Origin of the sequence: Pseudonocardia sp. DSM 110487, assembly GCF_019468565.1 — a bacterium.
Classification (GTDB): Bacteria; Actinomycetota; Actinomycetes; order Mycobacteriales; family Pseudonocardiaceae; genus Pseudonocardia.
On the sequence record NZ_CP080521.1, the window covers coordinates 6,915,367 to 6,969,094 of the forward strand.

Sequence of the window (53,728 nt, forward strand, 5' to 3'; positions counted from 1 at the left end):
GCGATCGACGACGACGCCGCCAACAGCTACCTCCCGTTCGAAGGGCACCGGCCCCTGCGCGCCGCGGCCGCGGCTCGCGTGGGGCGGTTGGCCGGTCGCTCGTACGACCCCGACACCGAGTGCGTCGGCGTGGCGGGCGGCCTCAACGGGGTGCTCAACGCGCTGCTCGCGACGGTCGAGCCGGGCGACGAGGTCGTGCTGGTCGACCCGATCTACGCCGGGCTGGTCAACCGCGTCCGGCTCGCGGGCGGCGTCCCGCGCTTCGTACCGGCACGGGCCGGCGCCGCGGGCTGGAGCGTCGACCCCGAACGCCTCGCCGCCGCCGTCGGACCCGCCACCGCGGCGGTGCTGCTGATGAGCCCTGCCATGCCGACCGGCCTCGTCCTCGACGAGAGCCACTGGAGCGCCCTCGCCGCGGCGTGCGATCGTCACGACGCCTGGCTGATCTACGACGCGGCGATGGAGAGCATCCGGTTCGACGGGCGCCCGCCGAGCCACCCCGCGTCACACGACGGCCTGGCCGAGCGCACCATCACCGTGGGCTCCGCCTCGAAGGAGCTGCGGATGATCGGCTGGCGGGTCGGCTGGGTTGTGGGCCCGGCCGCCGTCCTCGCCGACATCCGCCTCGTCGGCCTGACCAACGTCGTGTGCCAGGTCGGGCTGGCACAGGCCGCGGTCGCCGCGGCGCTGAGCGACCCCGGCGTCGACGACGACATCGCCGCCGCCACCGCGGAGTGGCACCGACGCTGCACGACCGTGCTGCGCGAGCTCGCCGGCTACCCCGTGATCGCACCGCACGGCGGCTGGTCGCTGCTCCTCGACACCGCCCCGCTCGGGCTGTCCGCCGCAGACCTGTCCCACCGCCTGTTCCACCGCGCCAAGGTCGCGGCCACTCCCATGGACGGGTGGGGCCCCAGCGGGAGCCGGTACCTGCGGATCGTGTTCGCCAACGAACCCGTCGACCGCCTGGACGGCCTCGCCGAACGCTTCCGCGAAGCGATCGACTGATTCCACCCGCCAGTGGTGGGCGGCCTATTGCTCACGGGGCGGTGCGGGCGTCGAACACCGTGCACCGGTGCGTGAGGGTGCGGCGGACGTCGGGGAAGCGAGCGCGCATGGCGTCCTCGATGCGCTGCAGGCGCTCCTCGGGCAGCACGAGCGCGCGGGTCGGGCGGGACGGCCGCTCCCCGCCGTGCCAGCTCAGCACGAGCCGCCCGCCGGGCCGCAGGACGCGGTACAGCTCGGCCACGCCTGCGTCCAGATCGGGCCAGATCGCGACGTTGTTGACGCCCACGACGAGGTCGACGGAGGCGTCGGGCAGCCCGGTCGCGCCCGCGTCGCCGGCGCGCACGTCGAGCCGCCCCGCCGCGATCGCGCCGGCGTGCGCGCGGATCGCGAGCGCCCGCATCTCCTGTGACGGATCCACGCCGGTGACGTGCCGGGCCGTCCTGCTGAGCATCCCCAGCAGGACGCCGGGCCCGTGGCCGACCTCGAGGACGTCCTTACCGGAGAGCGGCCCGAGGAGCAGCGCGATCTCGCGCTGCTGGGCCCGGTTGAGCAGTCGCATGAGCTGCCCGCCGAACGTCCCGAGGCGCCCGGCGGGCAACGCGGCGAAGGAGTTCGGCGCCGTGCCGGTTGTCCATGCCGGAGGTGTCGATGCAGCCATACCTCCACCGTGGCCCGCCCACGCCGGTAACGCGACCGCTGAGGGTGACGGATGAAAGGGCGTATTCCCCGCCCGGTCTACTCTGCGGGCGAACCAGATGGACGACGTGAAGAGGACGAGCCTCCCGACATGCAGATCCACACCACCCCGCTCCCCGGCTCGGCGCTGGTCGACCTGAAGCTCCTGGAGGACGACCGCGGCTTCTTCGCCCGGGCCTTCTGCCGGCAGGAGTTCATCGACGCGGGCCTCGAACCGCTGGTCGAGCAGGCCAACATCTCGTTCAACCACAAGGCGGGCACGCTGCGCGGGTTCCACTACCAGCTGGAGCCGAACGCGGAGACCAAGTTCATCCGCTGCTACCGGGGCGCGATCTGGGACGTGATCGTCGACCTGCGCCCCGAGTCGCCGACCTACCTGAAGTGGTTCGGCGCCGAGCTCACCGAGGACAACCGCACCGCGATGTACGTGCCGCGCAACTTCGCGCACGCCTACATCACGCTCACCGACAAGGCCGAGGTCATGTACCAGGTGAGCACCGCTTACACCCCGGGCGCCGAGCGCGGCCTGCGCTGGGATGACCCGGCGATCGGCGTCGAGTGGCCGATCCCGCCCGCGGTCATCTCGGAGAAGGACGCGGCGTGGCCGCTGCTGTCCGAGGTCTCGGTGGAGGCCCGCTGATGCTGATCCTGGACACCGCGCTCGCCCGCCGCGAGGCCGAGGACCGCCCGATCCGCGTCGGCATGATCGGCGCCGGGTTCATGGGCCGCGGCCTGGCCAACCAGATCGTCAACTCGGTGCCGGGCATGCGGCTGGTCGCGGTCGCCAACCGCACCCTCGCCAACGCCGAGCGCGCCTACGCGGAGGCCGGCGTCGAGCCGGTGCGCGTGGAGAACGCCGACCAGCTCGACGCTGCCATCGAGAAGGGCACCCCCGCGGTGCTCGAGGACGCCTTCGAGCTGCTCAAGGCCGTGCACCTGGACTGCATCGTCGATGTCACCGGCGCCGTCGAGTTCGGTGCCCGCGTCACCGTCGCGGCCATCGAGCGCGGCCTGCCCGTCGTCACGATGAACGCCGAGCTGGACGGCACCGTCGGCCCGCTGCTGGCCCACCGAGCCCGCGAGGCAGGAGTGGTGCTCACCGGCTGCGACGGCGACCAGCCGGGCGTGCAGGGCAATCTGATGCGGTTCGTGAAGGGCCTCGGCGTCACCCCGCTGGTGGCCGGCAACATCAAGGGCCTGCAGGACGAGTACCGCACCCCCACGACGCAGAAGGCGTTCGCGGAGCGGTGGGGCCAGGACCCGTACATGGTCACGAGCTTCGCCGACGGCACGAAGATCTCCTTCGAGCAGGCGATCGTGGCCAACGCGTTCGGGCTCACCGTGCCCAAGCGCGGCATGAACGGCTGGGACCACGAGGGCCACGTCGACGAGCTCACCGACCGCTACGACGTGGACCAGCTGCGCGAGCAGGGCGGCATCGTCGACTACGTGGTGAAGTCGAAGCCCGGCCCAGGCGTGTTCGTGCTCGGCACGCACGACGACCCGAAGCAGCGGCACTACCTGAACCTGTACAAGCTGGGCGAGGGCCCGCTGTACAGCTTCTACACGCCCTACCACCTGTGCCACTTCGAGGTGCCGAACTCGGTGGTGCGCGCGGTGGACTTCGCCGACGCGGCCCTCGCGCCGCCCGCGGGCCCCCACGTGGACGTCGTCGCCACGGCCAAGCAGGACATCAAGGCCGGTCACACCCTCGACGGGCTGGGCGGCTACGACACCTACGGCGTGGCCGAGTCCACTCCGGTCACGCGCGCGGAGAGCCTCCTGCCGATGGGCGTGGCCGAGGGCTGCGTGCTCAAGCGGGACGTGGCGAAGGACGAGGTGCTGACCTACGCCGACGTGACGCTCCCGCCCGGGAGGCTGGTCGACCAGCTGCGCGAGGAGCAGGAGAAGCTCTTCGCCTGAGCGACGTGCGACGGGCCGGCTGCATCACCGCAGCCGGCCCGTTGTCGTCTCAGACCGCTGCCGGAGCGCGCCGCCCGGCGAGGGCGTGGTCGACGCTGTAGCGGCCGGCGCCGACAGCGGCGAGCACCAGCGCCACGGCGCCGATCACGCCGACGAGCTCCCAGCCGCCGTCGGAGGCCATGACGCCGTTCCCGACGTGGACGAGCAGCGCCGCGCCGAGCATGTCCAGCACGACGAGGACGCCGACGACGGCCGTCGCCGCACCGACCAGGAGCAGCGCCCCTCCGACGAGCTCGACGATCCCGGCGTATCCGGCGGAGATCGGAGCGGCCGGCACACCCATCCTGGCGAACGCCTCGGCGGTGCCACCGAGACCGTTGGTGACGACCTTCTGCCAGCCGTGCGCGATGAGCACGACGCCGAGCAGTAGCCGGGCCACCAGCAGGGCGGCGTCCCGGACGGACGGGGGAAGCGTGCGGATCACGGAACGACTCCTCGATTGAGCGTTTGACAGTTGCGCGTTCATGTTAGGCGAGGCTTCGTGACAACTGTGTGTGATTCCGCGCTCCGACGGTCGAGCAGGGCCGGCGACCCAGCGCCGGCCCGTAGAACGCGGTTCCTCCGTCGACTCGACGCTCACAGGTGCAGCGTGGGCCGGTAGATGAGCTCTTGGATGTGGCTGTCGAGGGTCCGGGACTCGATCAGCTCGAGGTCGAAGTCGGCGCCACCCCGGAAGATCGGGTCCAGCCCGGTCCGGCCGGTGATCACTGGGAAGATCGTCACCTGGACGCGGTCGACCAGACCGGCGGCCATCAGCGCGCGGTTCATCGACAGGCTGCCGTGCGAGCGCAACGGCACCTCGGACTCCTCCTTGAGCCGGGCGACGACGTCGACGGCGTCGCCGCTCACGAGGGTCGCGTCCGGCCAGTCGAGGGATCCTTCCAGCGTGGTCGACACCACCGTTGCCGGCAGGCTCCTCATCCGGGTGACCCATGGGTCACGCACCTCGGACTCCTCGGTGCTCGAGGCCAGCATCTGCGCGAACGCCCTGTACGTGTTGGCCCCGAAGACCATCCGCTGCTCCTCGCCGTACAGGCCGAGGCGGTGGTCGAGGAGCTCGGGGCCTTGCTTGCCCCAGTAGCCGGTCCAGTTGCCGCCTGCGGCACCGAAGCCGTCGAGGCTGGAGAAGACGTCGAAGGTGTAGGTAGCGGTCATGGTGCTCTCCTCGAGTGCGGTTGATCGGGTGTGGGAGACAAGGGGTCAGGTGTTCGGGGTCAGACGCGCCCGTCGCGCCTCCAGGAAGGTTCGTTCCGTGTCGTTGGCGGCCAGGGTGATTGCCTCGTCGTAGGTGGCGACGGCATCCGCGGTACGGCCGAGGCGGGCGAGCAGGTCCGCGCGGGTGGCGGGCAGCAGGTGGTAGCCCGGCAGGTCCAGCTCCTCGACGATGGCCAGCGCCAGCGCCGGTCCGTGCACCTCGGCGACCGCGACCGCGCAGTTGAGCACCACGATCGGGGTCGGGACGTGCTGCAGCAGCTGGTCGTAGAGCGCCAGCACCTGCGTCCAGTCGGTCGTCGGACCGTCCGTGTGCACGGCGTTGATCGCGGCCTGCAACTGGTACGGCCCCGGCCGATTGCGGCGCAGGCACCGCCGTACCAGCGCGTGCCCCTCGGCGATCAGCTCCCGGTTCCACAGCGACCGGTCCTGCTCCGCGAGCACCACCAGCTCACCCGATGGCCCCACCCGCGCGGGCCGGCGGGCTTCGGTGAGCAGGAGTAGCGCCAGTAGCCCGATCACCTCCGGCTCGTCGGGCATCAGCTCGGCGAGCGCCCTCGCCAGGCGTACGGCTTCCAGGCACAGGTCCGTGCGCAGCAGGTCCCCCGACGTGGACGCGTATCCCTCGTTGAAGACCAGGTAGAGCACGGCGAGTACCGAGGTCAGCCGATCGGGGAGGTCGGCGGTGTCGGGCACCCGGTAGGGGATGCCGGCGTCCCGGATCTTCTTCTTCGCGCGGACGATCCGCTGGGAGATGGTCGACTCCGGCACCAGGTAGGCCCGCGCGATCTCGGCCACCTCCAGCCCGCCGAGCAGGCGCAGGGTGAGCGCGATCTGTGCGAGCGGCGACAGCGCGGGGTGGCAGCAGGTGAAGATCATGCGGAGCTGGTCGTCGCGCACCGGTCCCACCTCCTCCGGCTCATCGGGTTGGTGGAGCAGCAGCGCCTGCGCGTGGCGGGCCTCCCGGGTGGATTCCCGGCGCAGGCGGTCGATCGCCCGGTTGCGGGCGGTGGTCACGATCCACCCGCCGGGATTGGGCGGCGGCGCCTCGTCCCATTTCTGGACGGCCACCGCGAATGCGTCCTGGACGGCCTCCTCGGCGAGCCCGATGTCCCCGAGGAGGCGCGTCAGCGTCGCAACGCACCGTCCGTACTCCGCCCGGTAGACGCTGTCCAGGTCCATCAGCGCCGGCGCGACCCGTCGTCGAACGGGCGCACCTCGATCGGCTGTCCACAGGCCAGCGCGCACTTCTCGGCCCAGACCAGCGCCTGGTCGAGGTCGTCGGCCCGGATCACCCAGAACCCGCCGAGCTGTTCCTTCGTCTCGGCGAACGGGCCGTCGGTCATCGTGGTCGTGCCACCAGAGGGGCGGACCACCGTGCTGGCGTGCGAGTGCTGCAGACCACCGGCGAACACCCACACACCGGCGGCCTCCATCTCGGCGGTGACCTGGCCCGTCCGGGCCATCTGCGCCTGCACCGCCTCTTCGGGCTCCGGCGGCGCGCTTTCGTCGAGCTGGACGGCGAGCAGGTACTGCTTCACGGCGTACTCCTTCGAAGGATCAGGCGGACAGGCGCCGGGCGACGGCGGGGATCACGATCGCGGCCGCCACGACGTGGGTCAGCATCAGCAGGATCTTGGTGGCGACGGTGGCGTCGGCGAGCAGGTCGGGCACGAAGGACAGCACGGTGAGTGCGACGGTGGTGCGCAGCCACGCGGTGCGCGGCCGGCGGGCGAACCGGCGCAGCGCCGCGGCGATGGCCAGACCGAGGATGGAGAAGATCACCGTCAGGACGGCGAACCCGGAGGCCGGGATCGCCGTGCCGGAAACGGCCGTGCTGATGCCGACAGCCTCGCCTGCGGCGGCCGTCAGCGCGGTGGCGACCGCGGCGGTGACGGTGGCGGCCGAGCCGGCCAGCAGCAGCGAGCCGACGGTCGGGGCGGCGGCGGAGGTGAAGGTGGCGGGAAAGGTGGTGGACACGGGGACCTCCGGTGATCACGGAGACCGGCTCGGTTGCCGTTCTCTCACCATGGCCACGAACGAGCTCACCGCGGTTCGACATCGCCGCGGGATCTCTTCCACGATTTTTTTCCGTGGGCCCACGCAGGTGCTCATGGGCGCCACCACCTTCGCTGCTCGACCAGCGCGCCGCAGCCGCTCAGCCCTCGATGGGCCGCCGGTGCTCGATCAGGACACCCAGTCCGTCCAGCACACGCTGGAGCCCGAACTCGAAGTGGTCGAACATCGAGTTGAAGGCGCCCGCCTCGCCGACCTTCGTGAGCATCGGCAGCTCACCCGCCACCACGGCTGGCCCGACGTACTCGGACTGGATCTCCCACCACTCCTCGTCGCTGATGCCGGTGCGGTCGGCCGCCTGCATCGCCTCGATCGTGGTCTTCGCGAGCCCGGCCACGAACGAGCTGAGCACCACGACGGCCCCGAGCATCTCCTCCTCGGTGAGGCCGATGTCGTCGATCGCGCGGAGGGCGATGTCGGTGGAGCGCATCGAGTTGGGCCCGAGCATGGGGCGCCCCTGGGCGATCTGGAGCATCCAGGGATGGCGCAGGTAGAGCGCCCACTCCTGGCGCCCGCACGCCTCCAGCCGCTCCCGCCAGCCACCCTCGACGGTCTCGGCGGAGGCGAGGTCCTCGCTGTAGACCTCGTCGACCATCAGGTCCACGAGCTCGGACTTGCCCGGGACGTACCGGTAGAGCGACATGGCGCCTACCCCGAGCGCGCCCGCGATGCGTCTCATGGACAGCGCGACGAGCCCTTCGGCGTCGGCCAGGTCGATCGCCGCCCGCACGATCGCCGCGACGGACAGGCCCGGCTTCGGCCCGCGAGTCGGCTCGGGCGCGCCGCCCCACATCAGTTGCAGGCTGCGCCGGACGGCCGCACTGCCGTCGGTCCGACCAGCGGTATCGTCTCGTGGCATCGCCCGAAATCCTAAAATTGAGTACGTTGTACGAATATGGCGGTACGGCGTAAACAGTAGGGCATTACCCTGCTGCGGCCGCCGCGACCCGCAGGTGCTCGGCGAGCGCCGACGCCGCGGGCATCCGGTCCGTCGCGCCCCAGGCCAGCAGGTGGTGCCTTCGTGACCACGGGTCCTGCAGCTCGCACACGTCCAGCCGCTGGTCGCCCTCGACCGCCCGGCGCGGCGCGATGGCCAGCCCGACGCCCGCGGCCGCGAGGGCGACGAGGACGTTGATGTCGGCGACGGTGGTGCGGTAGCGCGCCGCGGGGGCGTGCGGGCCGAGATTCTTCTCGATCCAGCGCCGCAACGACGAGTCCCCGTCCAGCCCCACCAGCGGGTGCTCGGCCACCTCCCGATAGGCCAGCGAGGTCCGTCCCGCGAGGATCCCGCCCGCCTGGCCGATCACGACGAGGGAGTCGTCGCCGAGGAGCTCGATGCGGACATCGCTGTCGCCCGCCTCGTTGTCGATCACCACCCCCAGGTCGGCAGCACCGTCGGCCAGCATCCGCAGGGTGTTCGGGGTCCGGCTCTCGTGGACGTCGACGTCGGCGTCCGGGTGCTCGCGCAGGAAGGTGACCAACGCCTGCGGTACGAGCCGGTACATCGCGGACCCGCCGGCCAGCAGCGTCAGCGGGGCGGCGGGGCGCCGGCTGTAGCTGGTGACGGCCCCCTCGAGGCGCGCGGCGTGGGCGAGGACGTCGCGCGCGTGGCGCGCCAGCGTCGTGCCGGCCGGCGTCGGCCGCACCCCACGCCGCCCCCGGACGAGCAGCGCCACCCCGGCGTGGTGTTCGAGGGACCGGACCCGCGCGCTCGCCGAAGGCAGGCTGAGGTGCATCCGCCGCGCACCGGCCGTGATCGACCCCTCGGCCACGATGTGGAGGAAGAGCCGCAGGTCGTCCAGGTCGTAACGCACGCGTCCAGCCTAAGGCTGCAACGAAGGCTGGATTCGGGGATCGCGCATTGTGGATCTCCCCGTCCACGGGCGATCCTCGGGTGGTGTCGGCGATGCTGCTCGTGCTGCTGGCGGGCTTCGCCGCCGGTGCCCTGAACGCGGTCGGCGGGGGCGGCACGTTCGTGGCCCTGCCCGCCCTTGTCGCCGCCGGGCTGCCTCCCGTCACGGCCAACGCCGCGTCGACCGTTGCGCTCGTGCCCGGGTCGCTGGCGAGCGCGTGGGTGTACCGCCCGGACGTCCGCCCCGTCGGCTCGACGTCCACGTGGGCGCTGACGGCGGCCAGCATGGGTGGCGGCCTGATCGGGGCCATCCTGCTGCTCGCGCTGCCCTCGGCGTCGTTCGACGCCGCGGTGCCGTGGCTCCTCGCGTTCGCCACCGCGGTGCTGGCGTTCGGGCGCAGGGCCCTCAGCGCCATGAGCACCGCACTGGGCCGCCCGATCGGCATGGGCTCCCGGGCCGTCCTCGCCTGGCAGTTCGTCCTCTCGGTGTACGGCGGGTACTTCGGCGGCGCGGTCGGCATCCTCATGCTCGCCGTGTGGACCATCGGCGTCGGCCTCGATCCGGCGGCGAGCAACCCGACGCGGGTCACCCAGGTCGCGGCCGTCTACGTCGCCGCGACGACGCTGTTCCTGTTCGCCTCCGACGTGCTGCTGGCGCCGCTGCTCCCGGCAGGCATGCTGGTCGGCGCGCTGGCCGGTGGGGTCGCGGGCGCCTTCGTGGCGCGTCGCATGCCGGCCCGGCTGCTGCGCGCGATCGTGCTGGGGACCGCCGCGACGATGACCGTCCTCTACTTCCTGCGCGGGTAGCAGTGCCGACCTACACCGACTCGTCCCGGGCCAGGCTTGCGATGTCCTTCGAGGCGTGTGAGCTGTCCGACCTCGCCCGCGCGATGGTCCCGATCGACGGGACCACCACCCTCTCCGACGCCGTGGAGGTCATCGCCGCGGCGCGCCGGTTCCTCGACGCCGCCGTGGTGGCCGAGCGGGCGGCCGGCGCGAGCTGGCAGGACATCGGCGACGTACTTGGCCTGTCCGCCGCGGAGGCACGCGAGAGGTTCGGGACTGCCGAGGCCCGCTTCCGGCGGCAGCTGCGTTCCACGGACGACGGTTGGCGCGGGTACCTCGTGCGCGAACCCCTCGAAGCGGCGGAGGACCTCGACGAGTGGGCCGGTGGCGCCGCGCCGGTGTCCGGCGGGCTGCACCCGGTGGTCGAGTAGGCGGTCAGAACAGGATGGTGGCGAAGCTGCCGATCTGGGTGAACCCGATGCGCGAGTACGCGGCCCGTGCCACGTGGTTGAACCCGTTGACGTAGAGGCTCGACACGCGACCCATGGCCGTGAGGCGCGCGGCGACGGCGGCCGTGCCCGCCGTGCCCAGCCCGTGGCCGCGCCGGTCGGGGTGCACCCACACGCCCTGGATCTGCCCGACCTGCCCGGAGATCGCCCCGATCTCGGCCTTGAACACGACCTCGCCGTTCTCGAATCGGGCGAACGCCCGCCCGGCCGACACCAGCTCCGCCACCCGGGACCGGTAGCCGACCCCACCGTCGCCGAGCCGCGGGTCGATGCCGACCTCCTCGGTGAACATCGCGACGGCGGCCGGCAGGTAGCGGTCCAGCTCCGCGGGGTGCACCGGCCGCACGTACGGGTCGGCCTCAACGGTGGGCGAGCCGGCGAGCACCATCAGCGGCTGGTCGGCCCGCACCTCTCGAGCGGGCGCCCAGTGCGGCGCGAGGTCGTCCCACAGCGGTAGCACCAGCTCGGCGCGGCCCACGAGGGACGAGCAGGTGCGCCCGTGACGGCGGGCGCGCTCGGCGAAGCTGCGCAGCGCGGAGCGGTCGCCACGCAGCGGCACGAGGTTGGCGCCGGAGAAGCAGAGGCCGTCGAACCGCGGCCCGACGGCCCACAGCTCACCCCCGAGCCGCCAGGGGTCGAGCCCTGCCACCTCGACACGAGCGGCGACCATGCAGGCGGCCACCGGATCGTCGTCCAGGACCGCGCGCACACCCGCGCGGTCCCGGTCGTCGAGGAGCCGCGCTCCGGCGAGACGAAGCACCCCCCAACGATGCCAGACACTCGTGCTCGTGCCCACGACGGGATCTGCCGTTTCAGCCGACGGTGATCTGGGGGGTACCCTCGCCCTCGACCGTCTCGGCGATCTTCATCGCCTCCTCGATCAGGGTCTCGACGATGGCGTGCTCCGGTACGGTCTTGATGACCTCGCCCTTGACGAAGATCTGGCCCTTCCCGTTGCCGGAGGCCACCCCGAGGTCGGCCTCGCGGGCCTCACCCGGGCCGTTCACCACGCAGCCCATGACGGCCACGCGCAGCGGCACCTCCATACCGGTGAGGCCGGCCGTGACCTCGTCGGCGAGCTTGTAGACGTCCACCTGGGCCCGCCCGCACGACGGGCAGGAGACGATCTCCAGCTTGCGCGGCCGCAGGTTGAGCGACTGCAGGATCTGCGCGCCGACCTTGATCTCCTCGACGGGCGGCGCGGAGAGCGAGACACGGATCGTGTCGCCGATGCCCTGGCGCAGCAGCGCCCCGAACGCAACGGCCGACTTGATCGTGCCCTGGAACGCGGGCCCGGCCTCGGTGACGCCGAGGTGCAGCGGGTAGTCGCACTGCTCGGCGAGCAGCTCGTAGGCCCGGATCATCACGACCGGGTCGTTGTGCTTGACGGAGATCTTGATGTCGTGGAAGTCGTGCTCGGCGAACAGGCTCGCCTCCCACAGCGCCGACTCGACCAGCGCCTCCGGGGTGGCCTTCCCGTACTTCTCCATCAGTCGCTTGTCGAGCGAGCCCGCGTTGACGCCGATGCGGATCGGGGTGCCGTGGTCCTTCGCGGCGGCCGCGATCTCCTTGACCTTGTCGTCGAACTTGCGGATGTTGCCCGGGTTCACGCGCACCGCCGCGCACCCGGCCTCGATCGCGGCGAACACGTACTTGGGCTGGAAGTGGATGTCGGCGATCACCGGGATCTGTGACTTCCTCGCGATCGCCGGGAGCGCGTCGGCGTCGTCCTGGCTCGGGCAGGCGACGCGGACGATGTCGCAGCCGGACGCCGTGAGCTCGGCGATCTGCTGGAGGGTTGCGTTGATGTCGGCGGTGAGGGTGGTGGTCATCGACTGCACCGAGATCGGGAACTCCGACCCGACGCCCACCGATCCGACCTGCAGCTGCCGGGTCTTGCGCCGGGGGGCAAGGGTCGGGGCGGGCGGTGCGGGCATGCCCAGGGAGACGCTCACGGAACCCAGTATCCCCGGCGCTGCCTGCGGCCGCCGCTGACGGTGTCCGGAGCCACGCGTGCCACCGGGACGCCGGCCGGCGCCGATCCGCCGACGGCGAGCGGGCCGGCCGCCGACTGACCTGGATCTTTCACCTGACACCTCCCACCTGCCACCATCGGTCATCGACCGGTCGCGGAGAGCGGGGAGGGTGGGCGTGCGCAGCGGTGCCCTGGTCCGGAGACGTCAGCTCGCCCGCACCCTGCGCGAGCTGCGCGTGCACGCGGGCCTGACCATCGAGGCGGCCGCGCCGCTCCTCGACTTCTCCGCGAGCAAGCTGTCCCGCATCGAGAACGCTCACCAGGGCGTCGACGTGCACATCGTGCGCAGCATGCTGGATCTCTTCGACGTCGGCGGCGACCGGTGGACCGAGATCCTGGAGCTCACGCGGGAGGCCAGCGAAAAGGGGTGGTGGCGGGCCTACGGGCTCGATGACCGCGGCTACATCCCGCTGGAGGCAGATGCGAGCACGGTTCGCGAGTTCGCTGCCAGCTTCGTACCCGGGTTGTTGCAGACCGCGGACTACGCCCGGGTGCTGTTCGAGACCTCGCTGCGCCCGCGATCGGCGGAGATCCTCGAGCGGGATGTGAAGGTCAGGATGATCCGGCAGGAGCGACTGGTTTCGGCCGAACGCCCCCTCGAACTGCTCGCAGTGATCGAGGAGGCGGCGCTGTACCGCGTGCTGGGAGGCCGCGCGAGGATGCGCGCGCAGCTCGCCCACCTCATCCATGCGGCAGAACTCGACACGGTGACCGTGCAGATCCTGCCGACGGATGTCGGCGGCCACCCCGGCCTGGACGGAGCGTTCACGGTGCTCAGCTTCGAGGGGCTCGGCGAACCGGACATGGGCTATGTCGAGCACCCGATGGGCTCGATGCATATCGAGAAGGAGGAGGACGTGGTGCGAGCTAGGGTGGTCTTCGACCACCTGAGCTCCGTGGCGCTGAGCCCCGCCGAGAGCACCGCGCTGATCGAGCGGGTGATCGCGCAGATGTAGCCGCGACCGCAAGAGGTGCCCCATGCCCGCCCTGGACCCCGTTGGCGTGGCATGGCGGAAGAGCAGCTTCAGCGGCGGCAACAGCGGTGGGGCAGGCTGCGTCGAGGTGGCCCTCCTCCCCGGCGGCGAGGTCGCCATCCGGGACACGAAGGACCGCAGCCTGCCCCCACACCGCCACCCCGCCCCGGCATGGCGCGAGTTCCTGGCCGCCGTCCGCGCGGGCGAGTTCAACTCATGATCGCCACAAGTGGGGCGCCGAACCCCTCGTGAGTGGATACGCGAGCTATAGCAGGCGTATCCACTCACGACCTACGCGTATTGCCCCGTCGCCGGGACGACGACCTCCCTGCTGCCCTCGAACGCGCCCGCGACCACCGCGGTGGCGGCTCCCCGCATCAGCGCCGCGTCCGAGCCGACCGTGAACATGCCGTAGCCGCGGGCGTGCCACCGGTGGACGGTCTCCACGCTGTCGCAGTGGATCCCGGCCACGATGCCGTGCTCCCGGCAGCGGTCGACGATCGTCTCGATCAGCCGCACGTGGTCGGGGTCGGTCGGAGCGAGGGTCGGGGTCATGCCGTGGCCGAGAGCGAGGTCCGAGGGGCCCACGTACACCGCGTCGACGCCGGGCACGGCGAGGATCGCGTCGAGGTTCTCCACGCCACCGGGCGTCTCGATCATGACCGCGACGATCGTGCGCCGGTTGGCCGTCTCGGGGCTGTAGTCCGGCACGTCGAACGCGGCCCGGATCGGGCCCCAGCTGCGCATGCCGACCGGCGGGTACTTCGCGGCCGCGACCGCCGCCTTCGCGTCCTCCTCGGTGCCCACCATCGGCACGATCACGCCCTGCGCGCCCGCGTCGAGGGCCTTCATGATGTGGTCGGGCTGGTTCCACGGCACCCGGACGAATGCGGGTGTCGCCGTGATCGACAGTGCCTCCAGCATCGGCATCATCTGGTCGTAGCCGATCACGCCGTGCTGGGTGTCGATGCACACCCAGTCGAAGCCGCAGCGGCCCATCAGCTCCGCGGAAAAGGGGCTGGGGATCGAGCACCAGCCACCGATCGTCGCCTCGGTGCCGTCCCACAGCTCACGCAGTGTCCTGCCCATGTCCCCTCACACCCCGTTGACGACGTTGACCGGCTTCTCGCCGGCGAGCACCCGGCGGACGTTCGCCCCCGTCTGCTCCATCAGGTTCGCCCGTGCCTGCTCCGACCCGCCCGCGATGTGCGGGTTGACGAAGACGTTCTCCATGCTCCGCAGCGGCGAGTCGGCGGCGAGCGGCTCGACCTCGAACACGTCGAGCGCGGCGCCGCCGATGTGGCCCGACTCGAGCGCCTCGACGAGCGCTGCCTCGTCGACGATCGGGCCGCGGCTGGCGTTGCACAGGATCGCGCCGGGCCGCATCCGGCGCAGCTGCTCCACGCCGATGAGTGCCGTCGACCCGGCGTACAGCGGCAGGTGAAGCGTGACGACGTCGGAACGGTCGAGCAGCTCGTCGAACGTCACGGGCTCACAGCCGGGCAGGTCGCGGGCGACGACGTCGTAGTAGAGGATCCGCGACCCGAACGCCGCCACGCGCGCCGCGACCTGCCGACCGATGTTGCCCATGCCGACGATGCCGACGGTCAGTGCGCGCAGGTCGCGGGCGTGCAGGGGCCCGGCCGGTCGCCAGCCGCCGGCGCGCATCTCGCGGTCGAGCCGGGCGCCGTGGCGGACGACGTTGAGGATCCCCATGAGGGTCCAGTCGGCCACGGTGTCGGCGTTGAAGCCTGCCGCGTTGGCCACCGGGATGCCGAACTCGGCGGCCGCCAGGTGGTCGATCACGTCGAACCCGACGGCAGGCTGCTGGATCAGGCGGCACCGGGCCATCCCGGCGAGGGACGCGCGGTCGAGGCGGTGCCGGTGGGTCATGTCCGCGATCACGATGTCGGCGCTCGCCACGATCTCGCGGACGGCCTCCGGCGCGGGCGGCTCGGGCGCCACCAGCACCTTGACGTCCTCGGTGCCCGCGAGCTCGCGGACCTGCTGTTCGGTCAGTGGGCTGAGACAGGCGATCGTCTCGGTCATGCGAAGGTCAGCTCCCGCCGCGACTCGATCTTGTTCTCGTCCAGGTCCATGCCGAGCCCCGGTTGCGTCGGCGGGGTCACCTTCCCGTCCACCGGGTGGACGGGGGTGGCGAGGAACCACTGGTGGAGGGTGTTCCACTTCAGCAGGTACTCGATCATCGGCGTGAGCGTGGGCGGCTGGGCGAAGCTGAAGTGCGTGTTCGCGGGCACCGAGTGGCCGTGCGGGATCAGCTGCACGTCGTAGGTGCTCGCGAGCGCCGCGATCTTGAGCATCTCGCTGATGCCGCCCGCCCAGTAGGTGTCGGGTTGGTAGATGTGCATGGCGCCTGCTGCCATCAGCTGGTGCAGGCCCCAGCGCGTGTACTCGTGTTCGGCACCGGACACGAGGATCCCGCCGGGCATCCGCCGGGTGATCTCGGCGTAGGAGGCGGGCTTGTCCGGCAGCACCGGCTCCTCGATCCAGCGAGGCGCGTACTCCGCGAGCCGCTCCCCCATCCGCAGCGCGTACGGGACGTCCCACGACATCCAGGCGTCGACCATGATGTCGACGTCCGGCCCCAGCGTCTCGCGCAGCGTCGCGACCAGCGCGACGGTGGCCTCGACGCCGGCATTGCCGTCGACCGGACCGTGGCGGGGAAACCACTTCGTGGCGGTGAAGCCGAGCCCCGCGATCTCGGTGGCCCGCTCCCGCACCTTGTCCAGGTCGAGCGAGTAGCCCAGGGCCGATGCGTAGGCGGGGATCTCCTCGCGCGTGGGGCCGCCGAGCAGGACGTGGACCGGGACGCCGAGGTGTCGGCCCTTGAGGTCCCACAGGGCGCAGTCGAGCGCGCTGATCGCCATCATCTCGACGCCCTTGCGCCCGTGGACGGCGTGCCGGTACAGCACGTCCCACAGGTACTCGGTGGCGAGCGGGTCCTGGCCGAGGAGCACGGACGCCAGGTCGGTGCCGATGAGGTACGCCTGCTGGCGGGTGATCGGCCCCGCGGTGCCCGTGACGCCATCGTCGGTCTCGATGTGCACGAACACCGACGTGACGCGGTTGCCGTCACCGGCGGCGCCCGGGAGGAACCCCGGCCCCTGTGCCCGGAACTGCGGATAGATGTCGACCGGGCGGATCAGCCGCTCCTCCCAGAACGCGCCCTCGTGGTCGATGGTGCCGGAGTACTCGACGCAGCGAACGGCCCTGATCCTCACGACGTGAACGCGTCCTTCATCGTGGAACGGCGCACGGCGAGCTGGGCCGGGTCGAACTCAGGTGAGCGGACCCAGCCGATGTACTCCTGCTCGGCGGCGATCACCCGGTCGGCCGCCGCAGGCAGCTCGGCCGCGATCTCGGCCGGGATCAGCAGCACGCCGTGCTTGTCGGCGTGCAGCAGGTCGCCGGGTGCGACGGTGAGCCCGCCGACCGTCACCGGCGCGCCGACGCCCTCGACCCGCGCGTATCCGTGGGAGACGGTCACGGCGGGGGCGAAGAAGTGGAAGCCGATGGCGCGCGCCTCATCGAGGTCGCGGACCGACCCGTCGGTGACGGTGCCCAGGCACCCGAGCGCCGTGAACGTGGTGGCCATGACCTCACCCCACAGGGCGCCGTGGGCCGGTGGGTCGTCGAGGTCCTGCACCACCACGATCCGCGGCCCCGGCACCGTCTGCACGTGGGTGGTGAGGGGCTCCGGATCGCGCGCGCCGCGACCCCGGGCGCGCATCGTCGCCGTGGCGGCGTAGCCGACCATGACGCCGAGGTCCGGGAAGAGGCAGCGCACCTCGTGGCCCATGTAGCCGTCGTCGCGCGGGCGCACCTCGAAGAGCTCGATCGCGTTGGCAAGGGTCGGGGAGTCGTAGCGCTTCAGCGCTTCCAGTACGGACGGTTCGAGCGCGCTCACCAATGAGCCTCCTCGTTTCTGCTTCGTCGCTCGCCGAAGCTAACATCTGGCCAGACCAGATTGGAAGACCATGAACCTCGTCGCGGAGCTCGTCCCGTTCCTGCTGTCCCGCGGCTACGCGCCGAACGAACGCGCGCCGTCCGAGCGCGAGCTCGCGGAGCGGTTCGGGGCGAGCCGCACCCAGGTCCGCGAGGCGCTGTCGGTGCTGGAGACGCTGCGCCTGATCGAGCGCAGGCCCAAGTCGGGCGTCTACATGACGGTCGAGTCGGCCAGCATCGAGGCCCTGCGGCTGTTCGCCGAGATCGGTGTTCCGCTGCCCGGCGACGAGGGCGGCCAGGCCGCCGAGGTCCGCCGCATCCAGGAGCTGGAGGCCGCGCGCCTCGCCTGCCGCCGCCACCGCGACGAGGACATCTCGCATCTCCGCCGCTGCCTCGACGACTGGGTGGGCGCCATCGGCGAGGCCGCCCGTATCGCCGAGCTGGACCGCGTCTTCCACTGCGGGATCGTGCGGGCCACGCAGAACACGGTGCTGCTGCGCCTGGTCAACGTCTTCTACCTGATGACGCAGCAGGGGCGGGCGGTCTACTTCGGCAACCCCGCGCGCCAGCAGCAGTCGCTGCGCGAGCACCGGGAGATCCTCGACGCCATCGTCGCCCGCGACGAAGAGCGCGCCGTCCGGCTGCTCGACGCGCACATGTCCGGGGCCGACAGCTACTGGCAGGACCTCGTGGCGCGGGTGTGATCAGCGGATGGGCGCGTTTCCCGACGCCTGGCGTCGGGAAATGCGCCCATCCGGCGATCACACCACTCGATTTGCCGAAACGGCCACGAATCGTGCACTCGGCGGGCGATCCTTCGCGTCATGGTCGCCAACCGGGCCCTCCTTGCTGTGCTCGCCCGCCAGGACGGCCTGATCACCGCGGTCCAGGCCGCCGATTGCGGCCTGGCGGAGCGGGCGCTGCAACGGCGGGTCCAGGACGAGGGCTGGCGGCGGGTTGCGCCGAGGGTCTTCCTCGCTGCTGGGCACCGCGTCACCGACCGCGCCCGGGTCCGCGCCGCCGGGTTGTGGGCCGGAGACCGCGGAGTGATCTCGGGGTCGGCCGCGGCCTGGTGGCACGGGATGCCTGCCGTCGTCCCCGCCTGGATCGAGGTGACCGTGCCGCGCCGCCGCGGACTGCGCGGCTACCCCGGCGTCCGAGTCCGCCGCCGTGATCTGTCCGCCGCCGATACCGTTCTCGGCAGTGGCATTTGGTGCACGGCCGCTCCGCTCACGGCGCTGGAGACCGCGGTCGCGCTGCCCGACGGCTCGGCGTTCCTCGACCGCGCCCTGCAGAAGCACGTCCGGTTCGAGGCTCTGTACCAGGCGTACTGCCGAAATTTGGGTGGCCGTGGCGGTGCAAGTGTCACCGCCCTTTTGATCGGGGCGGCGGATCGCGCCGATTTCGCCGCCGAGCGTCTCCTGATCTCGCTCATGCGCGACTCGGGGCTCAGCGGCTGGGAGTCTGGCCGGCCGTTCGAGCGCTGGACCATCGATATCGCGTTCCCCGAAGCGAAGCTCGCCATCGAGGTCGACGGCTGGGCCTGGCATGTGGATGTCGACCGGTTCCGGACCGATCGCCAGAAGGGGAACGCGCTCGTCCGCGCGGGGTGGCAGGTGCTGCGCTTCACCTGGCATGACCTCACCAACCGGCCGGCCCACGTCATCGCCGAGATCCGCGCCGCCCTGCTCGCCGCCGCAACGGCCTGATCATCGGATGGGCGCGTTTCCCGACGTGCCGCGTCGGGAAACGCGCCCGTCCGGCGATCACCAGTCGGCGAGGATCTCCTATAGCAGGCGGCGCTCAGTCGACGATCACGTGGCGCATGCCCTTCTCGACGGACGCCAGCAAGTCAGCGCGCGAGAGCGTGCGCGGACCGCACTCGCACGACGCCGGCATGCTGTCGTCGGCCATCAGGTCGCCGCTGGTGTCGAGCAGGTCGTGGTGACCACGGCCGCAACTGCTGCCGGCGTGCCCGGCGTCCACGCGGTCGCGGCTACCGTGCCCGCGCGGCCCGACCGTCGCGGAGTACACCAGCTCACCGTCGGCCTCGTAGACGGCGGCCACGTGATGGCTGCGCCGGCAGCGGACGTCCAGCCGCCGGTGGGCTCCCAGCGGACCGTCGATAGCGATGAGGGCAGCCTGCGCCGCCGCGCGGCGGTCGGCTGCCGAGGCGAAGCGACGTGCCATGACGCCTCCACGGCCATGTCGACTGTGAGACGGCGATTGTCCGCCCTTCCGGCTCGCTACGACAGATGCGATTCCTCCGTATGGCGCATGGCGCCGCGGCACGGGCGACCTACCGTTTTTCAGGGTCTCCCACCACCACCACCATGGGAGGTAGCGATGGGCATCCTCGACAAGGCCAAGGCCACGGCAGAGCGAGTGCGGGGGCAGGCCGCCCACGGGCTCGAGGCGGGCCGCACCCGGTTCGACGAGGCGCAGCTGCGGCGGCAGCACGCTCGGCTCCTGCAGAACCTGGGCGCGGCCTACCACGCCGAGCAGCACGGCAAGGGCGACCACGACGCCACCGAGCGGGCGCTCGCCGACCTCGACGCGCACATTCAGGCGACTGCCGAATCTGCGCGCCAGGCGCGCGACATCATGCACCCGGGCGCGGAGTGCATCGACGAGAACGAGAGCCTCGCGACCGCGGCGCGGAAGATGCGCGAACTCGGGGTCGGGTCACTGCCGATCTGCGGCGCCGACGACCGGCTGCACGGCATCCTCACCGACCGCGACATCGTGACGCGGTGCATCGCAGAGGGCCGCGACCCGGCAGCGACCAAGGCAGGCGAGCTCGCCCAGGGCACGCTGTTCTGGGTCGACGCCACCGCGTCCATCGACGAGGCACTGCGGCAGATGGAGGACCATCAGGTCAAGCGGCTCCCGGTCATCGAGAACCACCGGTTGGTCGGGTTGATCAGCGAGGCGGACCTCGCCCGTAACCTCTCGGAGCATCGGCTCGCCGAGTTCGTCGAGAAGGTCTACGGCACCCGCTGACCCGACTCCGCGCGTCGACGTCGGGTGAGCGCGCTTCGGCGAGCACTCACCAGTTGCCGAGGACCTCGCGCAGCAGGCGGCGCGCTGCCTCCGGCTGGTCCCAGAACACCATGTGCCCGGCACCTGCCACCTCGACCAGCTGCGCCGCCGGGTTCGTGGCCGCCGCCTCCGCCGCACCGGCCGCGGTGACGACCGGGCTCTCCCCGCCGTACAGGAGCACGGTCGGGCCCGGGACGTGCGGCCAGGTCGTGAAGAAATCCTCGCTCTCGAACCCGGCGTGTGTGGCGGCGATCGCGTCGGTGTCACAGCTGGAGAGCCAGCGCGCCCGCAGCTCCTGCTCCCGGCGCGGCCAGCGCGGCCACGACCGGGCCACCTCGTCGGCATCGGTGCCCCGCTGCGCCTCCTCCAGCTGGTCGAGGAACGCATCGAGAGTGGTCGGGTACGGGCCGCGCCCCGGGCCGCTCATCGGCGGGTCGACCAGCACTGTTCCCCGCAGCGGCACACCGCGAGCCGCGACGACCGCGGCGATCCGGGCGCCCATCGAGTGCCCCAGCAGGAGCGGCCGGTCCAGCCCGTCGAGCACGGCGACGGTGTCGTCGGCATAGTCATCGAGGGTGTAGGACTTCCCGGAATCCGAGAGCCCGCGGCCACGGACGTCCACCACGATCGGCCGGACGAGGTCGGTGAGCTCCCGCGCCACGAAGTCCATGGTGATCGCGGGGCTGGTGATCCCCGGCAGCACGACGAGCGGGACGCCGTCGCCGTCATAGTCGAGGACGTGCAGCGCCACGTCGCCGGAGCGGACCCAGCGCGATCGCGCGGGCACGTCGGCGAGGTCCGCGAGCGCCGACTGAAGCACCGCCCTCATCGCGCCACCCCCGCCGGGACGCGCACGTAGTCCAGCGCGTCGGCCAGCTCGATCACGTCCCCGTACTTGGCCTGGATGTCGAACAGGTTCGCCTCGTGCGGCGCCTGCGCCCGGTCGCCCACGCATTGTCGCGGCACGAGCACGGAGAACCCGCTCTGCACGGCGTCGACGGCGCTGGCGCGGACACACCCGCTGGTGGTCGCGCCGCAGATCAGCACGGTGTCCACCCGCAGGCCGGCGAGCAGCGCCGCAAGACCCGTGCCGAAGAACGCCGATGCGCCCTTCTTCGTGATCAGGTGATCGCCCGGCTCGACCGGCAGCCGGTCGTCGATCGCCACCGCAGCGGTGCCCTCGCGCAGTGCCCGCATGCCGGGCGCCTTCGTCAGCCAGGTGACGGCGTCGCCGTCGGCCTCGGCGGCCGTGTAGGCGATGGTCGTGAACACGACCGGCACGCCCGCCACCCGCCCGGCTTCGACCAGCTTGCCCGTCCCGGCCACCACGGCCGAGAGGTCGGCACCGGTCGGTTCGGACGGGTCGGTGAAGCCGTTGGTCAGGTCGACGACGACGATCGCGGGCCGCTCCCCGCGCCGTACCGCTGCCCCGAAGCCGGCCCGCTCGTAGACGGCGTCGATCATGCCGACCTCCTGCGGGCCGCGCACGCGTCCACGGCCTCGACGATCGTCTGGTAGCCGGTGCACCGGCACAGGTTGGACGCCACCACCTCGCGGATCTCCTCCTTCGTCGCGTCGGGTCGCTCGGCGAGGAAGCCTTGCGCGAGCATCAGGAATCCGGGCGTGCAGAACCCGCACTGCAGCCCGTGGTGGGCGGAGAACTCCTGTTGCAGGTCCGACAGCGAGCCGTCGGGCGCGGCGAGCGACTCGACCGTGCGGATGTCGGCGTCCTCCACCTGCGCGGCGAACACCAGGCACGCCCGCACCGGCGCCCCGTCGACGAGCACCGTGCACGCACCGCAGATCCCGTGCTCGCAGCCCACGTGGGTGCCGGTGAGGCCGAGGTCGTGGCGCAGGACGTCGACGAGCGTGCGGCGCGGCTCGATCGCGAGGTCGCGCCGCTCGCCGTTGACGGTCAGCTCGACCAGCTGTATCTCAGACACCCGTTCCCTCCAGAGCCGAATTCAGGGCCCGATGCACGGCCTCGCGCGCGATCGGGGTGTCGTCCAGCTCCACGCCGGTGTCGCGCAGGGCGTCGTTGACGGCGTTGAGCACGGCGGCGGGCGCGCCGATCGTGCCGCCCTCCCCCGCGCCCTTGGCGCCGTTCGCGGTGAACGCGCAGGGCGTCTCGAGGTGGTGGATCGCGATGTCGGGGATCTCCGACGCGGTCGGCACCTTGTACTCCATCAGGCTCGGCGCGAGCGGCTGCCCTGCGGCGTCGTACGTGACCTGCTCGAACAACGCGCCCGCGATGCCTTGCGCGATCCCGCCGCGGCACTGCCCCTCGACGACTTGCGGGTTGATCGCCACGCCGCAGTCCTCCACGCACACGTACCGCAGGATCTCGACACCCCCTGTGCCCGGATCCAGCTCGACGACCACGCCGTGAGTGGCGTTGGAGAACGTCCCGTCGCCCGCCACGTCGAAGCTCGCGGTGGCGCTCAGCCCGGGCCCGACGCCCTTGGGCAGCAGGTGCGCCCGCAGGTAGGCGACGTCGGCCAGCTCGGCGAACGAGAGGCGCCGTGCCGGGTCGTCCCGCAACCGGATGCCGCCGGCCCCGTCCAGCTCGGTGGAGTCGACGTCGACCTCGAGGAGGTGCGCGGCGATCTCCCGCAGCTGGTCACCGAGCTTCTCCGAGGCCGCCGCGACCGCGCTCCCACCGATCGTGATCGAGCGGCTGGCGAACGAGCCGAAGCCGTAGGTGATCCGGTCGGTGTCACCCTGCACGATCTTGACCTGCGCGATGTCGAGGCCGAGCCGGTCGGCCACGATCTGGGCCATCGTCGTCTCGTGGCTCTGGCCGTGGCTCATCGTGCCGGTGGTGACCGACACGGTGCCGGAGACGTCCATCCGGATCTCCGAGATGTCGAACCCGGGCACCACCTGCATCTTCCGCTGCGCGAAGGCACCCGAGCCGTAGCCGGTGCGTTCCGAGAAGCAGGAGTAGCCGATCCCGATCACGCGGTCGGAGTCGCGCACGTCGTACCAGCCCTCGTCGCGCAGCACCCGCTCGCACAGGTCGAGGGACTCCCGGTACGAGCCCGGGTCGTAGGTGATGCGGTTGACGCCGGTGTACGGGAAGACCGTGATCACGTTGCGCCGGCGGATCTCGACCGGGTCCATTCCCAGCTCCCGGGCGGCCCGCTCCATCAACCGCTCCATCACCATCACGTACTGCGGCCGGCTCACCCCGCGGTACGGGCCGGTGGGCGCCTTGTTGGTGGTGACGGCGCGCCCGCGCACCCGGTACGCGGGCACCTTGTAGACCGACGGCATCTCGGCCGACGCCATCAGCGGCTCGATCCCGGCCGTGAACGGGTAGCAGGAGTAGGCGCCCATGTCGCAGACGACGTCGGCGTCGAGGCCGAGGATGCGGCCATCGGCGTCGAACGCGGCGCGCACGTCGTAGCGCTGCTCGCGGGCGAGGAACGCGGCGGTGAGGGCGTCGCGGCGGTCCTCGATCCACTTCACGGGGCGGCGCAGCCGCAGCGCGGCGGCCGCGGCGGCGATCTCCTCGCGCCCGACGACGCACTTCTGCCCGAACCCGCCGCCCATGTCCGGGACGATGACGCGCACCTGCTTCTCGGCCAGGCCCGCGCAGCTCGCGAGCACGGTGCGCACCTGGTGCGGGATCTGCGTGTTGGTCTGCACGAGCAGTTGCTCGTCGCGGTCGTCCCAGTGCGCGACGACGCCGCGGGTCTCCAAGGGGAGTGCGTTCTGCCGGCCCGTCTTCGTCTGGACCCGGACGACGCAGGGCGCGTCCGCGAATACGTCGTCGATGCCCTCGGTGGCGAAGAGCGAGACGTCGACGAGCGTGTTGCGCTGCGCCTCGGCGTGCACGAGCGGGGCGTCGTCGGCGAGGGCGGCGGTGTCGGTGACGACCGGCTCGAGGTCCTCGTACTCGACGACGGCGGCCTCGACCCCGTCCTCGGCGGCGTACGGGTCGCGGGCGATCACGATCGCCATGGGCTCCCCGACGAAGCGGACCTTGTCGTGGGCGAGCACCGGCATCGACGTGGCCACGAACTCGTGCGGCGGGCGGTCGAGCAGCGCGGTGATGTCGCCGAGTCGGAGGTCCGCCGCCGAGAACGCCGCGACGACGCCCGGCACGGTGCGGACGTCGTCGAGATCGACCGCGACGATCCGGCCGTGGGCCACGGTGCTGCGCACGAACTGGGCGTGCAGCATCGCGGGCAGCGCGATGTCGTCGACGAATCGGCCGCGGCCGGCCAGCAGGCGCGGATCCTCCCGCCGGGGAACCGACGCGCCCACCCAGGCGCCGTCGCGGCGGAAGCGGGGCTCGTTCATCGGGTGGCCGCCTCCTCGCAGGCTCGGGCGACGAGCGTGCGGGTGAGAGCACGCCGGTAGTGCGCGCTCACCCCTGGCTCGTCGCGGACGTCGATCGCGCCCGCCGCGGCCTCCCCCACTCGTGAGTGGATACGCGCGTCATGGCTCGCGTATCCACTCACGAGTGCTTCTTCGGCGTCGGGGACTCGCATCGGTACGGGGGCGACCCCGCCCAGCACGACGCGGGGCGTGTCCAGGTCGACGGCCGCCGCCACGATCGCGAAGTCGCCCCGCCGCTCGGCGAACTCGGCCAGGGCCGCCCGGGGCGCCGGCCGGGGGAACACGACCTCGACGATCAGCTCGTCGGGTTCCAGCGCTGTGGTGAACACGCCCTGGAAGAAGTCCGTCGCGGCGATCTCCCGCGGTCCGGCCGGGCCCTCGACGACGATCCGCGCGTCGAGCAGCACGGCCAGCAGGCACCACTCGGCGGTCGCGTCGGCGTGCGCGAGGCTGCCGCCGACCGTGCCGCGGGTGCGGATCGGCAGGTGCCCGACCCAGCGCATCGCGTCGGAGAGCACCCGGAACCCGGGCCCGAGGTCGGCGGTCTCGACGGCGTGGTGGGTGACCAGCGCGCCGATCCGCAACGCGTCCCCGTCCCGGGCGATCGTCCCAAGGCCGGGGATCCGGCCGATGTCGATCAGGTGCTCGGGCCGGGCCAGCCGGAAGTTCATCATCGCGACGAGGCTCTGGCCGCCCGCGATGACCTTCGCGTCCTCCCCCAGCTCGGCGAGCAGCCCCACCGCGCCCGGGACGGTCCGAGCGCGGTGGTAGGTGAAGGCTGCTGGCTTCACGCCGTCGTGATGACCAGCGACTCGTCGCCGCCGTCGGTCACGTGGTCGAGCTCGCGGCCGCGCGTCTCCGGGGCCGCGACGGCCATCCACAGCACGGCGGCCACCACGAGCACGCCGAGCACCGTGAACGTCAACGGAAGCCCCAGCACGGGCCACAGCACGCTGCCGAACAGCAGCGGCGCGAACCCGGTGACGGCCCGGCTGGACGAGGAGGCCCACCCGAACCCGCTCGCGCGCAGCGGCGTCGGGTAGAGCTCGGAGACGTAGGCGTACATCACCGGGATCACCGTCAGCGACAGGAAACCGAACACGGCGATCATCGTGATGGCCGCCGCCGGCACGTCGAGGACCAGCGCGAACACCACCAGCGCCAGCGCCGCCGCGGGCCCGGACACCGCGATCACCCACTTGCGGCCGACAACCTCCACGAGCAGCACCGCCGTGATCACGCCGAGGATGCCGACCGCGTTCATGATCGTCGTGCCCGCGAAGGCCGCCACGTCGTCCATGCCCTGGGCGCGCAGGATCGACGGCATCCAGGACAGTGCCGCGTAGTACACAAGCATCACGGAGATGAACAGCGCCCATGCTGCGGAGGTGATCCGCGGGTTGAACGCCCAGACGAGCCGCAGCTGCTCGAGCGCAGCGGCGACCCCTCGACGCCGCTGCACGGCCGCCGCGACTGCGGGGATCTCGTACGGCTCATGGGGGGCGCCGGTCTTCATCACGAGGTCGTCGATCACGGCCCTGGCCTCGGCCTCACGACCGGTGCGGGCGAGGTACAGCGGCGACTCGGGGATGCCGCGGCGCACCCAGAACAGCAGCAGCGCGGGCAGCACCATGAGCGCGAGCATCCACCGCCAGTTGCCCGAGACCGGCACGAGGAGGGTGGCCGAGAGCCCGGCGAGCGTGGTGCCGACCGGCCACCATCCGTCCATCGCCGCGAGCACGCGGCCGCGCTGCTTCTTCGGGGAGAACTCGCTGACCAGCGCGTAGTCGACGGGGATGCAGCCGCCGAGGCCGATGCCGGCGAGGAACCGCAGTATCAGGAAGACCTCCCAGCTCGGCGAGAGCGCACCGAGCACGGAGAACAGCGCGAAGATCAGCAACGTGATGCTGAAGGCGCGCTTGCGGCCCACCCGGTCGGCGACCGTGCCCCATGCGACGGCGCCGACGGCCATGCCGATGAGGTTCGCCGTGGCGACGAGCCCGCGCTGCCCGGTGGACAGGCCGAACTCGGTGCCGAGCAGCGGGGTGAGGAACCCGTTCAGCGCGACGTCCCACGCGTCGAACATGTAGCCCAGGCCGCCGATGATGAAGATCTTGCCTTGCACTCCCCACTTCCACGGGAGGTCTTGCACGACCTGGTCGCCGGTACGCATGTGGTGGGCTCCGTTCTCGGAAAATCGCGTTCTCGGGGATCAGCGCACGAACGGGTAGGAGAAGGACTCGACGTCAGGGTTGTTCAGCGGGGTGCCCCGCCAGAGCCAGTCGTAGGAAACGTCTGACTCACCCTGGAAATTGCGCAACCTGCGGTCGCGCTCCTCCTGCTCCGGGCCGTCGGGCAGGTGGTAGAAGCGCATGTTCTCCAGGGAGGCATCCTGGACCATGCCGGCGTGCGTGGCTCGGCGGGACACGTACCGGACGAGTGCTCCGGCGATCCCGTCGCGGGTGACCGCGCCCAGCTCCTCGGCCAGCACGGCGGCGTCCTCCATCGCCTGCGACGCACCCTGCGCCTGGTAGGGCAGCATCGCGTGGCAGGCATCGCCGAGGAGCGCGACGTGGTCGTCCACCCACACCGGGTCGCGGTGGCGGCGGAACATCGCCCACTTGGAGGCGTCGCCCTCGGCCTTGGACAGCATGGCCGCCACCCGGTCGTCCCAGCCGGAGAACGCGTCGACCATCTCGTCCGCGGTGGCCGGCCCCGTCCACGTCGTCTCGACGTCGAGGGTGTTCGGGACGATCGCGACGACGTTGAGGTACTCGCCACCGCGGATGAAGTAGTGCACGAGGTGCAGGTCCGGGCCGTACCAGATCGTGGAGTGGAACCGGTCGAGCAGGAAACGGGTCGCGGGGTCGGCCGCGATCTTGTCGCCGGGGATGAGGGCGCGGTAGGCCATCTCCCCGGAGAAGGCGAGCGTGTCGGGCAGGCCCATCGCGTCGCGGACGGCCGAGCGGATGCCGTCGGCGCCGACGAGCACGTCGCCCGGGAAGCGGCGACCGTCGGTGGTGAGCGCGACGGGCCGGGTCGGGTCGGCGAGGTCGATGTCGACGACCTGCGCGCCGGTGTGCACCTCGACGACCGGCCCGGCCCCGTCCGGGTCGAGGCAGGCGTCGAGCAGGACCTTGTGCAGGTCGGCGCGGTGGTAGTGCCAGTAGGGCGCGTCGAACTCGCGCTTGACCCGGTCGCCGAGCGGGAGCGTGGCGATGACGCTGCCGTCCTTCCAGCGGCGGCGCACCTGGTCCTGCGGCTCGGTGTGGATCGCCTCGAGCTGCCTGCGCAGCCCGAGGCCGAGCAGGATCCGGCTCGCGTTGGGGGCCGTCTGGATCCCGGCGCCCACCTCACCGAGCTCCGGCGCCTGCTCCAGCACGGTGGCCCGCAGCCCGCGCCTGCGCAGCGCGAGCGCGGTGGTGAGACCGCCGAGGCCGCCACCGGCGATGGTGACGGCGAAGGACTGGCTGGGAGGCACTACCCCTCCTTGATCCACAGTGGACAGATGCCGAGCATCCCCGACGGGCGATAATCCGAACACTGACGATCCAGGAGCGCAAGGGGTTCGGCGAGCTGTAACGCGTCAGAAACCCGTGAGCAGGTCAGTCGTCGACCAGACTCTCCCAGTGCTCCGTCAGCGCGGTGAGGCGGCGCAGCAACGCCACCTGCTCGGCGCGGTCGTAGCCCTGCATCAGCAGTTTGTCCAGGTCACGGGCCCTGCGGTCGGTCTCGCGGAGCGTGGTCTCACCCTCGGGCGTGAGGCGCAGCAGGCGCTTGCGCCCGTCCTCGGCGGGCCGCTCGCGGACGATCAGGCCGCGGTCCTCCAGCCGGCGCACGATGCTCGCCATCGTCGACCGGTCGAGCGCCACGGACGAGGCGAGCGAGCCCTGCTCGACCCCCGGATACGCGTTCACCGCGGTGAGTACCGCGAACTGCGGCCCCGTCAGCACCGGGTCGACGAGCCGGACCCAGGCCGCGGTGTATGCCTGGTGCATCCGCCGCGCGACGTAGCCAGGGGCCGCGAGCAGCTCTTCCGGCGGGGGCAACCCCTTCGAGGGGTCGATCCCCGCACGTCCCGCCACTCCCCCGGTACCCACTAGTGCCCCCGACCGGGAGCGCTGTGCATGTATCGGCGGATCCAGGTTTCCGCTGGGTGCGCCGGCGGACCGGCCTCGTACCGGGCGTACTCGGCCGGTTCGCCGGTGCGCCCCGCGGGAAGCTGGGCCGTCGAGATATGTGCAGGGCTTCCGGTCGGGGGCACTTATACAGCTAAGCACGCCGTCGGTCACGTGCCCGCAACACGCCAGCCCTTGACCGGACCGGCCCACGTTGGGATCGTCAGCGTTCGGACTATCTCCGGAGGGACCTGTGGACCAGAACCTGTTCAACGAGATCTGCCTGCAGCAGCTGACGCTGTCCGGGGTGCACGAGGGCGAGACGGTGGCCGTCCTGACCCGCGGCGACGAGCGCGGCGAGTACGCGAACGCGTTCATGTGGGCGGCGCAGAAGCTGGGCGCGGCGACGTTCCACCTGCGGCTCCCCTCGCCCGCGTCGGCGTCGGGCGCGTGGGCCGTCGGCGACTCCGGCCTGGCCGCCAACCCACTCGCGGTGGAGGCGCTCAAGCGCGCCGACATGCTCGTCGACTGCACGTTCCTGCTGTTCAGCAAGGAGCAGTTCGAGATCCAGGGCGCCGGCACCCGCATCCTCACGGCCGTCGAACCGGCCCCGCTGCTCGCCCGGCTGATGCCCACCAAGGAGCTGCGGGAGCGCGTCGAGGTCGGCGCCGAGTTGCTCGCCAAGGCCCAGACCATGCGGATCACCAGCCCGCACGGCACCGACGTCACCTACCGCCTCGGCGTCTACCCGACGATGAGCGAGTACGGCTACACCGACGAGCCCGGCCGCTGGGATCACTGGCCCGCCGCGTTCGTGTTCACCGGCGGCGCCGACGACGGGGTCGACGGCAAGATCGTCCTCGCGCCCGGGGACGTGCTGCTGCCGTTCAACACCTACGTGCAGACCCCGGTGGAGTTCACCATCGAGGGGGGCTTCATCCGCGACATCCGCGGCGGCCTGGATGCCGACCTGCTCTCGTCCTACATCACGAGCTTCGACGACCCGCGCGGCTACGGCATGAGCCACGTGGGCTGGGGCCTCGACGAGCGCGCCCACTGGCACGGCCTCACCCAGTTCGGCGGCGGCATGGGCATGGAGCTGCGCAGCTTCTACGGCAACGTCATGTTCTCCATCGGCCCGAACAACGAGCTCGGCGGCCCCAACGACACCCCCTGCCACTTCGACATCCCGATGCGCGGCAACTCCCTCTACCTCGACGACGAGCTCATCGTCGACGCGGGCGAGCTGACCGTGCCGGAGATGCGTCCCGCGGGTAAGCGCTGAGCATGGGCACGCACCACATCGGGATGATCGTCCCGAGCTCGAACCTCACGATGGAGACCGAGCTCCCCCGCATGCTCGCCGCCCGCGAGCGGGAGCTGCCCGAGGACCGGTTCGTCTTCCACTCGGCGCGGGCCCGGATGCAGCACGTCACGCCGGAACAGCTGCGGGCCATGAACGCCCAGGCGGAGCGGGCGGCCACCGAGCTGGCGGACGCCCGTCCCGACGTGGTCGCCACCGCCTGCCTCGTCGCGATCATGGCGCAGGGCCCCGGCTACCACTGCACCGCCGAGGACACGATCACGGCCGCCCTGCGCGCCGAGGGCTCCGACGCACCGGTCGTGTCGAGCGCGGGCGCCCTGCTGTCGGGGATCGCGGCGCTCAGGGCCAGCAAGGTCGCGATCATCACCCCGTACCTGAAGCCGCTCACGGAGCTGGTGGTGGCCTACCTCGAGGACGCGGGCGTCGAGGTGGTGGACGCCCTGTCGCTCGAGGTGCCCGACAACCTCGCCGTCGCCCGCCTCGACCCCGCCGACCTGCGCGAGCACTGGAAGAAACTGAGCCTGGCTGGCGCCGATGCGCTCGTGCTCTCCGCGTGCGTGCAGATGCCGTCGCTGGCGTCGATCGCGCCGGTCGAGAACGAGGCCGGCATCCCGGTGCTGTCCGCGGCCACCGCCACAACCCACCGGATCCTCACGGAGCTGGGGTTGGAGCCGCGGGTACCGGACGCCGGCCGGCTGCTCGCCGCCTAACGGCTGCTCTCGTAGCTGTCCATGAACGACGACAGCTCGTCGCGCAGGGCGTCGAGGTCGAGATGGCGCCCGATCAGCTGGACCGGAACCGAACCGCCGTCGGCGAGCATCGCGAGGAACACGTGCTCGACACCGACGAAGTCGTGACCTCGGGAAGCCGCCTGCTGGGCGCTGTCGGCCAATATCCTCTTGAGCCGCGGGGTGCCCACCTCGGTGATGCGGCTGAAGTCGGGATTGTTCGTGCTCTCGAGATCCACGGCGGGACGCTACCGCGTCAGGTGCGGCCCTTGTCCTGCTGCGCGCTGCGCAGCGTCGACGAGTGGGGGAGCCAGGTGGCCAGCTCGACCGGCCAACCGTCCGCAGCGAGCACGGCCACGACCGCGGGATCGTCATCCAGCACGGAGACGACGTCACGGGTGCGCGACAGGCGGCGGAGCTCGGAACGCTTGAGGTAGCGCGCCGGCCGGTCGTCGTCGTCCGCGCGCATCAGCAAGGGACCGGTGGGCAGGTCGTGCCGGGCGAGCCACCGTTCGGTGAGGCGGCGCGTGCGCTCCGGCCGGCCGGTCAGGTAGATGACGTCGTGGTCGACGAGCGCGTCCCGCAGCCGCTGCGCGCCTTCCTCCAGCACCGGGTCGCGCCCTGCGGCCTGGAAGAAGCGCTCCCACCGCTGCGGATGCGCCTCGATGTGGTGCAGCCGGTGCCGAACGTCGGCGAGCACGCCGTCTATGTCGAAGACGGCCAGCGGCCGCGGGTCGGGTGAAGGGACGGGGAGCGCGGTCAACGGCGAGCTGCCGGTGCGGCGGCGGGAACTCTCACGATCACCAGTATCACCCACCCAGCCTGCGCGAAGCCGCGATCCGGACCACGATGGCCCTGTGGCGACCGAAGATCCCGTACCGCTGCAACCGACGCCCGGCTACCGCGACGCGCTCCGGCACGCCGAACGCCGGGCCCGACGGCACGGCCACCACCACCTCGGGGTCGAGCACCTGCTGCTCGGCATCCTCGACGGCGAGCAGTCCGTGGCCACCGACGTGCTGGCGAAGTACGTCGACCTGCCCGAGCTGCAGAAGGCGACGGAACGCGCACTCGCATCCGAGAGCTACCACCGGCTGCCGCACCCCCGGCAGGGCGAGGACGCGCGTGCCGAGAGCACGCCGGTCACCCTCGTCCGCGGCGACGAGCGGCAGCAGGCGGTGATCCACTGGGCGTGGCAGGGCCGCAGCGGACCGTCGGATCTGTACCGGGCGCAGCTGGACTGGTCGGGCGAGCCGATCGACGTCGGCGCGGGCGACATGTTCGAGGCCCTCGTGCGGATCCGCGAGCAGCTCGAACCTCAGGGCTGGCTGGTGGCGGTGCAGGGGTCGCGCGTCGACACCTACCCGAGCGGCATGCAGCGCGACATGGGCGGCGGCTTGAGCGTCTACGTCATCCGCATCGGCGAGCCGGTGCGGATGGACGACGTCGTCGACACGTTCGCCGAGGCCGACCCGGGCCTGCTCGCCACGGTCGACGCCCAGCGCCGGCACGCCGCGGACTGGAAGCGTTCGATCCAGGACGGCGTGGGACAGGGGCGCTAGTGTCCCGAATCATTGATTCGCAGCATAATTCTGGCCGGGCCGGTGGAGGCGCTGGTGGAGTCGCGGCGGCTGGATCTACAACCCGGACACACCGGTTCTCGGCTCACGCGACAGGTCGACGGGTCGCGTGGAGCGACACGGGGCGCGCGAGCCCAAACCGGGTGCGCCCCGAAGCCGGCTCAGAACGGCAGCTGGATCGGATTGACGACATCCGCGACCAGCAGGATCGCGCTCCACCCGATGAACAACAGCGCCACCACGTAGGCGATCGGTAGCAGCTTGGCCGAGTCCACCGGTCCGGGGTCGGGCTTGCCGCGCAGCCGCGCGATGCGCTTCTTCACCGCCTCCCACACCGCAGGGAAAATCTGCCCACCGTCGAGCGGGGGCAGCGGCAGCATGTTGAACAGGAAGAGCGAGATGTTCACCAGCGCCAGCAGGTTGAGCAGGAACAGCACCTGCTGCGTCGCGGTGAACGCCTCGGAGGCCAGGAACTCGCCCCCGATCCGGGACACGCCCACGATGCCAACCGGGCCGTCCTGGTCGCGTTCGGAGCCGAGGAAGGCCGAGCCGAACAGGTTCGGCAGCCGCTCGGGCAGGTTGACGATGGCCTGGGCGGTGCGGACGATGACGTCACCGACCGCCACGACCACGGCAGCCGGGCCCTGTCGCGCGATGGTCGGCACTGGTGTGACGCCGAGGAAGCTCACGTCCACGACGCGCTCCGGGTCGTCCAGGTCCTGGGCCTGGGTGCGGATCAGGGTGGGGGTGAGGTCGAGCCGCTGCTCGCCGCGTTCCACCGTGATGGTCACCGTGCCGGAGGACGCGCGAATGACCTCTTGCAGGGAGCGCCAGTCGTTCTCGGCCACCGGCGCGCCGTCGAAGGCGACGATCTTGTCGCCCGGCAGGAGGCCCGCCGCCGCGGCCGGGCTCGGCGGGGCGTCCGCCGGGCACTGCTCGGTCTGCGGCGCCGTGGCGGGCAGGACGCATTGGCTGACCGTCGAGATCGTGGTGCTGCTGGTCGGGACGCCGATCGCCATGATCGCGATCGCGAACAGGATGACGGCGAGGATCAGGTTCTGGAACGGCCCCGCCGCCATCACGATGATCCTCTTCCAGGGCGCGCGGGTGTAGAACTGCCGGTGCGCGTCCTCCGGCATGACGTCCATGGCCGACTGCTGCCGGGCGTCGTCGATGAGGCCCTGGAACGGGCCGGTGCGGCGGCTGCGGCCCAGCGTCTGCCCCTTTGCGGGCGGGAGCATGCCGATCATGCGGACGTAGCCGCCGAGCGGGATCATCTTGACCCCGAACTCGGTTTCGCCGACCTTGCGCGACCAGACCGTCTTGCCGAACCCGACGAAGAACTCCGGCACCTTGATGCCGAACTTGCGCGCCGCGAGGTAGTGGCCGAGCTCGTGCCAGGCCACCGAGATCATGATCCCGGCGAAGAGCAGCAGGATCCCGAGCACGAACATCATGAGAGAGTCGCCTTCCTCGACGCGGCGAGCTCACCCGCGCGCGCCCGCGCCCAGTCCTCCGCTGCCAGCACGTCCGCCACGGTAGCGGGATCCGCGGTCCAGCCGTCGGCCGCGTCGAGCACGCGCTCCAGCAGGTCGCAGATCCCCAGGAACGGCAGCGCACCGGCCACGAACGCGGCCACGGCCGTCTCGTTCGCCGCGTTCAGCACGGCGGGGATGCATCCACCTGCCGTGCCCGCGGCGCGGGCCAACCGCACCCCCGGGAGCGCGTCGTCGTCGAGCGGCTCGAACGTCCAGCTCTGCGCGGTGTCCCAGCGGCAGGGCCGGGCCGCCCCCGCGAGCCGGTCCGGCCACGCGAGCGCCAGCGCGATGGGCAGCTTCATGTCGGGTGGGCTGGCCTGCGCGATGGTCGAGCCGTCGACGAAGGTCACCATCGAGTGCACGATCGACTGCGGGTGCACCACCACGTCGATCCGCTCGTACGGCACCCCGAACAGCAGGTGCGCCTCGATGACCTCGAGCCCCTTGTTGATCAAGGTGGCCGAGTTGATCGTGATGACCGGGCCCATGTCCCACGTCGGGTGCGCGAGCGCCTCCGCCACCGTGACGTCCGCGAGCTCGACCCTGCGGCGACCGCGGAAGGGGCCGCCGGACGCCGTCAGCACCAGCCGCTCCACCTCATCGGCCCGTCCCCCGCGAAGGCATTGCGCCAGCGCGGAGTGCTCGGAGTCGACCGGCACGATCTGCCCCGGCGCGGCCGCACCCGTGACCAGCGGTCCGCCGGCCACCAGCGACTCCTTGTTCGCGAGCGCGAGCGTGGCGCCGGACGCGAGCGCGGCGAGCGTCGGCCCGAGCCCCACCGAGCCGGTGATGCCGTTGAGCACGGTGTCGGCGCCCGCGGTGGCGGTGAGCTCGGTGGCCGCCTCGGGCCCGGCCAACACCTCGACGCCCGGCAGCCGCTCCCGCAGCTCGGCGGCCTTGCCGGGGTCCGACACCGCGAGCCGGGGCACGCGGTGCTGCACGGCCTGCCGTACCAACAGGTCGGTGTCGCGGCCGCCCGCCGCGAGACCCGCGACCGTGAACCGGCCGGGGTGTGCGGCGACGACGTCGAGTGCCTGCGTGCCGACGGATCCGGTGGAACCCAGCACGACGGCGGAGCGTGTGGTCATCACCGCCCATCATCCCCGCCGCCGTGTTGTGCGACGATGAGGCCCACATCCCGGATCTGGAGGACAGGTGGCACGGAACTCCCGAGAGCTGGCACAGCGTCCCGCGGTCGACCCGCGGGACGAGCCGTCGGCGGAGTGGGGCTGGCACGGCGGCTTCCCCCGCGGCATGGTCATCGCCGGCTGGGTCAGTGTCTTCATCCTGCTGGTCATGAACCTCGGCAACCACCAGGGACGCACCGAGAACGTGTGGCTCACCGGGCTCGCGATCGTCATGGCGATCGGGCTCGTGCTGCACTCGGTCCGGAAGCGCACCGCCTGGCGGCGCTAGGGGGCACTAGACCATGGCGGGCTCCGCCATCGAGCTGGAGGTCGGCGACCGCGTCGTCCGCCTCTCCAACCCCGACCGGGTGTACTTCCCGGCGCGCGGGGAGACCAAGCTCGACCTGGCGAAGTACTACCTCGCCGTGTCCGACGGCATCGTGCGCGCGCTGCGCGACCGCCCGTGCATGCTGCACCGCTTCCCCACCGGCGTCACCGGCGAGAAGGTGCACCAGAAGCGGCTGCCCAAAGGGGCACCCGACTGGGTGCAGACCGTACGCATCCACTTCCCCCGCTGGAACCGCACCGCCGACGAGCTGTGCGTGCAGCACCCGGCCGACGTGGTGTGGGCGGTGCAGATGTCCACGGTCGAGTTCCACCCGTGGAACTCGCGGCGGTTCGACACCGAGAAGCCCGACGAGTGGCGCATCGACCTCGACCCGATGCCCGAGGCCGGCTACGCCGACGTGCGCCGCGTCGCGCACGTCGCCCACGAGGTGCTCGACGAGCTGGGCGCCACCGGCTGGCCGAAGACATCGGGCGGCAAGGGCATGCACGTGTACGTGCGGATCCCGCCCGACCACGGCTTCGCCGACGTCCGCCGCGCCGCCCACGCGTTCGCCCGCGAGGTCGCCCGCCGCTGCGACCTGGTCGACCTGACGTGGTGGCGCAAGGACCGCGACCCCAAGTCGGTCTTCGTCGACTACAACCAGAACACCCGCGACCACACCATCCGCTGCGCGTACTCCGTGCGCGGCGTCCCCGAGGCGGTGGTCTCCACCCCGATCCGCTGGGACGAGGTCGACGACGCCGACCCGCGCGACTTCACCATCGCCACCGTCCCGGCCCGCTTCGCCGAGCTCGGCGACCTGCACGCCGGCATCGACGACGCCGTCTTCCTCATCGACGAGCTCCTCGAGTGGGCCGACCGCGACGCCCGCGAGGGCGAGGCCCCGCCCGAGGACGAGGAAGCCCAGGACCTCGACGCCTGACCCGTGTGCCCGACGCTCACACACCAATTGCCGCGCTGATACACCGACTGCAGTTGATGCCTGAGCGCGGAAGTCGGTGTGTGATCTCAGACCGCGGATTTGCGCAAGTCTCGCTACGCAGATTTGCGTAGGTTCGAGTTGAGCTGATGCCGATCCCGGCCATGCGACGGATGATCGAGCCATGACTGATGAAACTGGTCGGCACCGGAGGTGGGTGGTCGCAACCTGCGTTGCCCTGGTACTGGCGGCGGTCGGCGATGCCGGTCCGGAAATCGTCGAATCCGGCAGCCTGGTGGCCGGCTACGACGGGCCGGGCCCCCTGATCTACCTCGGGTTCGCTGCGATCGTCGCGACGGTGCCGTGGCGTTTCACCCCGCTGCTGGCAGTGGCGATGTCCGCGTTCTTCCTCTTCGGCGGGTTCGCCGATGCGGACTTCACCAACCGACTCACCGCTCCGACGGGGGTCGCGTCCGTCGCCGCCTGGCTGCAGATGCTCAGTTTCGCGGCGGCGATCGTCTGCGGGACGGCGGCCGTGCTCCGGAGAGGAGCCGGATCGGCCGCCGGCACCGTTCGACAGCAGTGAGGGGAGAATGGTGATGAGCACGATTGCGGCACGATTCTCGGCAGCGCCGAGAAGCATGAAACTTTCGTTGTGCGGGCTGGCGGTCGGCGTTCTGGGACTGATCGTTCAATGGATCGCCGATCCGGACAAGTTCCCGGGGTTTCCGCCGGGGATCATCTTCATCGCGGCGTGCGCTGCCCTGGTGGTGGCGGCGTCCGGTCGCTGGTGGGCACCGGTCTTCTCGGTGCTGATCTCGCTGTGGATCGTTCTCGGCGGGTTGGCCGCCGGCGAACTGACCGCCAACCTCCTCTCGGGGGATGCGGGAACCGTCGCCGGCAACGTGGTGATGTCGCTCGGACTGGCGTTCGCCGCGGTCACAGGGGTCGTCGCGATGCGGGCCGGCAGGGTGGGCCCGTGAGGACCGTGGCCACGCACCTCACCGCCGTGAGACGCCGCTGAAAGCCTGGTGAGACACCGTCTCGCCACGGTGTGCCGGTGCCGGAACTGACATCGGGCGAAGCGGAGGTCGACGTCGCCGCGATCGCGATCAACACCGGGGTCGCGTGTTCCCGGACCCGCAGCACCGTGATGGCCGTGGTGAAGGCGAACGGGTTCGGCCACGGGGCCGTCGCGGTCGCCCGCACCGCGCTCGCGCACGGGGCCGGGTGGCTCGGCGTGGCGACCACCGGCGAGGCGCTCGCGCTGCGGGCAGCGGGGATCGGCGGGCCCATCCTGTGCTGGCTCTACCACCCGTCGGCCGACCTGCGGGCCACCGTCGCCGCGGGCGTGCACCTGTCCGTGGCGTCGGTCGGGCAGCTGCGCGCGGTGCGGCACGGCGCGGTGAGCGCCGCCCGCACCGCTCGGATCCACCTGAAGATCGACACCGGGCTTTCGCGAGGCGGCGCGTCCGCCGACGGCTGGGCCGACCTGGTGCGCACGGCCCGCCGATACGAGCGGGCCGGCCTCGTCACGGTGCACGGACTGTGGTCGCACCTCGCGGACGCCGACGACCCGGCCGGCGCGCGGGTGCCGAGCCAGCTCGCCCGGTTCGAGGCGGCCGTCGCGACGGCAGAACGCGCCGGGCTGCGGCCGGCGGTGCTCCACATGGCGAACTCGGCCGCGGCGCTGCACCGTCCGGAGACCCACCTGGACATGGTCCGGTTCGGCATCGGTCTCTACGGCGTGGAACCCGTCCCCGGCCAGCCGGCGGGGCTGCGTCCGGCGATGACCCTGCGCGCCCCGATCGTGCTGGCGAAGCCGGTGGCCGCCGGGGTGGGCGTGTCCTACCACCACGACTACGTGACGGGGGCGCCGACCACGCTCGGCCTCGTCCCCGTCGGGTACGCCGATGGGCTGCCCCGCGCCGCGGCCGGACAGGCACAGGTGTGGGTCGACGGCAGGCGACGCCCGGTCGCGGGCCGGATCGCGATGGACCAGTTCGTGGTCGACCTCGGCAGCGAGGACGACGCCGACCACGTGGTGATCTTCGGTCCCGGCGACTGGGGCGAGCCCACCGTCACGGAATGGGCCGGCTGGGCCGGAACCATCCCGCACGAGGTGCTCACCGGGATCGGCGCGCGCGTGCGGCGCCGCTGCGTCGGCCACCGGTCGGTCGAGCTCAAGGAGGGGATCCGTGCCTGCTGACGGGCGGATCCGGGTCGCCGTGCTGTTCGGCGGTCGCAGCGGTGAGCACGCGGTGTCCTGCCTCTCGGCCGCGAGCGTCATGGCCCACCTCGACCGCGACCGGTTCACCGCGGTTCCGGTCCGGATCGACCGAGACGGGTTGTGGGCCGTCGACGTCGACGATCCGGACTCCTACGCGGCAGGCGGCGCCGCGGCGCTGGAGGCTCTCGAACAATTGCTCCCTGCCCCGTCGACGACCCTTGTCGGCAGCATGCTGGCGGGGATCGAGGCGCTGCGCTCGTGTGACGTCGTCTTCCCCGCGCTGCACGGCCCATTCGGAGAGGACGGGACGCTGCAGTCCTGCCTCGCGTTCGCGGGCGTCCCCTACGTCGGTTGCGGGGTGCTGTCCAGCGCGCTGGCCATGGACAAGGTGCGGACGAAGGCGCTGCTCGCGGTTGCCGGGCTCACCGTCGCCGACTCGGTCGTCCTCCGCGACGACGCAGTCGACGTGGATCCGGAGGTGCGGGAACGCCTCGGGCTCCCGGTGTTCGTCAAACCGGTCCGTGGCGGCTCCAGCCTCGGCGTCTCCCGGGTGGAACGGTGGGCCGATCTTCCCGCCGCGGTCGTGGAGGCGCAACGCAGTGATCCGGTGGTCCTCGTCGAGGCCGCCGTCACCGGGCGCGAGATCGACATCGGCGTGCTGGAGCTGCCCAACGGCGGCCTCGCCGTGAGCCCGCCGCTGGAGATCCACGTGCCCGAGGGAGGCCTGTTCGACTTCCACGCCAAGTACTCCGACCCCGCGACCCGCTTCGAGGTGCCCGCAGCGCTCGACCTGGCGACCTTCGACCGGATGCGGGCGCAGGCGCGTACCGCGTTCGACGCCCTCGGTTGCGCAGGCCTGCTCCGCGTGGACTTCTTCCTCCGCCCGGACGGCACGCTGGTGCTGAACGAGGTCAACACCTTTCCCGGATTCACCGCCGCGTCCCAGTACCCGCGCATGTGGCAGGCCGCGGGAATCGGGTACCGAGAGCTGCTCGACATGCTCGTCGACACCGCGCTCGTGCGCTCGGTCCGGCCCCGGCAGCCCGCGTGAACGACCGGCTGCACGAGATCGACCTGCTGGGCTCGCCGCCACCGCGATCCTGGAGACGGGGCAGCTTCCGCCCGGTGTTTCGGCGGACGCGGACCTCGTGGTGCAGTCGCAGTTCTCGCATTACTTCGTGGCCGGGATGGCCCTGTTCCTCGTGCACCGTTTCGGGCTGTCCGACGAGCTCGTGGCGATTCTGGGCCTCTGCATCGCGAACGCGGTGTTCCGCGGGACGGGCTTCGCCGCCGCGGTGGCGAACCGGTACCACACCACGCTGCACCCCGGCGTCGTCGTCGCCGTCATCGTGGCGATCTTCGCGGTGATGACGCTGGTGGCCACGGGCGCGACCCGCCGCTTCGCGCGCCCGTGATTCGCGCCGGCGGGGAACCTCACCTATCCCCTGTACCTGATCCACGCCCACATCGGCTTCATCGTCCTCGACCTGCTCGACCAGCACGTCCCCGCGCTGGCCACTCGTACTCGGCACGATCGCGGTGATGGGCGGGACCGCCTACGCCATCCACGTGGGCGTCGAGCGGCCCGCCGCACCGCGGATGCGCCGCCTGCTGACTATCCGGCCCGCCCGAGAACCTGCCGGAACACGGGGGCGATCTGGTCCATGGCGGTGGAGAGCCAGCCCGTGAGCTCGTCGGGCAGCGTGTCGTGGATCCACACCAGCCTGCTGCCCGTCTCGCCGTCGGCGAAGACCTGCATCGAGGTGTTGTCGTGCGCCACCCCGTCACCGACCCACCCCCAGACGATGCGCCGGGCCTGCTCGTCGCGCGCGATCAACCGTTCCCTGGCGACCGTGCCGTCGGCGAAGGTGAGCGCGCGAACGTCGGGGCCTTCCAGCCGGCAGTCGGTGAAGACGTCGGGTCCCAGCCTCAGGGGGCCGTCCGCGAAGTCGCCGACCATGCCCCACACCGTCTCCGGACTCGCGTCAATCCTGATCTCCTTGATGACCGATCCCATGACCCTCTCCGATCCAGGCTGACCAGACCTGTCTGTCTGATTCACGGGAACAACCTAGACAGACCTGTCTGGTAGCGTCAAGACATGGCGACGAGGACATCCGAGAGTCCGGCCCGCCGCCGCGTCCTCGAGACGGCGGCTGCCCTCTTCTACGCCGAGGGCGTGCACCGGGTGGGCGTCGACCGGATCATCGCCGAGAGCGGCGTGGCGAAGGCGACCTTCTACCACCACTTCCCCGCCAAGGACGAACTCGTCCGCGCCTACCTGGAAGCGGAGTACCGGCGCCAGAAGAGCGCCACCGAGGACGTCGTGCAGGCTGCGACGGGCGGGCCCCGCGAGGCGCTGCTGGCCTTCTTCGACTACCTGGGTGAGAACGGCGCCGGGCCGGGCTTCCGCGGCTGCCCCTTCACCAACGCGGCGGCCGAGTACCCCGACCCGACCCATCCCGTGCGGCAGACGATCGCCGACTACCGTCGCTGGAACCACTCGATCTTCCGCGACCTGGTGGCCGCGGCCGGTGACCCCGATCCCGGGCACACCGCGACGATCCTCATGATGATCCGCGACGGCATCGTCGTGGGCAGCGACCTGGACGAGCCGGCCGCCCTCCGCCGCGCCATCAGGGACGCCGTGACCCGGGCCCTGGACGCCCGTCACGCCTCGTAGACGATCTCGCCGCCCGGCGCCGCCGCGAGCACGCGCGCGTCGCGGATCTCGTCGACCGGACAGGTGTGAGCACGTCCCGGTCCAGAACGGCGAGCTTGCCAGGCTCTATCCAGCCGATCCGGTCGGCCCACCCCGACCACGGCGGCGGCGCCCTCGTCCGCAGCGCGAAGCGTTCCGGGACCCTGCTGTTCCCCGGCGCGCCTGCCGGCCGGTGAATTCCCGGGTGGTCATCCCCGGTCGAGCGCGGGGTCGGGAGCCGACGGTCGAACGGAGCCGGGAACCCACCGCGGCCCAAGCTCGTGTCAGGCAGCCGCGGCGCGCAGGCGGGCGTACTCCTCGATCATCGCCGGGAGCTGCCAGTGGGCATTCAGCCCACTCGGGTTGGGCAGGACCCACACACCGGTCGTGCCCAGCCGCTCCTCCTGCGGTCCGACCGACGCGCGGGGCTTGCCGAACGCCGTGCGGTAGGCCGTCAGCCCGACGACCGCGAGCCAGCGCGGACGCCACTCCGCCACGAGCGCCCGCAGCCGAGCACCGCCCGCCACCAGCTCCGCAGGGGTCAGCTCGTCCGCCCGGGCCGTCGCACGCGGCACCATGTTCGTGATCCCCAGCCCGAGAGAGCGCAGCTCACCCTGCTCGGCCGGCAGCAGCACGCGGGGGGTGAAGCCGGCGCCGTGCAGGGCGGGCCAGAACCGGTTGCCCGGGCGCGCGAAGTGGTGTCCGGTTGCGGCCGACACGAGCCCGGGATTGATGCCGCAGAAGAGCACGCGCAACGGGGGATCGCCCGGACCGGGCAGCACGTCCTCGATGGTGCGGGAGCGCGCCGCCTCCAGCTCGGCGCGGGTGAATCGGGGCACCGCGCCATGATCGCAGCCGACGCCCGCCCTCCGGCGGGCGATACTGGCCCGGTGGACGAGCTGGCGTGCCAGGACCTCGTGGAACGGGTCACCGACTACCTCGAGGGGGTCCTGGGCCCCGACGAGACCGAACGGGTGAACCGGCACCTCGCGGGCTGTGACGGCTGCACGGCCTACGTCGACCAGGTGCGCGCGACCGTCCGGGCGAGCGCGTCCTTGCCGCCGGAGGTGCCGAGCGCGCAGGCCGAGGCGCGGCTGCTGGACATCTACCGGACGTGGGCGGCCGAGCGGCAGGGCCGGTGACGGACCCGGACCTGGCAGCCCTGCGGCGCGGCGACGAGGCGGCGTTCCTGCGGCTGGTCAACACCCACCACTCGGCCCTCGTCCGGCTCGCGCTGGTGTACGCGCCCAGCCGGGAAGTGGCCGAGGAGTGCGTGCAGGAGACCTGGATCGCGGTACTGCGCGGGCTCGACGGCTTCGAGGGCCGTTCCTCATTGCGCACCTGGATCTGCCGGATCCTGGCCAACATCGCGCGCCGCAGGGCCGCCGCCGAGCACAGGGAGCTGCCCTTCTCCAGCCTCTCGGACGCGGGCCCCGCGGTCGATCCCGAGCGGTTCTTCCGGTCCGGGCCGAACACGGGCCACTGGGCCAGTCCGCCGCGGGCGTGGTCCGCGCCCGAGCAGGAGGCGCTGTCGCGGGAGCTGCGGGCGGTCGTGGCCGACGCGATCGCGGCGCTGCCGCCCAACCAGCGCGTGGTGATCACCCTCCGCGACGTCGAGGGCTGGGAATCTGCCGAGGTCAGCGCGCTGCTGGAGATCGAGCCCGGCAACCAGCGGGTGCTGCTGCACCGGGCCCGCTCCCGCGTGCGGGCGACCCTCGAGCGATACCTGGCATCGGTGCCGGCCCGAAATCTGTAACGGACCTCCTCCCGGCCGCCACTGGTACGGCGCAGTCGGCCGAGAGGAGTTCATCCATGTCCACCACCGAGGGCATGCGCGGATACGGCGCCGTCGTCCGCACACCCGGCATGCGCGCCTGGACGCTCGTCGTCCTCTGCCAGCGTCTGCCCATCGCGATGTCCCCGCTGGCCCTGGTCTACCTGGGCCATCTCGCTGCCTCGTCCTACGCCGCCGGCGCGGTCCTCGCCGCGGTGTTCGCCGCGGCCGAGGCCGTCACCGCGGGCCCCATGGGCCGGCGGTTCGACCGGCGCCCGGCACGCTCCGAGATCCGGCTGGTCCTCGGCGTGCAGGCGATCCTCTTCGTGGCCATCGCCGCGTCGGCGCTGACGCCGGCACCGCTCTGGCTGCTGGTCCTGCTGTCGGCCGGAGCGGGCGGCGTGGCGTCCGGCGCGCACGGCGGCCTGCGGGCCCTGCTGGTCCGGACGACGGACCCGGCCACGCACCACGCCGCGCTGAGCCTCGAGTCGACCCTCACCACCCTGCTGTGGGCGGTCGGGCCCGCCGTCGTCGGGCTCGTCACGCTCGCGGCGGGTGCCGCGTGGTCGATCGCCCTCGTTGCCGCGCTCGCCGCGGCCGGCGCCCTCGCCGCCGGCACGCTGGCCGATCCCGGCCCGGCACCCGACGACCCGGAGGCGAAGGTGCGGGTCTGGCATCGGACCTGGCCCGCGCTGCTTCAGGAGGGTGCCGTCATGGTGTGCGTCGGTGCCGCGTACACCGGACTGCCCGGCCTCCTGGAGTCGGTGGGCACCGAGGGCACCGTCGCCGGTCCGCTGCTCGCCGTCTTCGCCCTCGCGGGGCTCGCTGGCGGTCTGGTCTACGGCAGCCGGACGTGGCCCGGTGCGTACCGCACGCAGAGCGCAGTGCTGGTGCTGGCCGTGGCCGCGGTGCTCGGGCTCGCCGCGGTGGCGCCCACGGCCGGTCTCGTCGGCGCGCTGGTCGTCCTGTCGGGGCTCGCCGGCACGCCCGCGCTGACCGCCCGCGCCGCCGGCGTGCAGCAGCTCCTGCCCGAGCGCACGTGGGCTGCCGGCTTCTCGGGGTTGTACGCGGCGGGCGGCGTGGGCTTCGGGGTCGCCGGGCTCGTCGTCGCCGGACTCATGGATGCGGCGGGCGTCCGCGTCGCCCTGCTCGCCTGCGTCGCGGTGGCCGCGCTGGGGGCGGTGGTCGGCGCCGCCGCCGAAGCACGGATCAGGCGAGCGCGATGAGGCCCACCGCGGCCCCGGCCAGCCCGAGCCCCGCGGTCTGCGTCCCGGTGAGCCGCTCCCGCAGCACGGTGAGCCCCAGCAGCACCGGCACCACCGGGTACAGCGCCGCGAGCACGACCGCCACCGCGAGCAGCTGCTCCCTGGTGGCGAGCGTGTAGCAGGTGATCGCGAGCGTCCCGACCGCCCCGCTGCCCAGTGCCGCGACCGCGAGGCGCCGCGGCATCCGCAGCGGGGCGCCGGCGGCGAGCGCCATCGGCGGGATCGTGACGACGGAGGCGATGCGGCTCGCGACGAGCGGCCAGAGCCCTGCCGCCGGGTCCACCGCAACGAGCGCGATGAACTGCAGCGCGAACCCGAGCCCCGAGACGAGCCCGTCGACGCTCCCCTCCGCCGTGGCGCGCCCGCGGCCGACGCGGGTGACCAGCCAGAGCGCGGGCGCCGCCGCGGCGATTCCCAGCCAGGACAGCGCCGAGGGCCGCTCGCCCAGCAGGAGCACGCCGAACAGCACCGGCACGACCACGCCCGCGACGTCGCTCAACGGGACGACCACCGAGAGCTGCCCGATCCCCATCCCGCGGAACAGGAACGCGACCCCGATCCCGGTGCCGACCCCGGACAGGGCACCCCACCCGAGCGCTCCCGCCGTCACCGACGGCGCCGGGACAGCCACGGCCGCCACCAGGATCAGCGCGGTCCCGCCCAGCTGCGCGACGAGCGCGACCGCTGCACTGTGCACGCGGCGGGCGAGCAGCGCGCTGACGAAGTCGGTGATCCCGAAACACAGCGCCGCTCCGAGTGCGAGCGCCTCACCCATGGGCGGCGTCTCGCTCGGCCTGCCCCACGGGGCAGATCGCGCCGGCCTCCGTGCAGCACGGCCGGTCGCACAGCCGGCAGACCCGCTCGGAGCTCCCGACCTGCGCGTAGATCCCGCGCAGCAGGCGCTCCAGCACGCCTGCCAGTGCCTCCTGGTCCGCAGGCGGGAGCGTGCCGACGAGGGTGGTGAGCCGCTCGCCGCGCGCGTCCAGCAGATCTGCCGACGCCGCCCGGCCGGACGCCGTCGGGTGCACCGCCACCCACTTGCCCAGCGTCGGCCGCCGCTCGACGAGGCCGCGCGCTGCGAGCGCGTCGACCATCCGCGCGGCCGCCGACTGGGTCAGCCCGACCCGCCTGCCGAGCTCGGTAACGCTTATCCCCTGGTCGGCGCTCAAGACGACGAGGGCCGCCGCTCCGCTGCCACTGACGCCGGCGGCTGCGGTGGCCCCGCCGAGCGTGAGGTCCGTGACGGCCAACGCGGCCGCTCCGAGCAGGTTCGCTGTTCTCCTTGTGTCATGCATGACTCATGCATACCCTTTACGTCGACCGGTTATGCGGCAGACTGGCCCCGTGAAGCTCCCGGTCATGCCGCCCGTCGCGCCGATGCTGGCCAAGCCGATCGGCGACATCCCCGCTGGTCAGATGTACGAACCCAAGTGGGACGGGTTCCGCTCGATCATCTTCCGCGACGGCGACGACGTGGAGATCGGCAGCCGCAACGAGCGGCCGATGACCCGCTACTTCCCCGAGGTCGTCGCCGCCATCAAGGCCAACTTCCCCGATCGGGCGGTCGTCGACGGGGAGATCGTGGTGGCCGACACCGCCCGCAACACCCTCGACTTCGAGGCACTCCAGCAGCGCATCCACCCGGCCGCGAGCCGGGTCAACCTGCTGGCCCAGCAGACACCGGCGAGCTTCATCGCGTTCGACCTGCTCGCGCTGGGCGACGACGACCTCACCGAACGCCCGTTCGCCGAACGCCGTGCGCTGCTGGAGGATGCGTTCGCCGACGCTGCGCCGCCGATCCACCTCACCCCGGTCACGCGCGACCTCGACGTCGCTCGGCAGTGGTTCGAGCAGTTCGAGGGCGCCGGGCTCGACGGGCTGATCGCGAAGAAGCTCGACCTGCCCTACCAGCCCGACAAGCGGGTGATGAGCAAGATCAAGCACGAGCGCACCGCCGACTGCGTTGTGGCCGGCTACCGGGTGCACAAGTCCGGGCCCGATGCGCTCGGGTCGCTGTTGCTCGGCCTCTACGACGACCGCGGCGTGCTCAACTCCATCGGCGTGGTCGGGGCGTTCCCGATGGCCACCCGCCGGTCGCTGTTCACCGAGATGCAGCCGCTCATCACCACGTTCGAGAACCACCCGTGGAACTGGGCGGCGCACGAGCAGGGCGAGCGCACCCCGCGCAAGAACGAGACCAGCCGCTGGAACGCGGGCAAGGACCTGTCGTTCGTGCCGCTGCGCCCCGAGCGCGTGGTCGAGGTCCGCTACGACTACATGGAGGGCGACCGGTTCCGCCACACCGCGCAGTTCGTGCGCTGGCGCCCCGACCGCGAGCCGGAGTCGTGCACGTACGAGCAGCTGGAACGCCCGGTCAAGTTCGATCTCGCCGACGTGCTCACCGGAGGCTGAGCTGCGGATCCGGCCGGCCAGGGCCGACGAGGCGGCGCATCTGACCGCGCTGGTACTGCGCTCGAAGGCGTACTGGGGTTACGACGAGGAGTTCATGGCCGCGTGCCGCGACGAGCTCACGATCGACCCGGGCGACGTCGCGGCGAAGCGGGTCGTCGTCGCCGAGGACGGGCACGGGGTACGGGGCGTCGCCTCGCTGGTGGGCTCCGCCCCGGCCGGCGAGCTGGGCCTGCTCTTCGTGGACCCGCAGGCGATCGGCTACGGCGTCGGCCGCGCGCTGTACCACCACGTACTGGCGACGGCCCGCGAGCTGGGTTTCACCGGGTTGAGGATCGAGGCGGATCCGAACGCCGAGCCCTTCTACCGCGCCATGGGCGCCCGGCCGGCCGGTACCGGACCGTCCGGTTCGGTGCCGGGGCGCGAACTGCCGCTGCTGGAGGTGGCCCTGCCACCCGCCCGTGACGGCTGGCTCCGGGCGTGGACGGGCGGGCGCCGGGCGATCCACCTCGGCAACGTCACCGAGTACCAGGCGCAGTGGGGCGACGTTCCCGCCGACGCCCGCCGCGCGAGCTCCCACTACGCGTGCCTGGCGGCGTTCGCGAGCCCGCATCCCGCGATTCTCGTGCTCCCGAGGCCCGTACCCCGCGCCTGGATCGAGCTGGCCGCGCGGCAGCTGGCGTGGGACCCGGTCGAGGTCTTCGACGGGCTCGACGACCCGGCCGGCCTGACCGCGGCGGTACTGGCCCGGCCTGCGCTCGCCGCGCACCTGCGCGACGGCGGCCTTCCCCTGCTGCCGTGGGGCCGCACGCGGGCGTTCGGCCTGCTCACCGGCGAGGAGCTGCCCCCGACGGCGCTGCGCCACGAGTCCAAGAAGGCCGCCCACGAGCTGTTCGTTCGGCTCGCGCCGGGCCATCCCGGGATCGCGGTGCCGGAGCAATGGCCGGTCCCGAACCGGTGGGCGGCGGCGCGTTCGGTGCGGGCAAGGGCGCGCCGGGGCCAGGCCACGATCGTCAAGACCGAGCACGGGGCGGGCGGGTCCGGAACCTGGCTCGTCAACGGCCACGGGGTCCGGCTCCCGCGGGGGCCGTTGCTGCTCGAGGAGGCCGTGGGCGGAGGCTCACCCCGGGACGTCACCTACGACGGCGTCATCGGGGCCGCGGGCGAGGTGCACGACGTCGGTGTCGCCGTGATGGACGTCCAGGGCACCGCCTACCGGGGCGCAACGGTCGGCCCCGGCGTCGTACCCGATCCGCTCGCGGAGACGGCCGCGCGGTTCGGGCACGCCGTCGGCCTGGAGGTGGCGGCCACCGGCTACCGGGGCTGGTTCGACGTCGATTTTGTGACCGACGCGGGCGGCAGGCTCGCCCCCACCGAGATCAACCTCCGCCTCACCGGCCCTGCCGTCGCATTCACGATCAAGGCTCGGCTGGACGGGATCCGAGGCGGGGACCACGTCGTCCGGACGGTCGACCAGGTGCCGCTCGGCGCTCGCCTGCCCGACGAGGAGCTGGTCGCGCTCCTGCGCAGGCTCTGCCGGCAGTGCGCCGAGATCGGCGCCGTGCTGGTGCCCTCGATCCCGACGGCCGCCTACGAACCGGGGCCGTACCTGGGGATTGCGCTGGCGGCGCACACCCTCGACGGGCTCGACGCGGCCGAGGCTCTGATCCGCGCCGCGGCCCTCGACGTCGGAGGGATGTTCAGCGCGCCGGACGGCTCCGCCGCGTCACGTAGATCATGACGATGGCCGCCGCGATCATCAACGTCACGTTGAAGGTATAGACGAGCGCCGCCTGCTGGGGCCAGTCGTTCTTCGCCGCGAGGCGGTAGGAGTTGTCCTGCGGCCACCACGACACCAGCAGCCAGACGATCCCAGGTGAGCCAGCGTGGTCAGCACCGGCGAGCGGCCCTGGCGCAGCATCGGCTGCCGCCCGAAGAGCAGGAAGCCCACCCCGACGGCGAACGCCAGGATTTCGACGATGTACAGGCCGCCGAAGAGCGTGGCCCACGGCTGGGGCACCGCGGTCAGATCGGTGGAGCCGGGCCAGAAGACAGCGGTGAGCACGATCGCGGCCGGCAGCGACACGAAGGTCAGGAACCCCCGCCACGCGAACGACCAGTCCGCACTCGTCATCTGCCCGCCTCCCTTCCCGCTCCGGCGCGGCGTGGCGGCCGACGGCGGCAGCGGAAGCAGGCGACGGGCCACCCGCCCGGCCCGGTCCCGAGGGAACGCCGCCAGGTTCACGACCCGGTCCGGGACGTCCGGCTCGGGTACCACCCCGTGCAGGTGGTCGCGGACCGCGGCCAGGCGCACCGGGTCCTCGCCCCGTGGCACGACGTAGGCGACGAGCTCGCCCTCCGCGGACCCGATCACCGCGTCGCGGATCTCCGGCTGCGCGGCCAGCACGGCCTCCGCCTCGTACGGGTCCACGGTGCGGCCGCGCACGGTCGTCCGATTCGCCTGGCGGCCGCGGAACTCCAGCAACCCGTCGTCCCGCAGCTGCCCGAGGTCGCCCGTGGGTACGGAGTAGCCGCCGTCCGGGGGCGTCAACATGATCTCCCCCTCGGCGAGCGCGACGGCGCAGCCGGGGAACGGGCGGCCCAGCAGCGAGATCCGCTCCGGGGCCTGCTCCTGGCTCGCCGACTGGTCGGCCTCGAACCACGTTCCGCAGCCTGCGACCTCGGCGGTTCCGTAGACGTTGAGCACCCGCGCATCCGGGGGAAGCCTGCGCCGCAACCGATCCTGGTCCGCGACCGTGAGCCGCTCGCCGCCGACCGCCACCAGGCGGAGCGAGTCCGTCGGGTACTCGTCCAGCACGGCGTCGACGGTCGCGGGCTCGGTGTCGAGCACCGTCGTCCCTGCCCGCCGCCGGCCGGGCAGCACCAGCGTGCCTCCCGAGCACAGCGCCCTGAACCAGCCGCCGGTGAAGGCCGGGACGTCCGGCGCGGCGGTGACCAGGTGCCGGTCGGCCGGGCCGAGCTCGAACACCTCGGCCCATGCGGCGTACGCGGCGCGCAGCCGGGCGTGGCCGACCTCAACCGGCCGGCGCGGGCCGGTGGCGCCGGAGGTGAAGAGCACCGCCGCCCGCGACCCCACCGGGGCGTCCGGCGGATCCGCCGAGTCGGCACCCACCGCGTCCACGCCGACGACCGGCCGGCCGGTGCCGTCGTCGACGCGCGGGACCAGATTCCCGTTCGTGACGACGACTCGGGCGCGGCCCGCGGCGAGGAGGCGGCCGAGCTCGCCCATCGGCTGGTCCGGGTCGATCACCGCGTATGCCCCGCCCGCCTTGAGCGCGGCGAGGATCGCGACCACGACGTCGGCGCGCCGGTCGCCCACCACCGCGGCGGTCTCGCCCGTGCGGAGCCCCGCCGCCAGCAACCGCCGGGCGAGCCCGTTGGCCCGCCGGTCCAGCTCCGCGTACGTGATCGGGGCGTCCTCGGTGGCGATCGCCACCGCGTCCGGTGTCTCCCGGACCCGATCCTCGAACAGCCGATGCACTCCCCCCATCGAGGGATCATCGCAGACGATCTCGTTACTCGGCCTGGGCGGCGAGCTGACCGCACGCGGCGGCGATCTCCCTGCCGCGCGTGTCGCGCACCGTGCACGCGATGCCGGCGGCCTGCACCCGCGCCACGAACTCGTCCTGCACCCGCCGCGGCGAGGCGTCCCACTTGCTGCCCGGTGTGGGGTTGAGCGGGATGAGGTTGACGTGCACCCGCGCGTGCCCGACCTGCTGGCGCAGCAGCTTCCCGAGCAGGTCGGCGCGCCACGCGTGGTCGTTGACGTCGCGGATCAGCGCGTACTCGATCGACACCCGCCGTCCGGTGGTCTGCGCGTAGCGCCGCGCGGCGTCGAGGACCTCCGCGACCTTCCAGCGGTTGTTGACCGGCACGAGCGTGTCGCGCAGCTCGTCGTCCGGGGTGTGCAGCGACACGGCGAGGGTGACCGGGAGCCCTTCCCCGGTCAGCTTGTCGATCGCAGGCACGAGCCCCACCGTGGAGACGGTGACGCCGCGCGCGGAGATCCCGAGCCCGTCCGGGGACGGCGCGGTGATCCGGCGGACGGCCGCGATCACCCGCTTGTAGTTGGCAAGGGGCTCGCCCATCCCCATGAACACGACGTTGGACAGCCGCATCGGGGTGCCGAGCGCACCGTCCCGAGCCGCGGCGGCGGCCTGCCGCACCTGCTCGACGATCTCCCCTGTGGACAGGTTGCGCTGCAGCCCGCCCTGGCCGGTGGCGCAGAAGGGGCATGCCATCCCGCAGCCTGCCTGGCTGGACACGCACACGGTGGCGCGGTCCGGGTAGCCCATCAGCACCGACTCGGCGCGCGTGCCGTCGTGGCCCTTCCAGAGCGTCTTGCGGGTGGCGCCGTCGTCACACGCCTGCTCCAGCACCGGCGTGACCAGCGGCGGAAGCAGCTCCCGCAGCGTGTCGCGGGCGGCCGCCGGCAGGTCGGTCATCGCGTCGACATCCGCGGTGAACCGGCCGAAGTAGTGGCGGGCGAGCTGGTCGGCGCGGAACCCGGGAAGGCCGAGCTCGCCGACCGCGGTCCGGCGGTCGGCCGGGTCGAGGTCGGCGAGGTGGCGCGGCGGCAGGGCGCGCTTGGGCGCCTCGAAGACGAGGGGGAGGGCAGTCATGACCCCTCGATTGTGCCAGGCCGCCCCCGCTCCTCCCGGCGCGGACGGAATCCGCTCCCTCGGCGGAGGGGCACCTACCGCCGTGCGCGGTACCGCGCCTCGGCCAGCAGGCCCGTGCGGTGCGCGCTCGTCAGCCAGAACAGGCCGCCTGCGACCAGCCCGACCATGCCCTGCGGGTACAGCTCACCGGCCGAGCTGAGCGCGAACAGCGCCCCCGCGGCCCCGAGCACCATCAGAGCGCCCCCGAGCGCGAGCAGCGACCGCTCGTCCAGCTGTGAGGACAGCGTCAGCGCCGCGACGCCGACCACGGCCGCCGCCACAGGCACGGTGAGCTCGCCCCACGACAACTGCCCCAGCACGGTGGCGGCGACGGCGATCAGCGCCGCGGTGATGCCGAGCAGGCGCAGGAACCGTCCCCGACCACCGCGCGGCAACGGCTCGCCCGACCCGTGCCTGCTCCGCAGGGCCATCACGAGCACGCCGGTGACACCCAGCCCGGCGGCCAGCACGACGGTGCCGACTCCGGCGTCGAGGGCCGCAGCACCGACCGTCCACCATGCCGCGCCGACGATCGGCTCGAGGTAAGGCACCGGAGTCGCACGCATGGCATCCACGGTAGCGACGGCGCTCCGCGCGGCGCGGCCGGGCCGGGACGGCGCTGAAGGGGCTCTGGCCGTAGCGAGCGGCGGCCGGGTGACCGCGTCGCAAGTCCGAGGTGGCGACGAGCGCCTGTTCGACCATGCGCTCCCGCTCGCCGTTGCTGCGCCCGAACACGCCCCGACCCGGCCCGGAGCGAATGCCTCCGAGCCGAGCCATGCATTCGCCTGCCGATCAGCTCGCCATGCCGTCAAACGTGCCGGGCTCGTAGGAACCGCCCTTGGTGCGCGTGATCACGAGGAGCCGGTTGGCGGCGTTGATCATGGCGACCACGTAGACGAGCGCGGCGACCTGGTCGTCGTCGTAGTGCTTGCGTACCTGGGCCCAGGTCTCGTCGGACACGCCGTGCTGGGCATCGGCGGTTCGGGTGCCCTCCTCGGCCAGCGCCAGCGCGGCTTGCTCGGCCTCGGTGAACACGGTGGACTCGCGCCAGGCGGCGACCAGGTTGATCCGGACCGCGGGTTCGCCGGCGGCCGCCAGCTCCTTGGTGTGGGCGTCGACGCAGTAACCGCAGCCGTTGATCTGGCTGGCGCGCAGCTCCACCAGCTCCAGCGTGGACTTCGGCAGGGGCGACTGCATGATCGCCATGCTGACGTTGGCGAACCGCTTGCCGATCTTGGCGCCGAGCTCGTTGTCGTTCAGGTTGAAACGGGGTTCCATGACGTCGTCCTCACTCGTGGTGTTGCGCGTCGCCGCGCTGAACGAACACCAGATGCCGGCACCCCCGATCTTTCTGACAGCACAGCCACGTGACGTAGGGCACAGGCCTTCGGTGTCAGGGAACGGCGGGGCCCGGCGTCTTGTGGGCAGCAGTGCAGATGCGACAGGAGCCACCCATGCCCAACGAGTGCGGCGGGAGCGGGGACGAACGCGTGGATCCCGCCACAGACACGTTCGTCGCCCACCGCAACCTGCTGTTCACCGTGGCCTACGAGATGCTCGGCTCGGCCGCGGACGCCGAGGACGTGCTGCAGGAGACATGGCTGCGGTGGGTGGACGTCGACCTCGACACCGTGCAGAACAGGCGTGCCTACCTCGTCCGGATCACCGCCCGGCAGGCGCTGAGCCGGCTGCGCACGCTCGGCCGCCGCAAGGAGTCCTACGTCGGCCCCTGGCTGCCCGAACCGCTGCTCACCGCGCCCGACGTCGCCGAGGACGTCGAACTGGCCGACAGCGTCTCGATCGCGATGCTCCTGGTGCTGGAGACGCTGACGCCGACCGAGCGGGCGGTGTTCGTGCTGCGCGAGGTGTTCGACCTGGGGTACGACGAGATCGCGGAGGCCGTCGACAAGACACCGGCCGCGGTCCACCAGATCGCCCACCGGGCGCGGGCCCACGTCGCCGCGCGCCGACCACGGGTGGCTGCTTCTCCGGCCGAAACCCGAGTCGCGCTCGAGGCGTTCCAACGGGCGGTCGAAACGGGCGATCTGCAGGGCCTGGTCGACATCCTCGCGCCGGATGTCGTCTTCCTGGGTGACGGTGGCGGGGTGGCGCAAGCCGCGCTGTCGCCGCTGGTGGGGGCCGACGAGGTGGCTCGCGTGCTGGCCGCGAGTCGGCTGGCCATGGTCGCCGCCGCTGCGCCGCTGCAGCCGGTACAGGTCAACGGCTTCCCTGCACTGATCCTCCGCCTCGACGGCAAGATCGACACCGTGATGGCGGTGCGCATCGACGATGGCCGCATCAGCGGCCTCTACGCCGTGCGGAACCCCGAGAAACTGTCACAGCTGGAGCGGGAGACCGCCCTGCGCCGCTGAGGGCGATGCCGGTGGGGCTAGGGCCGGAACGCCTCCTTGCGCCGCACGTGCAACCGGTAGCCGACGGGCAGCGCGAGGCCGGTGGTCGCGGCGATCGCCCGCTCCGCCACCGCCCGGGAGAACTCG

63 protein-coding genes (2 of these 63 running past the window's edge) are annotated in these 53,728 nt (G+C 72.2%); 27 read left to right on the forward strand and 36 right to left on the reverse strand.

Going from position 1 to position 53,728, the window contains the following annotated elements:
* Positions 1–1,008: the 3' portion of a pyridoxal phosphate-dependent aminotransferase gene (locus K1T35_RS32280; RefSeq protein WP_220255549.1), read on the forward strand. Its footprint begins 153 nt before the window's first position; only the last 1,008 of its 1,161 coding nucleotides appear in the window; the start codon falls outside the window, past its left edge; the stop codon is at positions 1,006–1,008.
* A gap of 31 nt (positions 1,009–1,039) precedes the next feature.
* Here K1T35_RS32280 and K1T35_RS32285 read toward each other — a convergent pair whose 3' ends face one another.
* The gene (locus tag K1T35_RS32285) at positions 1,040–1,666 is read right to left on the reverse strand and encodes a class I SAM-dependent methyltransferase (RefSeq protein ID WP_220255550.1); all 627 of its coding nucleotides are present in this window, start codon (positions 1,664–1,666) and stop codon (positions 1,040–1,042) included.
* Between the two features lie 129 nt (positions 1,667–1,795).
* Here K1T35_RS32285 and rfbC point away from each other — a divergent pair, with 129 nt between their 5' ends.
* Both rfbC and K1T35_RS32295 read left to right on the forward strand, forming a co-directional pair.
* Positions 1,796–2,344, forward strand: a complete 549-nt coding sequence (rfbC, locus tag K1T35_RS32290) for a dTDP-4-dehydrorhamnose 3,5-epimerase (protein ID WP_220255551.1) — start codon at positions 1,796–1,798, stop codon at positions 2,342–2,344.
* Entirely contained in the window at positions 2,344–3,627 is a 1,284-nt protein-coding gene (locus tag K1T35_RS32295) for an NAD(P)H-dependent oxidoreductase (RefSeq protein ID WP_220255552.1), read from the forward strand. Before rfbC ends, K1T35_RS32295 begins: the two co-directional genes overlap by 1 nt.
* A gap of 49 nt (positions 3,628–3,676) precedes the next feature.
* Here the strand turns inward: K1T35_RS32295 and K1T35_RS32300 are convergent, their stop codons facing one another.
* The 7 genes from K1T35_RS32300 to K1T35_RS32330 all read right to left on the reverse strand — a co-directional run bounded on the left by K1T35_RS32300 (position 3,677) and on the right by K1T35_RS32330 (position 8,789).
* On the reverse strand, positions 3,677–4,111 hold the full coding sequence (locus tag K1T35_RS32300; RefSeq protein ID WP_255620997.1) for a DoxX family protein: 435 nt from the start codon (positions 4,109–4,111) through the stop codon (positions 3,677–3,679).
* Between the two features lie 152 nt (positions 4,112–4,263).
* Positions 4,264–4,842: a dihydrofolate reductase family protein gene (locus K1T35_RS32305; RefSeq protein WP_220255554.1), complete on the reverse strand. Its 579-nt coding sequence runs from the start codon at positions 4,840–4,842 to the stop codon at positions 4,264–4,266.
* Positions 4,843–4,887: 45 nt separating this feature from the next.
* Positions 4,888–6,081 (reverse strand): RNA polymerase sigma factor, encoded by a 1,194-nt coding sequence (locus K1T35_RS32310; RefSeq protein WP_220255555.1) that lies wholly within the window; start codon positions 6,079–6,081, stop codon positions 4,888–4,890.
* A complete protein-coding gene (locus tag K1T35_RS32315; protein ID WP_220255556.1) occupies positions 6,081–6,440 on the reverse strand; it encodes a YciI family protein in 360 nt (119 codons plus the stop codon). Before K1T35_RS32315 ends, K1T35_RS32310 begins: the two co-directional genes overlap by 1 nt.
* Before the next feature lie 19 nt (positions 6,441–6,459).
* Entirely contained in the window at positions 6,460–6,879 is a 420-nt protein-coding gene (locus K1T35_RS32320; protein WP_220255557.1) for a DUF6069 family protein, read from the reverse strand.
* Positions 6,880–7,057: 178 nt separating this feature from the next.
* On the reverse strand, positions 7,058–7,834 hold the full coding sequence (locus tag K1T35_RS32325) for a TetR/AcrR family transcriptional regulator (RefSeq protein WP_220255558.1): 777 nt from the start codon (positions 7,832–7,834) through the stop codon (positions 7,058–7,060).
* A 64-nt stretch (positions 7,835–7,898) separates the two neighbouring features.
* Entirely contained in the window at positions 7,899–8,789 is an 891-nt protein-coding gene (locus K1T35_RS32330) for a LysR family transcriptional regulator (RefSeq protein ID WP_220255559.1), read from the reverse strand.
* A 92-nt stretch (positions 8,790–8,881) separates the two neighbouring features.
* Here K1T35_RS32330 and K1T35_RS32335 point away from each other — a divergent pair, with 92 nt between their 5' ends.
* Both K1T35_RS32335 and K1T35_RS32340 read left to right on the forward strand, forming a co-directional pair.
* The gene (locus K1T35_RS32335) at positions 8,882–9,634 is read left to right on the forward strand and encodes a sulfite exporter TauE/SafE family protein (RefSeq protein WP_255622700.1); all 753 of its coding nucleotides are present in this window, start codon (positions 8,882–8,884) and stop codon (positions 9,632–9,634) included.
* Positions 9,635–9,675: 41 nt separating this feature from the next.
* On the forward strand, positions 9,676–10,044 hold the full coding sequence (locus K1T35_RS32340) for a hypothetical protein (RefSeq protein WP_220255561.1): 369 nt from the start codon (positions 9,676–9,678) through the stop codon (positions 10,042–10,044).
* Between the two features lie 4 nt (positions 10,045–10,048).
* Here the strand turns inward: K1T35_RS32340 and K1T35_RS32345 are convergent, their stop codons facing one another.
* Together K1T35_RS32345 and ispG are read right to left on the reverse strand one after the other, a co-directional pair.
* Positions 10,049–10,882 carry a GNAT family N-acetyltransferase gene (locus K1T35_RS32345; RefSeq protein WP_220255562.1) on the reverse strand — a complete coding sequence of 278 codons (834 nt, stop codon included), beginning with the start codon at positions 10,880–10,882 and terminating at the stop codon, positions 10,049–10,051.
* Between the two features lie 52 nt (positions 10,883–10,934).
* Complete coding sequence (gene ispG / locus K1T35_RS32350; protein WP_220255563.1) at positions 10,935–12,077, reverse strand: flavodoxin-dependent (E)-4-hydroxy-3-methylbut-2-enyl-diphosphate synthase; 1,143 nt, start codon at positions 12,075–12,077, stop codon at positions 10,935–10,937.
* Between the two features lie 196 nt (positions 12,078–12,273).
* Here ispG and K1T35_RS32355 point away from each other — a divergent pair, with 196 nt between their 5' ends.
* Both K1T35_RS32355 and K1T35_RS32360 read left to right on the forward strand, forming a co-directional pair.
* A complete protein-coding gene (locus K1T35_RS32355) occupies positions 12,274–13,113 on the forward strand; it encodes a helix-turn-helix transcriptional regulator (RefSeq protein ID WP_220255564.1) in 840 nt (279 codons plus the stop codon).
* 22 nt (positions 13,114–13,135) lie between these two features.
* Positions 13,136–13,351 (forward strand): DUF397 domain-containing protein, encoded by a 216-nt coding sequence (locus tag K1T35_RS32360; RefSeq protein ID WP_220255565.1) that lies wholly within the window; start codon positions 13,136–13,138, stop codon positions 13,349–13,351.
* A 71-nt stretch (positions 13,352–13,422) separates the two neighbouring features.
* Here the strand turns inward: K1T35_RS32360 and K1T35_RS32365 are convergent, their stop codons facing one another.
* Genes K1T35_RS32365 through K1T35_RS32380 form a run of 4 tightly spaced genes read right to left on the reverse strand, consistent with a single transcriptional unit; the run spans position 13,423 to position 17,059 of the window.
* Entirely contained in the window at positions 13,423–14,220 is a 798-nt protein-coding gene (locus K1T35_RS32365) for an HpcH/HpaI aldolase/citrate lyase family protein (RefSeq protein ID WP_220255566.1), read from the reverse strand.
* 6 nt (positions 14,221–14,226) lie between these two features.
* A complete protein-coding gene (locus tag K1T35_RS32370) occupies positions 14,227–15,180 on the reverse strand; it encodes a 2-hydroxyacid dehydrogenase (protein WP_220255567.1) in 954 nt (317 codons plus the stop codon).
* The gene (locus K1T35_RS32375) at positions 15,177–16,373 is read right to left on the reverse strand and encodes an enolase C-terminal domain-like protein (RefSeq protein ID WP_220255568.1); all 1,197 of its coding nucleotides are present in this window, start codon (positions 16,371–16,373) and stop codon (positions 15,177–15,179) included. Before K1T35_RS32375 ends, K1T35_RS32370 begins: the two co-directional genes overlap by 4 nt.
* Positions 16,370–17,059: an RraA family protein gene (locus K1T35_RS32380; protein ID WP_220255569.1), complete on the reverse strand. Its 690-nt coding sequence runs from the start codon at positions 17,057–17,059 to the stop codon at positions 16,370–16,372. The genes K1T35_RS32375 and K1T35_RS32380 overlap by 4 nt, the downstream gene beginning before the upstream one ends.
* Positions 17,060–17,129: 70 nt before the next feature.
* On the opposite strand from K1T35_RS32380, the gene K1T35_RS32385 reads away from it, so the two are divergent.
* Positions 17,130–17,801 carry a FadR/GntR family transcriptional regulator gene (locus K1T35_RS32385; protein WP_220255570.1) on the forward strand — a complete coding sequence of 224 codons (672 nt, stop codon included), beginning with the start codon at positions 17,130–17,132 and terminating at the stop codon, positions 17,799–17,801.
* Between the two features lie 120 nt (positions 17,802–17,921).
* Positions 17,922–18,806: a DUF559 domain-containing protein gene (locus K1T35_RS32390; RefSeq protein ID WP_220255571.1), complete on the forward strand. Its 885-nt coding sequence runs from the start codon at positions 17,922–17,924 to the stop codon at positions 18,804–18,806.
* 94 nt (positions 18,807–18,900) lie between these two features.
* On the opposite strand, the gene K1T35_RS32395 is transcribed toward K1T35_RS32390, so the two are convergent.
* Positions 18,901–19,287: a hypothetical protein gene (locus K1T35_RS32395; protein ID WP_220255572.1), complete on the reverse strand. Its 387-nt coding sequence runs from the start codon at positions 19,285–19,287 to the stop codon at positions 18,901–18,903.
* A 156-nt stretch (positions 19,288–19,443) separates the two neighbouring features.
* On the opposite strand from K1T35_RS32395, the gene K1T35_RS49865 reads away from it, so the two are divergent.
* Positions 19,444–20,100 (forward strand): CBS domain-containing protein, encoded by a 657-nt coding sequence (locus K1T35_RS49865; RefSeq protein WP_370645176.1) that lies wholly within the window; start codon positions 19,444–19,446, stop codon positions 20,098–20,100.
* Between the two features lie 46 nt (positions 20,101–20,146).
* On the opposite strand, the gene K1T35_RS32405 is transcribed toward K1T35_RS49865, so the two are convergent.
* The 8 genes from K1T35_RS32405 to K1T35_RS32440 form a co-directional block, all read right to left on the reverse strand.
* Positions 20,147–20,968, reverse strand: a complete 822-nt coding sequence (locus tag K1T35_RS32405) for an alpha/beta fold hydrolase (RefSeq protein WP_220255573.1) — start codon at positions 20,966–20,968, stop codon at positions 20,147–20,149.
* A complete protein-coding gene (locus K1T35_RS32410; RefSeq protein WP_220255574.1) occupies positions 20,965–21,603 on the reverse strand; it encodes an isochorismatase family protein in 639 nt (212 codons plus the stop codon). The genes K1T35_RS32405 and K1T35_RS32410 overlap by 4 nt, the downstream gene beginning before the upstream one ends.
* The gene (locus K1T35_RS32415) at positions 21,600–22,082 is read right to left on the reverse strand and encodes a (2Fe-2S)-binding protein (RefSeq protein WP_220255575.1); all 483 of its coding nucleotides are present in this window, start codon (positions 22,080–22,082) and stop codon (positions 21,600–21,602) included. Before K1T35_RS32415 ends, K1T35_RS32410 begins: the two co-directional genes overlap by 4 nt.
* On the reverse strand, positions 22,075–24,447 hold the full coding sequence (locus K1T35_RS32420) for a xanthine dehydrogenase family protein molybdopterin-binding subunit (RefSeq protein ID WP_220255576.1): 2,373 nt from the start codon (positions 24,445–24,447) through the stop codon (positions 22,075–22,077). Before K1T35_RS32420 ends, K1T35_RS32415 begins: the two co-directional genes overlap by 8 nt.
* The gene (locus tag K1T35_RS32425; RefSeq protein ID WP_220255577.1) at positions 24,444–25,277 is read right to left on the reverse strand and encodes a xanthine dehydrogenase family protein subunit M; all 834 of its coding nucleotides are present in this window, start codon (positions 25,275–25,277) and stop codon (positions 24,444–24,446) included. Before K1T35_RS32425 ends, K1T35_RS32420 begins: the two co-directional genes overlap by 4 nt.
* Positions 25,274–26,659: an MFS transporter gene (locus K1T35_RS32430; RefSeq protein WP_220255578.1), complete on the reverse strand. Its 1,386-nt coding sequence runs from the start codon at positions 26,657–26,659 to the stop codon at positions 25,274–25,276. Before K1T35_RS32430 ends, K1T35_RS32425 begins: the two co-directional genes overlap by 4 nt.
* A 39-nt stretch (positions 26,660–26,698) precedes the next feature.
* Positions 26,699–27,967: an FAD-dependent monooxygenase gene (locus tag K1T35_RS32435; RefSeq protein WP_220255579.1), complete on the reverse strand. Its 1,269-nt coding sequence runs from the start codon at positions 27,965–27,967 to the stop codon at positions 26,699–26,701.
* 124 nt (positions 27,968–28,091) lie between these two features.
* Positions 28,092–28,571: a MarR family winged helix-turn-helix transcriptional regulator gene (locus K1T35_RS32440; protein ID WP_255620998.1), complete on the reverse strand. Its 480-nt coding sequence runs from the start codon at positions 28,569–28,571 to the stop codon at positions 28,092–28,094.
* A 286-nt stretch (positions 28,572–28,857) separates the two neighbouring features.
* Here K1T35_RS32440 and K1T35_RS32445 point away from each other — a divergent pair, with 286 nt between their 5' ends.
* Positions 28,858–29,889: a leucyl aminopeptidase gene (locus K1T35_RS32445; RefSeq protein WP_220255580.1), complete on the forward strand. Its 1,032-nt coding sequence runs from the start codon at positions 28,858–28,860 to the stop codon at positions 29,887–29,889.
* 2 nt (positions 29,890–29,891) lie between these two features.
* Entirely contained in the window at positions 29,892–30,638 is a 747-nt protein-coding gene (locus K1T35_RS32450; protein WP_220255581.1) for an aspartate/glutamate racemase family protein, read from the forward strand.
* Here the strand turns inward: K1T35_RS32450 and K1T35_RS32455 are convergent.
* Together K1T35_RS32455 and K1T35_RS32460 are read right to left on the reverse strand one after the other, a co-directional pair.
* Positions 30,635–30,895 carry a Clp protease N-terminal domain-containing protein gene (locus K1T35_RS32455; protein ID WP_220255582.1) on the reverse strand — a complete coding sequence of 87 codons (261 nt, stop codon included), beginning with the start codon at positions 30,893–30,895 and terminating at the stop codon, positions 30,635–30,637. The two genes, K1T35_RS32450 and K1T35_RS32455, sit on opposite strands and share 4 nt — an antisense overlap.
* A gap of 17 nt (positions 30,896–30,912) precedes the next feature.
* Positions 30,913–31,419: a hypothetical protein gene (locus K1T35_RS32460; RefSeq protein ID WP_220255583.1), complete on the reverse strand. Its 507-nt coding sequence runs from the start codon at positions 31,417–31,419 to the stop codon at positions 30,913–30,915.
* Positions 31,420–31,513: 94 nt separating this feature from the next.
* Here K1T35_RS32460 and K1T35_RS32465 point away from each other — a divergent pair, with 94 nt between their 5' ends.
* Positions 31,514–32,218: a Clp protease N-terminal domain-containing protein gene (locus K1T35_RS32465; protein ID WP_220255584.1), complete on the forward strand. Its 705-nt coding sequence runs from the start codon at positions 31,514–31,516 to the stop codon at positions 32,216–32,218.
* Positions 32,219–32,397: 179 nt separating this feature from the next.
* On the opposite strand, the gene K1T35_RS32470 is transcribed toward K1T35_RS32465, so the two are convergent.
* Both K1T35_RS32470 and dxr read right to left on the reverse strand, forming a co-directional pair.
* Entirely contained in the window at positions 32,398–33,693 is a 1,296-nt protein-coding gene (locus K1T35_RS32470; RefSeq protein ID WP_220255585.1) for an RIP metalloprotease, read from the reverse strand.
* Positions 33,690–34,862, reverse strand: a complete 1,173-nt coding sequence (gene dxr, locus K1T35_RS32475; RefSeq protein WP_220255586.1) for a 1-deoxy-D-xylulose-5-phosphate reductoisomerase — start codon at positions 34,860–34,862, stop codon at positions 33,690–33,692. The genes K1T35_RS32470 and dxr overlap by 4 nt, the downstream gene beginning before the upstream one ends.
* Positions 34,863–34,929: 67 nt before the next feature.
* On the opposite strand from dxr, the gene K1T35_RS32480 reads away from it, so the two are divergent.
* The 7 genes from K1T35_RS32480 to K1T35_RS32510 all read left to right on the forward strand — a co-directional run bounded on the left by K1T35_RS32480 (position 34,930) and on the right by K1T35_RS32510 (position 39,814).
* On the forward strand, positions 34,930–35,190 hold the full coding sequence (locus K1T35_RS32480; protein WP_220255587.1) for a DUF2631 domain-containing protein: 261 nt from the start codon (positions 34,930–34,932) through the stop codon (positions 35,188–35,190).
* Between the two features lie 13 nt (positions 35,191–35,203).
* Complete coding sequence (gene ligD, locus K1T35_RS32485) at positions 35,204–36,172, forward strand: non-homologous end-joining DNA ligase (protein WP_220255588.1); 969 nt, start codon at positions 35,204–35,206, stop codon at positions 36,170–36,172.
* A gap of 181 nt (positions 36,173–36,353) precedes the next feature.
* A complete protein-coding gene (locus K1T35_RS32490) occupies positions 36,354–36,755 on the forward strand; it encodes a hypothetical protein (RefSeq protein ID WP_220255589.1) in 402 nt (133 codons plus the stop codon).
* A gap of 13 nt (positions 36,756–36,768) precedes the next feature.
* On the forward strand, positions 36,769–37,152 hold the full coding sequence (locus K1T35_RS32495; RefSeq protein WP_255620999.1) for a hypothetical protein: 384 nt from the start codon (positions 36,769–36,771) through the stop codon (positions 37,150–37,152).
* Positions 37,153–37,229: 77 nt separating this feature from the next.
* Positions 37,230–38,378: an alanine racemase gene (gene alr / locus K1T35_RS32500; protein WP_220255590.1), complete on the forward strand. Its 1,149-nt coding sequence runs from the start codon at positions 37,230–37,232 to the stop codon at positions 38,376–38,378.
* Positions 38,368–39,450, forward strand: a complete 1,083-nt coding sequence (locus K1T35_RS32505) for a D-alanine--D-alanine ligase family protein (RefSeq protein WP_255621000.1) — start codon at positions 38,368–38,370, stop codon at positions 39,448–39,450. The genes alr and K1T35_RS32505 overlap by 11 nt, the downstream gene beginning before the upstream one ends.
* Before the next feature lie 100 nt (positions 39,451–39,550).
* Positions 39,551–39,814 (forward strand): hypothetical protein, encoded by a 264-nt coding sequence (locus K1T35_RS32510; RefSeq protein ID WP_220255591.1) that lies wholly within the window; start codon positions 39,551–39,553, stop codon positions 39,812–39,814.
* A 200-nt stretch (positions 39,815–40,014) separates the two neighbouring features.
* Here the strand turns inward: K1T35_RS32510 and K1T35_RS32515 are convergent, their stop codons facing one another.
* Positions 40,015–40,416 (reverse strand): SRPBCC family protein, encoded by a 402-nt coding sequence (locus K1T35_RS32515; protein ID WP_220255592.1) that lies wholly within the window; start codon positions 40,414–40,416, stop codon positions 40,015–40,017.
* An 84-nt stretch (positions 40,417–40,500) separates the two neighbouring features.
* Between K1T35_RS32515 and K1T35_RS32520 the strand changes: the two genes are divergently transcribed.
* Entirely contained in the window at positions 40,501–41,082 is a 582-nt protein-coding gene (locus K1T35_RS32520) for a TetR/AcrR family transcriptional regulator (protein ID WP_220255593.1), read from the forward strand.
* Positions 41,083–41,384: 302 nt separating this feature from the next.
* Here the strand turns inward: K1T35_RS32520 and mug are convergent, their stop codons facing one another.
* Positions 41,385–41,939, reverse strand: coding sequence for a G/U mismatch-specific DNA glycosylase (gene mug, locus K1T35_RS32525; protein WP_220255594.1), 555 nt, complete (start codon positions 41,937–41,939; stop codon positions 41,385–41,387).
* Between the two features lie 51 nt (positions 41,940–41,990).
* Here mug and K1T35_RS32530 point away from each other — a divergent pair, with 51 nt between their 5' ends.
* From K1T35_RS32530 to K1T35_RS32540, 3 genes are read left to right on the forward strand one after another with little or no spacing between them, the layout of a single operon-like run.
* The gene (locus tag K1T35_RS32530; protein ID WP_220255595.1) at positions 41,991–42,242 is read left to right on the forward strand and encodes an anti-sigma factor; all 252 of its coding nucleotides are present in this window, start codon (positions 41,991–41,993) and stop codon (positions 42,240–42,242) included.
* Positions 42,239–42,856, forward strand: a complete 618-nt coding sequence (locus K1T35_RS32535) for an RNA polymerase sigma factor (protein WP_220255596.1) — start codon at positions 42,239–42,241, stop codon at positions 42,854–42,856. The genes K1T35_RS32530 and K1T35_RS32535 overlap by 4 nt, the downstream gene beginning before the upstream one ends.
* Positions 42,857–42,912: 56 nt before the next feature.
* Entirely contained in the window at positions 42,913–44,100 is a 1,188-nt protein-coding gene (locus K1T35_RS32540; RefSeq protein ID WP_220255597.1) for an MFS transporter, read from the forward strand.
* Here K1T35_RS32540 and K1T35_RS32545 read toward each other — a convergent pair.
* On the reverse strand, positions 44,084–44,914 hold the full coding sequence (locus K1T35_RS32545) for a DMT family transporter (RefSeq protein ID WP_220255598.1): 831 nt from the start codon (positions 44,912–44,914) through the stop codon (positions 44,084–44,086). The genes K1T35_RS32540 and K1T35_RS32545 overlap by 17 nt on opposite strands.
* Entirely contained in the window at positions 44,907–45,434 is a 528-nt protein-coding gene (locus tag K1T35_RS32550) for a MarR family winged helix-turn-helix transcriptional regulator (protein WP_220255599.1), read from the reverse strand. The genes K1T35_RS32545 and K1T35_RS32550 overlap by 8 nt, the downstream gene beginning before the upstream one ends.
* Positions 45,435–45,483: 49 nt before the next feature.
* Here K1T35_RS32550 and K1T35_RS32555 point away from each other — a divergent pair, with 49 nt between their 5' ends.
* Both K1T35_RS32555 and K1T35_RS32560 read left to right on the forward strand, forming a co-directional pair.
* Positions 45,484–46,551: an ATP-dependent DNA ligase gene (locus K1T35_RS32555; protein ID WP_220255600.1), complete on the forward strand. Its 1,068-nt coding sequence runs from the start codon at positions 45,484–45,486 to the stop codon at positions 46,549–46,551.
* A gap of 94 nt (positions 46,552–46,645) precedes the next feature.
* The gene (locus K1T35_RS32560; protein ID WP_255621002.1) at positions 46,646–48,289 is read left to right on the forward strand and encodes a GNAT family N-acetyltransferase; all 1,644 of its coding nucleotides are present in this window, start codon (positions 46,646–46,648) and stop codon (positions 48,287–48,289) included.
* A gap of 24 nt (positions 48,290–48,313) precedes the next feature.
* On the opposite strand, the gene K1T35_RS32565 is transcribed toward K1T35_RS32560, so the two are convergent.
* From K1T35_RS32565 to K1T35_RS32580, 4 genes are all read right to left on the reverse strand, one after another.
* Positions 48,314–50,059: an AMP-binding protein gene (locus tag K1T35_RS32565; protein ID WP_220255601.1), complete on the reverse strand. Its 1,746-nt coding sequence runs from the start codon at positions 50,057–50,059 to the stop codon at positions 48,314–48,316.
* 25 nt (positions 50,060–50,084) lie between these two features.
* Complete coding sequence (rlmN, locus tag K1T35_RS32570) at positions 50,085–51,191, reverse strand: 23S rRNA (adenine(2503)-C(2))-methyltransferase RlmN (RefSeq protein WP_220255602.1); 1,107 nt, start codon at positions 51,189–51,191, stop codon at positions 50,085–50,087.
* A 74-nt stretch (positions 51,192–51,265) separates the two neighbouring features.
* The gene (locus K1T35_RS32575; RefSeq protein ID WP_220255603.1) at positions 51,266–51,796 is read right to left on the reverse strand and encodes a hypothetical protein; all 531 of its coding nucleotides are present in this window, start codon (positions 51,794–51,796) and stop codon (positions 51,266–51,268) included.
* 226 nt (positions 51,797–52,022) lie between these two features.
* The gene (locus tag K1T35_RS32580; protein ID WP_220255604.1) at positions 52,023–52,508 is read right to left on the reverse strand and encodes a carboxymuconolactone decarboxylase family protein; all 486 of its coding nucleotides are present in this window, start codon (positions 52,506–52,508) and stop codon (positions 52,023–52,025) included.
* 176 nt (positions 52,509–52,684) lie between these two features.
* Here K1T35_RS32580 and K1T35_RS32585 point away from each other — a divergent pair, with 176 nt between their 5' ends.
* A complete protein-coding gene (locus K1T35_RS32585) occupies positions 52,685–53,602 on the forward strand; it encodes an RNA polymerase sigma-70 factor (protein WP_255621003.1) in 918 nt (305 codons plus the stop codon).
* A gap of 17 nt (positions 53,603–53,619) precedes the next feature.
* On the opposite strand, the gene K1T35_RS32590 is transcribed toward K1T35_RS32585, so the two are convergent.
* Positions 53,620–53,728 carry the end of a class I SAM-dependent methyltransferase gene (locus K1T35_RS32590; protein ID WP_220262999.1) on the reverse strand. Its footprint extends 605 nt past the window's final position, so the window shows 109 of its 714 coding nt (coding positions 606–714); the start codon falls outside the window, past its right edge; the stop codon is at positions 53,620–53,622.

What these genes read in the sequence shown, in the direction of transcription:
- K1T35_RS32580 (WP_220255604.1), bottom strand. Translation starts at nt 52,508, where the DNA reads ATGGAACCCCGTTTCAACCTGAACGACAACGAGCTCGGCGCCAAGATC.
- K1T35_RS32540 (WP_220255597.1), top strand. Translation starts at nt 42,913, where the DNA reads ATGTCCACCACCGAGGGCATGCGCGGATACGGCGCCGTCGTCCGCACA.
- rlmN (WP_220255602.1), bottom strand. Translation starts at nt 51,191, where the DNA reads ATGACTGCCCTCCCCCTCGTCTTCGAGGCGCCCAAGCGCGCCCTGCCG.
- K1T35_RS32395 (WP_220255572.1), bottom strand. Translation starts at nt 19,287, where the DNA reads ATGGCACGTCGCTTCGCCTCGGCAGCCGACCGCCGCGCGGCGGCGCAG.
- K1T35_RS32370 (WP_220255567.1), bottom strand. Translation starts at nt 15,180, where the DNA reads ATGACCGAGACGATCGCCTGTCTCAGCCCACTGACCGAACAGCAGGTC.
- K1T35_RS32405 (WP_220255573.1), bottom strand. Translation starts at nt 20,968, where the DNA reads ATGAGGGCGGTGCTTCAGTCGGCGCTCGCGGACCTCGCCGACGTGCCC.
- K1T35_RS32305 (WP_220255554.1), bottom strand. Translation starts at nt 4,842, where the DNA reads ATGACCGCTACCTACACCTTCGACGTCTTCTCCAGCCTCGACGGCTTC.
- K1T35_RS32310 (WP_220255555.1), bottom strand. Translation starts at nt 6,081, where the DNA reads ATGGACCTGGACAGCGTCTACCGGGCGGAGTACGGACGGTGCGTTGCG.
- K1T35_RS32575 (WP_220255603.1), bottom strand. Translation starts at nt 51,796, where the DNA reads ATGCGTGCGACTCCGGTGCCTTACCTCGAGCCGATCGTCGGCGCGGCA.
- K1T35_RS32545 (WP_220255598.1), bottom strand. Translation starts at nt 44,914, where the DNA reads ATGGGTGAGGCGCTCGCACTCGGAGCGGCGCTGTGTTTCGGGATCACC.
- K1T35_RS32565 (WP_220255601.1), bottom strand. Translation starts at nt 50,059, where the DNA reads ATGGGGGGAGTGCATCGGCTGTTCGAGGATCGGGTCCGGGAGACACCG.
- K1T35_RS32360 (WP_220255565.1), top strand. Translation starts at nt 13,136, where the DNA reads ATGCCCGCCCTGGACCCCGTTGGCGTGGCATGGCGGAAGAGCAGCTTC.
- rfbC (WP_220255551.1), top strand. Translation starts at nt 1,796, where the DNA reads ATGCAGATCCACACCACCCCGCTCCCCGGCTCGGCGCTGGTCGACCTG.
- K1T35_RS32335 (WP_255622700.1), top strand. Translation starts at nt 8,882, where the DNA reads ATGCTGCTCGTGCTGCTGGCGGGCTTCGCCGCCGGTGCCCTGAACGCG.
- K1T35_RS32325 (WP_220255558.1), bottom strand. Translation starts at nt 7,834, where the DNA reads ATGCCACGAGACGATACCGCTGGTCGGACCGACGGCAGTGCGGCCGTC.
- K1T35_RS32515 (WP_220255592.1), bottom strand. Translation starts at nt 40,416, where the DNA reads ATGGGATCGGTCATCAAGGAGATCAGGATTGACGCGAGTCCGGAGACG.
- K1T35_RS32520 (WP_220255593.1), top strand. Translation starts at nt 40,501, where the DNA reads ATGGCGACGAGGACATCCGAGAGTCCGGCCCGCCGCCGCGTCCTCGAG.
- K1T35_RS32385 (WP_220255570.1), top strand. Translation starts at nt 17,130, where the DNA reads ATGAACCTCGTCGCGGAGCTCGTCCCGTTCCTGCTGTCCCGCGGCTAC.
- K1T35_RS32430 (WP_220255578.1), bottom strand. Translation starts at nt 26,659, where the DNA reads ATGCGTACCGGCGACCAGGTCGTGCAAGACCTCCCGTGGAAGTGGGGA.
- K1T35_RS49865 (WP_370645176.1), top strand. Translation starts at nt 19,444, where the DNA reads ATGGGCATCCTCGACAAGGCCAAGGCCACGGCAGAGCGAGTGCGGGGG.
- K1T35_RS32490 (WP_220255589.1), top strand. Translation starts at nt 36,354, where the DNA reads ATGACTGATGAAACTGGTCGGCACCGGAGGTGGGTGGTCGCAACCTGC.
- K1T35_RS32410 (WP_220255574.1), bottom strand. Translation starts at nt 21,603, where the DNA reads ATGATCGACGCCGTCTACGAGCGGGCCGGCTTCGGGGCAGCGGTACGG.
- K1T35_RS32450 (WP_220255581.1), top strand. Translation starts at nt 29,892, where the DNA reads ATGGGCACGCACCACATCGGGATGATCGTCCCGAGCTCGAACCTCACG.
- K1T35_RS32550 (WP_220255599.1), bottom strand. Translation starts at nt 45,434, where the DNA reads ATGCATGACACAAGGAGAACAGCGAACCTGCTCGGAGCGGCCGCGTTG.
- K1T35_RS32560 (WP_255621002.1), top strand. Translation starts at nt 46,646, where the DNA reads ATGGCCGCGTGCCGCGACGAGCTCACGATCGACCCGGGCGACGTCGCG.
- K1T35_RS32495 (WP_255620999.1), top strand. Translation starts at nt 36,769, where the DNA reads ATGAGCACGATTGCGGCACGATTCTCGGCAGCGCCGAGAAGCATGAAA.
- dxr (WP_220255586.1), bottom strand. Translation starts at nt 34,862, where the DNA reads ATGACCACACGCTCCGCCGTCGTGCTGGGTTCCACCGGATCCGTCGGC.
- K1T35_RS32585 (WP_255621003.1), top strand. Translation starts at nt 52,685, where the DNA reads ATGCCCAACGAGTGCGGCGGGAGCGGGGACGAACGCGTGGATCCCGCC.
- K1T35_RS32470 (WP_220255585.1), bottom strand. Translation starts at nt 33,693, where the DNA reads ATGATGTTCGTGCTCGGGATCCTGCTGCTCTTCGCCGGGATCATGATC.
- K1T35_RS32295 (WP_220255552.1), top strand. Translation starts at nt 2,344, where the DNA reads ATGCTGATCCTGGACACCGCGCTCGCCCGCCGCGAGGCCGAGGACCGC.
- K1T35_RS32390 (WP_220255571.1), top strand. Translation starts at nt 17,922, where the DNA reads ATGGTCGCCAACCGGGCCCTCCTTGCTGTGCTCGCCCGCCAGGACGGC.
- K1T35_RS32285 (WP_220255550.1), bottom strand. Translation starts at nt 1,666, where the DNA reads ATGGCTGCATCGACACCTCCGGCATGGACAACCGGCACGGCGCCGAAC.
- K1T35_RS32420 (WP_220255576.1), bottom strand. Translation starts at nt 24,447, where the DNA reads ATGAACGAGCCCCGCTTCCGCCGCGACGGCGCCTGGGTGGGCGCGTCG.
- K1T35_RS32365 (WP_220255566.1), bottom strand. Translation starts at nt 14,220, where the DNA reads ATGGGCAGGACACTGCGTGAGCTGTGGGACGGCACCGAGGCGACGATC.
- K1T35_RS32340 (WP_220255561.1), top strand. Translation starts at nt 9,676, where the DNA reads ATGTCCTTCGAGGCGTGTGAGCTGTCCGACCTCGCCCGCGCGATGGTC.
- ligD (WP_220255588.1), top strand. Translation starts at nt 35,204, where the DNA reads ATGGCGGGCTCCGCCATCGAGCTGGAGGTCGGCGACCGCGTCGTCCGC.